The organism is Streptococcus sinensis (assembly GCF_000767835.1).
Taxonomy (GTDB): domain Bacteria; phylum Bacillota; class Bacilli; order Lactobacillales; family Streptococcaceae; genus Streptococcus; species Streptococcus sinensis.
The window spans coordinates 1-42,083 of the sequence record NZ_JPEN01000099.1 but is presented as its reverse complement, the minus strand read 5'-3'; the positions used below and the strand labels follow the sequence as shown (position 1 = coordinate 42,083).

Sequence of the window (42,083 nt, the reverse complement as noted above, 5' to 3'; positions counted from 1 at the left end):
CTGTAAAAAATAATTGATATTTTAAAAAATTATTCTTGACTTTTTACATAGAATGCCTCCTTTTTACTTATATTTTATCATAAAATGAGCTCTTCGTGGGAATAAAAAAGAGTAACGGTTCTATTTTCCATTACTCTTTTAATTCAAAAATTATCTATGCAAATCCAGCAATTGAGTGCCAACCTCAATCTGGCCTTCAGCCACCACATCAACTTTAGCATAGTCAGCTGTATTGGTCACAATAATCGGAGTTGTCACTGGATAGCCAGCTTCTTTGATCGCTTCGATATCAAAGCTGAGCAGCAGCTGGCCTTTTTTGACCTTAGAACCTTGGGTAACATGAGCTGTGAAACCTTGACCTTCCAAGGCGACGGTATCCATACCCACGTGAATGAGCAACTCAGCTCCATCATCTGTCGCGAGACCAATAGCATGGTTGGTTGGGAAAAGCAGACGAATGACCCCATCAGCTGGTGCTACCACCTCGCCGACACTTGGCTCAACAGCTACACCCTGACCCATAGCTCCACTAGCAAAGACAGCATCTGGAGTGTCTTCCAGAGCTACAATAGTTCCCGCAAGAGGGCTGCTAATAGCTTGTTCACTTACTTCACTCGCAAATTCTTTTTTTTCAACATCCTGAGGTTCTGAAGCAGCTTCTCCAAAAAGATTTGGAATCTTGACTAGCTGAGTCAAGCCAAAGCCAAGAACAAAGTTAGCTACAATTGCAATCAGAAAGTGAACGAGAGTCATGCCATTTCCAGCTTCAATAAAGGATGGAATGGCAAAAAGTCCCATACCGCCCATAACCTGCATTTTCACATCAAAGAAAGCCAGATAAGCACCAGTCAACGCTCCTGAAATACAAGTCATGATGAATGGTAAGCGCATAGGAAGCGTGATACCGTAAATAGCTGGCTCCGTTACACCAAAGAGAGCTGAGATGAAAGCTGGAATAGAGAGTTGACGGACCTTATCTTCCTTAGTACGCATCATGATATTGAGCAGGGCACCTGCCTGAGCAAAACAGATTGCAATAGTGGCAACAAGGATGACGCCTGGGCCTTTTTGCAGTTCCAAGATTGCCAGCGGCACCAAGCCCCAGTGGAGACCAAACATCACCAGAACCTGCCAAGCAGCCCCTAGGACGATACCGTATACCACTGGGCTAAAGTCATAGATACCAGTAAAGAGAGCACCGACCAAATCAGAAGCCCAAGTCATGACCGGACCGATGACAAGGAAGGCCAATGGAACTGTAATCAAAAGAGTAAAGAACGGCACAATAAAGACTTTTACAACATCTGGGATGATTTTTTTGAAGCCTTTTTCAATCTTAGCGCCTGCCCAAACAGCTGCAATCACTGGCAGTACCGTTGACAGATAGCTAGATGCCGGGAAGATAATCGGAAGACCGAAGAAAGTTGAGAAAATCGGAGACTCAATCGGTGTGCCTGCAAAAAGCGTATAAAGCGGCTGTTCTCCTGCAAAACTTGCTGCGATATTTGGATAAACCAAAGCAAAACCAATAGCTAAAGCTGTAAAGGGATTCATCTTGAAACGTTTAGCAGCTGTAATCGCCAAAATTAAAGGCAAGAATTGGAAAAGTCCATCTCCAGCTGCATTGAGCACAACATAAGCGCCATCTGTAGCAGGCACACCAAGAGCTGCCATAATGGCTACTACACCTTTAATCATACCGGCCGCTGACAAGGTACCCAACATTGGTTGGAAGAGCCCAGATACGAGGGCAATGAAGCGGTCAAAAAGATTCCCTTCTACTACATCGTCATCTGCATCAACACTGCCTTCGCCAGCAATTCCAGCGACTTTGAGCACAGTGTCGTAGACATCTGGTACATGATTACCGATAACGACTTGGTATTGACCTCCGGCCTTCACAACCGTTACAACTCCGTCCCGCTTTATCAGATAATCTGTGTCAGCCTTGGATTCGTCTTTTAAAGAAAAACGCAAGCGCGTCACACAGTGTACCAATTTGGTAATGTTGTCTTTGCCGCCCACATGAGCAACAATATCCTGAGCTAATTCTGTATAATCTTTAGCCATAATGGACCTCCTTGTATTTTTTAGGTCGTCAGTTTGCATCCTATTCCCGGAAAATAGGTAACAAAAAAACCTAAACACACACCAAATAAAAAGCAAGAACTGCTTCATATCTCGTATTTGTTTAGGTTTTGCCTGCTTGACCAGTAACAATCCATAGACTAAGTATAGCATAATTTTTTGAAATTGCAAGCGATTTCTAATTGTTTTGTTGAATTTTAAACTTTCACACTTAAACAAAACTTTCTAGATCAACCGTCAGCACTTGTCCATCCTGAACGACCTGCTGCCCAGCAATGTAGACATCCTGAACATCACTACCCTTAACGGCGTATACTAGGTGCGATAACATATTTTCCAAAGGATAGAGGTGAAGTCGTCCCTTGGGTTGAATGGCAATGAAATCGGCTTGCTTGCCCGCTTCCAGACTGCCGATTTTGTTCTCCAAACCCAGCGCCTTAGCTCCTTCGATGGTCAAAGCCTTCAAGGCCTGCTCAATCGTAAACTGGGTCGCATCACCTGCACACATCTTCTGAAGAAGGGCAGCTGTCCGACCTTCCTCAAACATGTCCAGATTATTATTAGAAGCGACAGAGTCTGTCGCGAGGCCAACGGTCACACCAGCAGTTAGTAAGTCTGTCACTGGAGCTACACCGGAAGCCAGCTTGAGGTTGCTGATAGGATTGTGGGCGATGCTGACTGGAGAAGCTGCTAAATCTGCAATTTCTGACGGATTCAGCTCAACTCCGTGAGCAAAAATTGCTGGCTGCTCCAAGTAGCCTAGCCCTTTCAAGAAAGCCAGAGGCCTTTTACCGTAGCGTTCTAAGATGATTTTATTTTCTTCCTGAGTCTCAGCCACATGGATATGAAGCTTCAAGTCCAGCTCACGCGCTAACTCAAGGCTGCCCCTGAGCAGTTCTTCATTACAGGCATAGGGCGAATGTGGCGCCACCATAACCTGAAAATCTGCATCTTCATAGGAGAGAATTTCCTCAATAATGGTCCGAGTACGTGCCAGAGTCTCTTCTGCCGTTTCTGTTGCTGAGCTAAAGAGCGTTGGGGAGAAATAGCAGCGCATACCAGACTGCCGCACGATCTGGTAAATTCGGTCAATATCCACTCCCTGAGGATTATACATGTCGTTAAAAGTCGTTGTTCCTGACAGCAGCATTTCAGCCAGAGCCAGCTGGACAGCCTCAGTCGTTAGATCCTCCGTGAATTGACTTTCTGCTGGCCAGATATAGTCCTCCAGCCATTCGTGCAGATTGCTGTCGTCACGAATCCCACGTAGCAAGGTCATGGCCGAGTGTGTATGGCAGTTGACCAGCCCTGGCATGAGCCAAGCTCCCTCGTAATCTACTAGCTCACTGCATTGTTCTAGCCAAGCCTCATCATAGGCACCACAGTAGGCAATGCGTTCATCCTCCACAACCAGCAGACCTTCTCGATAAATATGAAAATCGCTATCGCAGGTCACCAAATTGACATTTGTGTATGCCTTCATCCGCATATCCTCACTTTCCCAACACTTGGTTTCAAGAGATTTTAGCTATTATAACAAGCCTAGGAAAATAGTGCAAGGGATTTTGATACTTTATTTAAAATAAAGATAGTCCGGGTGAGGAGTGATATATTTTAACTCTCCTTCAAAGAAAATCAGATAAACTTTATTTTGCTTGTAACTATATAAAATATAATCGCTGTCCAACTGATAGTCTTGTCCCAAGCCGACAGCTTGTGCAATATCTGCTGCTACCACATAGAAAGCCCTTGCCTGCTCTTCCGTCACATATTGGCTTTGGTAGAGCGCTTTTAAATTTTCTAACTCTTGGCGCTTAAAGGTCTCTTTAATATAGTTCGAATCCCTTATCACGGCCTCTGGTGCACCAAGAATTTCTCTAACTTTCTCCTCAGTATAACCTTTGAAATCAGGCGTTTGAGCGCTAGATCCTTCTCCAAAGGAACGATAATAAACCTTGGCATTGCCTGTTGCATAAATTTTATCTGTCTTGGCAGACTGGGCATCTTGAGGCAAGCTATTCATCACTTCATCTAGCGCTGTTGCTGCGTTACTCTCGGGAATGGTAGTACTAGAAGCTGAAGTCTGGCTGTTCTTTGAATCTTTCTGACTATTCGAACCGGTCTCCTTGTCTGATTTTGGATTCTTTGTAATCTTACCTTTTTGAATAGAAGAAGATGTGGAGCTGGTAGTCCTTTTCGCCGTAGATTGACAAGCTATTAAAGTAAGCACCGCCATAAATATAGCTAAAATAATAAAGAATTTTTTTACACGCATCTTTCTCTCCCTTTTTTCGTATGTACATGATCCCTTATCTAAAAAATTTTGTCAATTTTCACAAAAAAGGCCTTAAAAGCCTTTTATTTCATATATGTGAGCAGATAGCCATAGCCCTCTTTTTCCATTTGCTCTTTTGGGATAAATCGCAGAGCTGCTGAGTTGATGCAGTAACGCAGGCCACCCAATTCCTGAGGCCCATCGGCAAAGACATGGCCTAGATGGGCATTACCAGAACGGCTACGCACCTCAATCCGCTCCATACCGTGGCTCTTATCTTCATAGTACCTGACGACATCCTTGGCAAGAGGACGAGCGAAGCTAGGCCAGCCGCATCCTGACTCAAACTTGTCAGCCGCAAAAAAGAGTGGCTCCCCAGTTGTCACATCAACATAGATTCCTGCGTCAAAAGTAGCATTGTAGGCATTCTGGAAGGGGCGCTCCGTCGCACTCTGCTGGGTCACCTGATACTGCTCTTCGGTCAGCTTGTCTTTCAGCTGCTGCCGGCTAGGCTTGGGATAATACCCAGCATCCACCAAAGGCTGTGCAGCATCATTGACATTGATGTGGCAATAGCCAGTCGGATTTTTCTTGAGATAGTTCTGATGGTAGTCCTCAGCTAAGATATAATGCTTCAGAGGTTCTAACTCTACAGCTAACTTTTGTCCAAGCTGCTCCTCCTGCTCCGCAAAAACCTGCTCGATAATGGATCGATCCGCTTCACGGACGTAGTAAACGCCAGTCCGATACTGACGTCCCACATCATTTCCCTGCTTGTTGACTGACAGAGGATCAATAACCCGGAAATAATAGAGCAGGAGCTCCCGCAGACTAAGCCGCTTTTCATCATAGGCTACCTGCACTGTTTCCGCATGGTCGGTCTGGTGTATCAGTTGATAATTAGTGGATTCCACTTGACCATTGGCATAGCCTACTGTCGTCTCCTCAACACCCTCAATCCGAGAAAAATATTCTTCTAAGCCCCAGAAACAACCGCCTGCTAGATAAATTTCTGCCATAAAAACACCTCATTTCTTTGTGTCTATTTTCTCATAAAATAGTGAACTTTTATAGAATTTTGATTAGGAGATTCCTAGAAATCAAAAGAAGAGGGCAGGAAAATAAACTCATCCTACCCAATAACATACTTACTTTGATAATTTAATCTTCAATATACTTCAATTTCCCTCGGAAATCGTCCAGACTTTCATAGCCTTTTTCTTCCATAATCGCCTTGAGTTCTGCAGTGATGCGCTCAAAGGCTGCCACACCTTCCTTATGAAGGGTCGTTCCTACCTGCACCATGCTGGCTCCGCAAAGGATATGCTCGAAGGCATCTCGGCCGGTCAAGACACCACCGGTTCCAATGATTTGGATTTCTGGTTTGAGGCGTTGGTAAAAGGCATGGACATTGGCTAGAGCCGTCGGCTTGATATACTGGCCGCCAATACCACCAAAACCATTTTTCGGACGGATAACGACAGACTCATCCTCAATGTAAAGACCATTTCCAATCGAATTGACACAGTTGACAAAAGCCAACGGGTATTGATTGAAGATCGCGGCAGCTTGGTCAAAATGCACGATGTCAAAGTAAGGAGGCAGCTTGATACCTAGCGGTTTGGTGAAATAAGCAAAAACCTCTGACAAAATCTTTGCCGTTGTTTCAAAATCATAAGCAATCTGAGGCTTGCCAGGTACATTCGGGCAGGAGAGATTGAGCTCGGTAATCCCTTTAAAATCACTTGCCCGAACTTTTTTGAGAATAGTATGAGTCTCATCTGGCGACATGCCAACCAGTGAGAGGAAAAAGGTCCGATCTGGTTCGCTTTTCTGCAGCTCCAGCAGGTAGTCCAGATAGTAGTCTAAACCATTGTTGGGCAGGCCCATAGAGTTGATAGAGCCCAGCGGAACATCCTGATAGCGAGGCTCTGGGTTGCCCTGACGGAAGTCCAATGTCGCCGTCTTGGTCACAAAAGTTCCTGCAGCAGAGTTTTTAACTTCTTCTAACTCTTCGACTGTCATACAGGCCACTCCTGCTGCATTCATCAGACAGTTATCAAATTCAAAACCCGCAATTTGTGTCTTGGTTGTCGTCATCATTTTGACCTCATATTCCTTAGTTTTCTTCTATTATATCATTAAAGTTCCTCCTATAAAGAGTTTATCCCATTTTTCTACTAAAATGTTCGGTATTTACCTCCCTAATTTTTAAGAATATTTCAGAAAAAATATCGTGGGAATTTTCAGAAAATTCAACTTTTTTCTTTACAAGCGGAAAAATCTCTGCTATAATTGACCCCGTAAGAATACAATCTTTCAAAGGAGAATCACCATGACAACTGCTAAAGAATATATACAAAGCACTTTTGAAACTGTAAAAGCCCGCAACGGACACGAGGCAGAATTCCTCCAAGCCGTTGAAGAGTTTCTCAGTACGCTTGAGCCAGTCTTTGAAAAGCATCCTGAATACATCGAAGAAAATATCTTGGCCCGTATCACTGAGCCTGAACGTGTGATTAGCTTCCGTGTTCCTTGGGTGGACCGCGAAGGTAAAGTACAAGTTAACCGTGGTTATCGCGTGCAATTCAACTCAGCAGTTGGTCCTTATAAAGGCGGTCTGCGTTTCCACCCAACTGTAAACCAAGGGATCTTGAAATTCCTCGGATTCGAACAAATCTTTAAAAATGTTTTGACTGGACTTCCAATCGGTGGAGGTAAAGGTGGATCAGACTTCGATCCTAAAGGAAAGACTGATGCCGAAGTCATGCGCTTCTGCCAAAGCTTCATGACTGAATTGCAAAAATACATCGGACCATCACTTGACGTCCCAGCCGGCGATATCGGTGTTGGTGGACGTGAGATTGGTTACCTTTACGGGCAATACAAACGTCTTAACCAATTTGATGCGGGTGTCCTGACTGGTAAACCTCTTGGATTTGGTGGTAGCTTGATTCGCCCAGAAGCTACTGGCTATGGTTTGGTTTACTACACTGAAGAAATGCTCAAAGCTAACGGTAACAGCTTTGCTGGTAAAAAAGTGGTTATTTCTGGCTCAGGTAACGTTGCTCAATACGCTCTGCAAAAAGCAACTGAACTTGGTGCTACCGTTATCTCTGTGTCTGACTCAAATGGTTATGTTATTGATGAAAATGGTATCGACTTCGACCTCCTAGCAGATGTGAAGAATAACCGCCGTGCTCGCTTGACAGAATACGCTGCTGAAAAAGCTACTGCTACTTACTATGAAGGTTCTGTCTGGACTTACGCTGGTAACTACGACATCGCTCTTCCATGTGCCACTCAAAATGAAATCAATGGGGAAGCGGCCAAACGTTTGGTTGCCCAAGGAGTTAAAGTCGTTTCTGAAGGTGCTAACATGCCGAGCGACCTTGATGCTATCAAAGTTTACAAAGAAAACGGAATCCTTTATGGTCCTGCTAAAGCTGCCAATGCTGGTGGTGTAGCTGTATCCGCTCTAGAAATGAGCCAAAATAGCCTGCGCCTATCTTGGACTCGCGAAGAAGTTGACGGCCGTCTCAAAGACATCATGACCAACATCTTCAATACAGCTAAAACTACTGCTGAAACTTATGGACTTGGCAAGGACTATCTTGCTGGTGCCAATATTGCAGCCTTTGAAAATGTAGCCAACGCCATGATCGCCCAAGGTCTGGTTTAAAATAAAAAAGTTAAAAATCAGCTGCTCAAACGAGCAAGCTGATTTTTTATCTATAAATTAGTTCAGAAAAAACTCACTTATCTGCGGCTTCTAAAAGAGCTAGGTATTCTTCTAAGACTAAATGATGCTTTTGCATGTATTGAGCAGATTTTACGCCGACATAGCGATAGTGCCAATTCTCAAAATCCACTCCAGTAATATCGCTTTTTCCCTCAGGATAGCGTAGAATAAAGCCATATCTGGGAGCAATTTCCGCAATCTTATCGGCCACTTCATCTTCCTGACCTTCTGGCTCACTCATATCAATAGCCAAGCCTGTCTGATGTTCGCTGGCGCCAGGAATCTGAATTCGTTTTTGCACCTCTTGTTCCGCTTCTTGTCGAGAAAGCCCCTCTTCCTCTGCCAAGGCTAGGGCTTCTTCATAAATTTCTGCCTGCTCCGCTCGACTTCGATAGCCCGAAATCAAAGTTTCTCCCGGTGCAATTTTCTGTGCCGCGGCCAAGAATTTTCTGGTATTTTCAGCAATACGGCTGTCTACCTGAATATCATCAATTTGAGTCAATTGAGGGGGCGCATCTTCCTGAAGATGGCTGCGATTGACCAGTATCAATTCCCAGTCATCAACTGAAACATTGGGTAAATTCGACTCCAAGACCTCAAGATTTTCATCAGCAGGTTTTTGGACATGTTGATCCTTCCCTTGAAATAGCCATAAAGCAACTAGCAATCCAAGCCCAAGCCCTAAAAACAAGACCCAGTTTATCAGTCGATACAAAGAAAAGTTTTTCTTAGCATGGTGACCTCTTTTCAAGCTTCTGCCTCCAGCTCCTCTTTTCCAACTTCACGGTAGGACATATCTCCAACACAAGCAACACTGAATTTCCCGTCTTCATAATCCACTATGGTCACAGAACCATTGTCAAGTCCATGAGGGCGGCTTCTGTTTATCAAATAGACGAAGGTTCCGATGGTCATTCCATGGCTAACAACCAAAGCATTGCCACCACCAGAAGCCTCCAGCTCTTCAGCAATAGCTGAGAAGCCTTCCCAAATGCGGCTGCTGAGTTTTTCCCAGTTTTCTGCCCAACCAGCTGTATCCACCTCAACCAAACCTTCAGCCAATTCGGCATAGCTGAGCTGGTGAACATGCTCGACATTAAAGACCCGAGGCATGACTCCCATAAAGAGCTCACCGTCATATCCCCCGTCAAAGCTGCCAAAGCACCACTCGCGGATGCGCTTGTCAAACCTATAAGGAATCTTCCCAGTCAAGCCCAGCTCTTCCAGGATAATCCCCATTGTTTGAATCGTCCGACCTGAATCACTGGATCTAGCTAGTTTAAAATCAATACCCGCTTTACGCAAACCAATCCCCAATTCACGGATACCGCGTTCGCCTTCTGCTGTCAACGGAGTATCGCTCCAGCCCTGAGCTCGCCCGATTGTATTAAACATCGTTTTGCCGTGACGGATTAGGTATAATCTTGTTTTTGCCATACACTTACCCCCTTATTCTCCTCTCATTATATCACTTTTCTGAGAAAAAGCGTTTTCTTACATCATACTCCAGAAAAATCAATCGAAAGAAGATATAAGTGAAATTGGACAAATCAAAAGCTACACCACGCAACTTTGATGTAGCAAAATAGGAAAAATGACATCTTCAAAAAAGATATAGAAGGCTGCCAACTAAAAGCCCGCAGGCATAGCCGACCAGGACATCCTTAGGATAGTGAACTCCACCAAGCACTCGAACCAGTGCTAAAAGCGCCGTCAAAAACAGCAATATGAAACCAAACCAAGGAGATAGTGACAAGGCTGACATGGCAATAATCGTAGAGGAAAAAACATGACGGCTGGGCATAGATTCTCCGGACACATCCTTAGCCAGTAAGGGGCTGAAGTCCCAGCTCTCATAAGGCCGAGGCTGGTTGATGCGCCGACGAACCAGCGACAAAACAATAAACCCCGCCGCCGGTAACAAGAGATAAAGCAGCAACCCTCGCCAGGTTCCAACCAGATAGGCATTGAATAGCACTCCAGCATAAACCAAGGGCATGAGCAGGGTCATCAATCGGTTAAAACAAATCAAAACTTTGAGTAAGCTGGGACGTCGCCGCAAGGGAGCTGTCAGCTTTTGATAGAAAACACGATAATCTTTCATCTTATCCTTCATACTTTTCAAACATTTGCTCTGGAATCTTGCTCTAGACCAGCAGGGGTATACGACTCTTGTCAAAAGCCATCATTAAAACCTCTATTTCCATGAGCTTCTCCATTTCTACTATCTACTATACCATACTAAAAACAGAGTTCCAACCATTCAAATTGCTAGAGTTCAATTTTTCTATTTTAGCTTGCTTCTTGCTTTTCCTTAAACTAACTCTTGTAAAGGTCAGCATAGAAGCTATAAACCGCCATGTGCTAGTCATGGTTGCCCTACTCAATGATATGCCCATCGCGCACGACCAAGATCAGGTCCGCATTGCGAATAGTGGTCAGCGGTGAGCAGCGACAAAGAAAGTCTGGCCTTCCATGAGTTTGTCCATAGCTTTTTGAATCAACTCCTCTGTCCGCGTATCCACCGAAGAAGTCACCTCGTCCAAAATCAAGAGCAGCACTGCACGAAGAATGATCATGCACTACTCAGCTATTTTAGAAAATTCAAGAAGGGCTAGCAACTGTACCAACTCCTGCTCACCCATTTTTAAGAGAAGCAGGATGAAAAATTCTTTGGCGTACTTCCCGACAAGCTTCAATCGTAAAATCCTATTTTTAAAACTTCATCAAAGCCCAAAAGAAGAAGAACAACACTCCAGATTTCCCCATTTTAACGCTAACCAACATTCTCATGAAAGTCCTCAAGCCGAATGCTTTTGGATTTCGCAATGTCGACAAATTTAAAACAGACATTTGCTGAACTTTAAACATCTAAAAAGAGAAGACCCAGCAGGTCCTCTCTAGATCTTAGCTTATCACCAACCACTGTGGCTGATAATAAGACAAATTTACTTTCCTTTAAGCATTAATACAGACTTCCACTGAAGGAGCGGACAAGGTATTTATACCCATAATCATCTGAGCTATCGACAACCCATTTGCCATCTTTTTTCGTGAATTTCAGCTCATAACCTTCAGATTCCATATACTTAGGTGTAACCAAAGGAATACTGTCAAACTGACTAGGCGCTTGCTCTAAAATATATTTCTCTGCTGCCTTATATGCATCGTTGTAATCAGAATATTCTGCTCGATGCTCATTAACAAATTTAGAGACCAAGTCGTAAGTCCGAATGTTTTCTAGGCCAATCGTTTCTGGTCTAACGTAAACTGTCGCACTTTCTGGCAAGAAAGAAGCCACTTGGTAAGTTACTTTTGCACGTTTCGCATTCATTTTAGTGTATGCTTCAGCAAATGTCCGCAATTCAGCTTCTGATGGCGTGTAGTAAGAGAATTCTTCCCCAAACTCTTTGGTAAAGCTTGTCATGAAATTAGCTCGATCTTTCTCCAAGTCTCCTCCTAGAACAAATTGATCAGCTTTGCCTTCTTTTTTCTTGTCATCATTTTTTGTTGTCAAGGTTGTCACAACCGCTTGATCGGACTGCTTCGAACTCACATTTTCTGCTTTTCCTGAAGCGTCTCCACTCAAGAAGACTTTTTCTACATATTCTTTAGCCAAGTCTTCCATTTTATCCACATTATCCGCATACTTTTTAGCATCAACTTTGATGGTGACTTCTTCTGGCTCTTTCTTGCCAATATCTGTGTACAGAGGAGAATAATGAAGTTCGTAAGTATCCTTTGGATTTACTTCAAATACTACATAACCACTAACGCTCTTATCCTTAGCAACCTTTTCATAAGACATTGTTTTGAACTTGTCACTAGAATCATAGACATTGATCGAACTAATTTTTTCATCATCAGAATTATAAAGAGTGATGTCATTATCACTGATATATAATTGTTTATTACTCTTATTTTTAATTTCAACATTCAAAGCTAGATACTTAGAATCCGAAGACTCATCTTTGGGCAATACATAAGTACCATCCTTAATTTTCACTTCAACATGATTATTACCGGAAACACCGTTCCCACCCGTTTTTTTAGGAGCACATGCCACCAGCAGAACTACAGCTAAAGAGATGACAAGATAGTTAAAAAATTTTTTCATGATTTCCTCCCTAAGATATACTAAAATTTATAACTATTTTATCATATTTTTATAAAACTGTAAATGTTGCTTAAATAAAATACCACAAAATCTAACTGTTAAATTTCCAATGAAGCGACCGATGCACTAGTTACAGAAAAAGCACAGCCTAAGCCGTGCCATTCTATAGTAGACTATTTCATTGCTAAATTTAAGCTACTTCGCCTTCCTCAAACTGACTGTTGTAAAGGTCTGCATAGAAGCCATGCTGCTCCATGAGTTCATCATGATTGCCCTGCTCGATGATATTTCCATCGCGCATAACCAAGATGAGGTCTGCATTGCGGATAGTGGATAGGCGGTGGGCGATGACAAAGGAAGTCCGTCCTTCCATGAGTTTGTCCATAGCCTTTTGGATCAGCTCCTCCGTCCGCGTATCCACAGATGAAGTTGCCTCATCCAATATCAAGAGCGGTGCGTCTTTCAGTAGAGCACGAGCGATTGTCAGCAACTGCTTCTGACCGACAGACAGACTGACCGTATCATCCAGCACCGTGTCATAACCCTTTGGCAAGGTTTGAATAAAGTGATGAACTCCGACTGCTTTGGCTGCTGCAATGACCGCTTCATCCGTGACATGCTCCTGATTATAAATCAAGTTCTCTCGGATAGTCCCCTCAAAGAGCCAGGTATCCTGCAAGACCATTGAAAAGGCATCGTGAACCTCGGAACGTTTCATATTCTTAATATCTATTCCATCAATGGTGATGCGTCCTTTGTCAATTTCATAGAACTTCATGAGCAGATTAACGATGGTCGTCTTACCAGCACCAGTCGGTCCGACAATAGCAATCTTCTGTCCAGCCTTGGCCTGAGCTGAGAAATCATGAATAATGGTCTGGTCTGGCTTGTAGCCAAAGAAGACCTCTTCAAAAGCCACGTCTCCCTTAACCGTCTCCAGCTGGCGCTCCTTATGGTCATCAGCTTCCATTTCTGCCTCATCCAGGAACTCAAAGACCCGTCCCATAGCTGCACCAGCCTGTTGCAAGACAGTGATTCCTTGGGCAATCTGTGACAGAGGCTGAGAGAAAGTCCGCACATAGACCATGAAGGCTACGATAACCCCGATACTGATGGAACCATCAATTGCCAGAGCCGCACCGACCAAAATAACCAGCACATAGGCAAAGTTTCCTGTGAAAATCATGAGCGGCATCATGATTCCTGAGATAAATTGAGATTTCCAAATACTATTATAGAGATTGTGATTAAGGACCGCAAAGCGCTCCTTTGACTGCTCGATAGCATTGTAGCTAATAACGACATTATGACCGGAGTACATCTCTTCTACATAGCCGTTAACAGCGGCTAGATTGTTTTGCTGGGCAGTGAAATACCCTTGAGACTTGCCCATAATCAGACCAACAAAGACAAAGCCCAACAGACTAGCAATGATCGTTACCAAGGCCAAGATCCAGTTCATGAAGAACATGGTCAAGACCACAGCCACTAAGAGCAGGCTAGAAGAAATAACACTTCCTAAACTCTGGTTAAGAGACTGGCCGACCGTATCCACATCATTGGTCACGCGCGACAGAGTATCCCCCTGCGAATGACCGTCAAAATAGCCCAGCGGCAGTTTATTAATCTTCTCCGCAATGGCCGTCCGCAGTCGCTTGGAGAAATGCTGAATCACCGAACTAATGATAAAGGACTGCCCATAGTTTAGCAAAGCTCCAGCTGCATAGAGTACCGTCAGCAGAAGGGCAATCTCTGACACAGCTTTTAAATCAATGCTGCTGCCCAGACCCTCTGAGATAAGATTGGTAATTTCCTTTAGTTTATTTGGTCCATAAACCGTAATAATGTTTGACAAGACAGCTCCCACAAATGCCAAAGCAAGAGGAAGCTGGAAGCCTTTGAGATAAGGCTGCATCTGGCTAAATAATGAAGACTTCTTATTTTCCATTTTCTAATTCCTCCTTGGATAGTTGTGAGTAGGCAATTTCTTGATAGACCGCGTTATTTGCCAAAAGCTCTCGGTGGGTACCTTGACCAACCACCTTACCAGCATCCAAGACCAAGATTTGATCCGCATCCATGATGGTAGAGATTCGCTGTGCCACGATTAGCTTGGTCATATCCTGCGTCCGCTCGGCCAGTTCCTTGCGCAAAATGCGGTCTGTCTTATAGTCTAGGGCTGAGAAGGAATCGTCAAAGATAAGGATTTCTGGCTTACGAGCCAAAGCTCTGGCAATGGCCAACCGCTGACGCTGACCACCAGAGAAGTTAGTTCCGCTTTGAGCCACCTCTGACTTCAGCCCTTTTTCCTTCTCTTGGACAAATGGCTTGGCCTGAGCTAGGTCAAGAGCCTCCCACATGGCCTGAGCATCCAGTGGACTTTCCTGGCTTTGACCGAAGTCTAGATTGCTCTCAATATCGCCAGAGAAAAGCACCGCCTTCTGCGGGATATAGCCGACCTTATTGTGCAGATCTTCCAGCTGGTGATCCTGAACATTGACACCATCTACCAGAATCTCTCCTTCTGTCACATCATAGAAACGAGGAATGAGATTGACCAGCGTAGATTTTCCTGAACCAGTCGAGCCGATAAAGGCTACGGTGTCACCAGCCTGCGCTGTAAAGCTAACATGCTCAATGACCGCTTCTGAATTCTTGGAATAGCGGAAGGACACATCTCGAAAGACCACTTCTCCCTTGCTATCCGCTGCTGCCTTAGGCTGTTCCGGACTTACGATAGATGACTGCAGACCCAGCACTTCATTAATCCGGCCAGCGGATACAATGGTCCGAGGCAAGACGATGAAGAGGGCCCCCATGAGCAAGAATCCAATCACAATCTGCATAGCATAGGACATAAAGACGACCATATCACTGAAGAGTGGGAGACGCTCCTGCAGCCCAGCCTCCTGAATCAAATAAGCACCAATCCAGTAAATCGCCAGAGTCAAACCACTGGAAATCCCCATCATGACTGGATTCATAATAGCCATCAACCGACTGATAAAGAGATTCAGTCGGGTTACTTGATCGTTAGCTGCCGCAAACTTCTCATCTTGATAATCTTCAGCATTGTAGGCCCGGACTACGCGAATTCCCGTCAAACTCTCTCTAGTGATACTGTTTAGCTTATCGACTAAACGCTGTGCAACCGACTGCTTGGGAAAGGCAAGTGTCATCAAGACTGCTGTCATCAGGATATTGACTATAACGGCAATGAGAACCGCCATCAGCCAACTCTCTGACTTGCCGATAATCTTAGTCATAGCCCAAATCGCCATAATCGGTCCCCTGGTCACCACCTGCAGCCCCATGGTAATTAAGGTCTGTATCTGGGTAATGTCATTCGTCGTCCGAGTCAGCAGACTAGGGATTGAAAATTTCTTAATCTCCGTCTGTGAATAATCCAGCACACGGTTGAAAATATCGCTCCGCAGACTCTGCGTAAAACTGGCAGCTAGACGAGCTGCAAAAAATCCAACTACAGTAGCAGACAAAAAGCTGGCAAAGGACAAGCCAACCATTTTCAGCCCAGGTTCCCACAAATCCGCTAAAGCCGTTCCCTGCGTCTGCAGCAGCTCCGTAATCGCCGAAATATAGGTCGGAACCTCTAATTCTAGATATACTGTCAGGCAAGTGAAGAGTACACTGAGTAGAATCATGCCCACTTCCCTTGCCGTCAGCCGTTTAAATAACTTAAACATCTTTTCCTCCATTTTCTAGACTTTCGATATTTTGATAAAATTTAGTCAGCACTTGAGAAAAAATCAGTAATTCCTGCTCAGAAATCCCCTCCAAAAGACGACGGTCCATTTCATCAAAAAAGTCACGAATTTTCCTCATGTTCTCCTGAGACTGCGGAGTGAGACGGATATATTTAGCCCGCTTGTCTGTCTTGCTCATTTCCAACTGGATAAAGCCATTCTTCTCCATCCTTTTCATTAGGTTGCTGGCCACCGACTTGGAAATATCCAACTCCTGCTCAATATCCTTGATAAGAGTGTCCTTCCCCTCTTCCGTACGACAGGCAACAATACGCAAAACTTGCCCCTGTGGCCCAGCCATGAACTCAATACCTTGGTCTTTGGCAAGCTTTTCCACCATCAGCTGCATTCGCCGGCCAAAGTGTTTCATTTCTAATAACGGCTTTTCCATTCAAACTTCCTTTCTATATTAGTTCTCGAGAGAACTAATTGGTTTTCATGAGAACTATTTTATCACAAAAAAGATAGATGTCAAGAAAAAAAGTTTCTATGAGAACTATTTTTTGACGAAAAATAAACTGGAACCAAGAGTCCCAGTTCTACCAATCGAAAGTTTTTTAATCTTAATATTTTTAACCTAAAATAAGAGGGGCAAATCCTTACTCTAGAATAATCTCCCTCGTCATTCATTTCTATGGAAAGAGCCACTTGATATGAGGAGCAAGTTGAGAAATTTCTTGATGAAGTTCATTGAAGCTAGTATTTTTCACATCATCCAAGTCTAAAGAGACAGCGCTCTCCTCTTGATTTTTAGGATAGAAATATAAAATTCGACTGGTCGGTTCTGAAGATGTCATGCTAGATCGATAGATATCGTATTCAATTTGCTCAATCTCCTGCCACAAAAAGTACTTCTCTCTTTTAGCAGATAAGCCTCTCAGCCTTATTCCCACCTCATCCATCTCTAAAATCGGTGGTTTATGATTCGAAATATAGCCTAGAACTATCATAAAAATAGCGGCTGTTCCCATCCCCCAATAGAGCGGATTGAAGATATTGTTACTTTCTTCAGTAGTCTACCTGCTTCTTTGGTCTTCCTTGCTGATAGAAGTCCTATGAACCAGTTGATTGCTACTATTTTGACTTGTTGACTCAAGGGAGGCCTTATCCATAGATTCAAAAGCCATGATAAAAAAGATAGCAAAGAGTAAGAAAAAGCCTATGGCATAAAATTTTGCTCCATCGCGCTTGTATACTTTCATTCTATTCCCATCCTTTCCAGATACATTTCCTATATGAGGATACCTTCCAAATGGTCCAATTCATGCTGGCAGATTTGCGCTGAAAAATCCTCTAAAGTGATGATCTTCTTTAGCCAATTCTGATCCAGATATTCAATCGTTATTTTTTGGTAACGAGTCGTTTGCCGACTTCCAGGCAGTGACAGACAGCCTTCTTCCACCTGATAAGGCCCTGATTTCTGGATGAGAATAGGATTAAACATGACCATGGACAGCATGCCATACATAAAAATAATCACTCGCTTTTGAACACCGATCATGTTGGCCGCAAGTCCGACGCAAGACTCTCTATGAGCCAGCAAGGTGTCCTGCAAATCCTGAGCTAAAAAGAGGTCGTCTTTCGTTGCAGGAGCTGATTTTTGCTGTAAAAAGAAAATATCCTTGACAATCGCTTTTTGCATATTTCACCTCAGATAGAAGAGGCCTGACATTTCAGACCTCTTGTTTTACCTATTTTGCGTGGCGTTCGCTGACTTCTTTTGCTAGGACAAAATTCCCCAATGTAGCAGAGCCATTTCCCGCTACAGCCGGTGTGACAAGGTAATCCCGCACATCTGGAACAGGGAGATAGTCATTCAGGAGAACTGTAAATTTCTCACGAACGCGGTCTAGCATATGTTGCTGCGCCATAACACCACCACCAAAGACAATGACATCTGGACGGAACGTCACCGTCGCTTGAATAGCTGCCTGCGCAATATAATAGGCTTGAATATCCCAGACAGAGTTATTGAGCTCAATATTTTCACCCCGTACACCTGTCCGCGCCTCTAAGCTAGGGCCAGCCGCCAAACCTTCTAAACAGCCATTGTGGAAAGGACAAACGCCATTAAAGCCTTTTTCTTCATCCATCGGGTGCTTGGCTACATAATAGTGTCCCATCTCAGGGTGACCCGTTCCGCCGACAAATTCACCACGCTGAATGGCGCCAGCGCCAATTCCTGTTCCGATCGTATAATAAACCAGATTTTCAATGCGGCCGCCAGCATTGTTGCGGGCTACAACTTCACCATAAGCAGAACTATTGACATCAGTCGTAAAGTAAATTGGTACATTCAAAGCACGACGAAGTGCTCCCACGATATCCACATTAGCCCAATGTGGCTTTGGAGTAGTCGTGATATAGCCATAGGTTCCAGAATTAGGGTCAATATCAATAGGACCAAAAGAACCGACTGCCAGACCCACTAGATTGTCAAAACGAGAGAAAAAGGCAATCGTTTTATCCAGTGTCTCAATCGGCGTGGTTGTAGGAAACTGTGTTTTTTCTACAACATTGAAATTTTCATCGCCCACAGCACAAACAAATTTCGTCCCGCCAGCTTCTAAACTTCCGTACAATTTTGTCATTTCAACACCTCTTGTATTGTTTATACTTTATTATAGCATATTTCCAGATTGAAAATTGCTCTATATTTTAGATTTTCCTCTGTAAATCTTAGCACTCAAGAAAAAACGAACAAACATGACATTTGTTCGTTTTCTTTTACTGATTTTCGATGAGTAATACTAGGCTTTCACTTCAATAATTGCATCGCCTTTAGCCACTGCTCCTGCCGCAACTGGGGTCACAGAAGCGTAATCAGCTGTATTGGTCACGATGACCATAGTTGTGTCATCCAGACCAGCTGCTGCGATTTTAGCTGAATCAAAAGTTCCAAGAACATCGCCAGCTTTAACTGTAGAACCTTGAGACACTTTTTGATCAAAGCCTTCGCCATTCATAGACACTGTGTCAATTCCGACGTGGATAAGGATTTCAGCGCCATTAGCAGTCTTCAAACCATAGGCATGACCGGTGGCAAAAGCGATCGTCACTTCTGCATCAGCTGGGGCATAAACAACACCTTCAGTTGGCTTGATCGCAATCCCTTGTCCCATCGCACCACTTGCAAAGACAGGGTCATTGACATCAGCCAAAGCCACAGCCTGACCAACAACTGGAGAAATGATTGTTTCATCTTGAAGAGCTGCTGGGACATTGCCAGTTGTTTCTTCTTCAACTAATTTTTCAGTTTCAGCTTTTTCAGTTACAGTTTCTTCATCTTCGTAACCAAACATATAAGTAAGAGCAAAACCAAGGGCAAATGATACAGCGACCATCAGGATGTATTGAACAAGTTGTCCATTACCGATGTAAAGCATTGTACCTGGGATAATGGTGATACCATTACCAGTACCAGCAAGTCCAAGGATCGAAGCCAATCCACCACCGATGGCACCAGCAATCAATGAAAGGAAGAATGGTTTGCGGTAACGCAAGTTAACCCCGAAGATAGCAGGCTCAGTAATACCAAGGAAGGCAGAAAGAGCAGCTGGGAAAGCAAGAGTTTTCAATTTAGGATTTTTAGTTTTGACACCAACGGCTACAGTCGCAGCACCTTGAGCTGTCATAGCTGCTGTGATGATAGCGTTGAATGGGTTGGCATGGTCAGCAGCAAGCAATTGCACTTCAAGCAAGTTGAAGATGTGGTGAACACCTGATACGACGATCAATTGGTGAACTCCCCCGATAAGTAAACCACCTAGACCGAATGGCAAGCCAAGGATAGCTTTTGTACCAATAAGGATATAGTTTTCAACGACGTGGAAGACTGGTCCGATGACAAAAAGTCCAAGAATAGACATCACTAAAAGGGTTACAAATGGTGTGACCAAAAGATCCAAGACATCTGGAACAACCTTACGGACAGCTTTTTCAAACTTAGCTCCGACAACCCCGATAATGAAGGCCGGCAGAACAGAACCTTGCAATCCGACAACTGGAATGAAACCGAAGAACTGCATTGCAGTCACTTCACCACCAGAAGCAACAGCCCAAGCATTTGGAAGTGAACCTGAAACGAGCATCATACCAAGAACGATACCAACTGCTGGATTTCCACCGAATACGCGGAAAGTTGACCAAACTACCAGACCTGGTAGAATAATGAAGGCTGTATCAGTCAAGATTTGAGTATAGGTGGTTACATCTTCTGGAAGTGTCATACCAAGCGCAGTTAACAGTCCACGAACCCCCATGAAGAGACCAGTCGCTACGATAACTGGAATGATGGGTACGAAGACATCACCAAAGGTACGGATAGCGCGTTGGAACCAATTCCCTTGCTTGGCAGCTTCAGCTTTCATTTCAGCTTTTGATGACGTTGGCAAGCCAAGCGCTACAACTTCTTCATAAATTTTGTTAACCGTACCAGTACCAAAAATGATTTGGTATTGACCTGAGTTAAAGAAGGCTCCCTGAACTTTTTCCAGATTCTCGACTGTATCCTTGTCGATCTTCTCTTCATCTTTTACCATGACACGCAAACGAGTCGCACAGTGGGCTACACTGTTGACATTCTCACGTCCGCCCAAGGCTTCGATGACTTTTTTTGCAATTTCAGTATTATTCATTTGCAAACATCTCCTTATAAAATATTGTAAAACTTTTTGAAAGCGATTTTACCGCCTTTACAAATATTATTTTATCACAACTCTAAAATATGTCAAGCGTTTTACAGAAATTTATTTTTTTTAATGTTAAAGGTTGATTTTTGAGCGGAAAACGTTTACTATAGAAGTAAGAAAAATAATTGGAGGACAAAAGATTGGCTTGGACTACTGAAAAACGCTACAGACGTTACGAAGATTGGACTGCAGAAGAACTGCAACAGATTAATGACAATATCGCTAAATCTCCTTGGCGGGCCACCTATCATGTGGAACCCAAAACTGGGCTTCTAAATGATCCAAATGGCTTTTCATATTTTGACGGCAAGTGGATTGTCTTCTACCAAAACTTTCCCTTTGGAGCAGCCCACGGTCTAAAATGCTGGGTACAGCTTGAAAGTGATGATTTAGTGCATTTCACAGAAACTGGTGTGCGAGTGCTGCCAGATACGAAACTGGATAGCCACGGTGCCTACTCTGGCTCTGCTATGCAGTTTGATGACAAGCTTTTCCTTTTTTATACTGGAAATGTCCGCGACGAAAACTGGGTGCGCCACCCTTACCAAATCGGAGCATTGCTGGATAAAGAAGGGAAAATTGAGAAGATCGATAAGGTCTTGATTGAGCAACCGGCAGAAGCAACCGACCACTTCCGCGATCCACAGATTTTTAATTATAAGGGACAATTCTATGCCATTGTCGGCGGACAAAATCTGGATAAGCAAGGCTATGTCAAGCTCTACAAGGCTGTGGACAATGACTACACCAACTGGGAAACCCTTGGTGACTTGGACTTTGATAATGACAAGACAGCCTACATGATGGAGTGCCCTAATCTGATCTTCATTAATGATCAGCCTGTCCTGCTCTATTGCCCGCAAGGCCTGTCCAAGGACGTTCTGGACTATGATAACATTTATCCAAACATGTATAAAATAGGTCAATCGTTTGACACAAAACAAGCAAAAATGCTCAATCCAAGCCCGATTCAGAATCTGGATTATGGCTTTGAGTGCTACGCGACTCAGGCTTTCAATGCTCCTGACGGCCGAGCTTTTGCTGTCAGCTGGCTAGGTCTGCCAGATGTGGAATACCCGTCTGACCGCTTTGACCATCAGGGAACCTTTTCACTAGTGAAAGAATTAACTCTGAAAGATGGCAAGCTCTATCAATACCCAGTCGCAGCCATCAAGGATTTACGAGCGGATGCTCAGCCTTTCACTGCGCTGGATAAGAGCAAGAATAGCTACGAGCTAGAGCTGAATCTCGCAGCAGACACCGAACATGAAATCGTCCTTTTTGCAGATAAGGACGGCAAGGGGTTAACCATCAACTTCGATCTTAAGGCTGGGCAAGTGACCGTCGACCGCAGTCAGGCAGGGGAACAATATGCCCTAGACTTTGGAAGCAGCCGCAGCACCAGCCTTGACACCAAAGATACAACTGTCAATATCTTTATCGACAAATCCATCTTTGAAATTTTTATCAATAAAGGAGAGAAAGTATTTTCCGGTCGCGTCTTCCCAGGTGAAGACCAGACAGGCATTGCCATCACCAAGGGCAATCCAACCGGTACTTACTATGAATTAGATTATGGTCGCAAAACTAACTGATGTAGCAAAACTGGCAGGGGTCAGTCCCACAACCGTTTCCCGCGTTATCAATAGAAAAGGTTACTTATCCAGCAAAACCATCTCTCGGGTCGAGGAGGCCATGCGGGAGTTGGCCTACAAGCCTAACAATCTGGCGCGCAGTCTTCAGGGCAAGTCCGCCAAGTTAATCGGACTTATTTTCCCGAATATTAGTCACATTTTCTATGCTGAGCTGATTGACAAGCTGGAACACGAGCTTTTTAAGCAGGGGTATAAAACCATTATCTGCAACAGTGAGCACGATTCTGACAAGGAGCGCGAGTACATTGAGATGTTAGAGGCCAATCAGGTGGACGGCATTATTTCCGGCAGCCACAACCTAGGAATCGAAGATTACAATCGCGTAACAGCCCCCATCATCTCCTTTGACCGCAACCTTTCACCCGATATTCCAGTGGTGTCCTCGGACAATTACGCTGGTGGGGTACTAGCTGCTCAGACTCTGGTCAAAGCAGGCGCTCAGAATATTATCATGATTACTGGCAATGATAACTCCAACTCACCAACAGGCCTGCGCCATGCTGGCTTTGCCTCTGTCCTGCCAGATGCTGCTATCATCAATGTTTCCAGTGACTTCTCACCCGTCCGCAAAGAAATGGAAATCAAGCACATTCTGACCCACAACAAGCCGGATGCAATCTTTGCTTCAGATGATTTGACAGCCATTTTGGTGATGAAAGTCGCTCAGGAACTGAACATACAGATTCCTGAAGATTTAAAAATCATCGGCTACGACGGAACCTATTTTGTCGAAAATTATTATCCTCAACTGGCTACGATTAAACAGCCCTTGAAGGATATTGCCAAACTCTCGGTAGATTTACTGCTGAAAAAAATTAACAATCAGGAAGTACCCTCAACTGGCTACTTCCTGCCAATCAGCCTGCTTCCGGGCAAAAGCGTGTAAACTTTATATAGCGACGCAAGCCCGTATTACTGAAAAAAGACGACTTCCAAAATAGAAGTCGTCTTTCTTTATCTATCGTTCCTTCGAAACAGTGATTTCTCACAAAGCTACACAAGGAAGCATTGTACTGCAGAGTCGAATGGTTACTGTCTCTTTCTAAAAGTTAGTAGGCCGGCTAAGAATATCAGGAAGCCACCTAGAACTGCCAATAGAGAAGCTCTTGTACCAGTTTTTGGCAAAGTATCTTCGGCCTGACCGGTCGCTTCTTTTACCTCTGAGACCCCTGAAGCAAGAGGTTTTTGTGCGTTTGCTGATAAAGCTTGCGTGCTATTTTTAGCTGAAGCAGCAGACTGTTCTTGTTGAATGTCTTTAGCGGTGTCTTGAGGTTTTTCTTCTTGAGCTGGATTCGCCTTTTTAATCCGCAAAATTGTCGCTGTCAGCGGAGCTAGAGTCAAACCATTACTGTTTCTAGTGACACCAGCTGGATTCGAAATAGCTGTGACTCCTGCGGTATTGCCATCAGCCACAACCTCTGCGCCTGCTAGATGTTTGTAGGCTTCACCAAAGTTGAAGTTTCGCTCCTTTTTATCCGCATTGACAAAGACTGCATAAATATCTCCATTCGAAGCAACTACTTGGTAGCCAAGGACAAGATCTTCTTTCTCAATGCCATCCTTGCCAGGCTGGGTAATGAGAGTCACATTTTGATCCACTTCTGCTTTGGAGCCGCGGGTAAAGGCATCCGTTGATTTGCGCAGGGCAATCAAGCCTTTCATATAGGCACGGCTCTTGGCATTTTCAGGGAACTTCTCCGCATCAGTCGCCTTGATCCAGTCAAAATGATTGACCGCATCGCTCGAATCATAAGAATCATGAATGAAATACGGGTATTCAAACGGCGTGCCGTCCTCATTGGTCAACAAATGCGCTTTGTTTGGAACCTTGTCTTCGGAGACAGGATATTTATAGGCAGGATCGCGGAATTGCTTGGTCCGGCCGTACTCTTGACCAGAGTGGATAAATGGTGTCCCTTGCGAAGTCAGCATCATCAGATTTCCTAGGCGCAGACGGCGATGAATCTCTTGATTATTAGCAGCGACTGCCGGATCTTTCTTGATTGACTGGGCAATGATATCAAAGAGGGTCAGATTATCATGGGCCGCAATGTATTGGATCACATCCCCTGGGCTATCTGCCTCGAAATTGGTTGGCTGCGCCTTGATGTTTTTGAAGACATTTTCCACATTGCGTTTGCCGCCAGTGATAAAGGCTGGCGTTCCTTCATTAGGGTAACCAGATTTCAAGGTGTTGCGAATATCATCTGAGAAGACAGCCACCGTGTCTGTTGACTTCATCCAAGATTGGTCAGCAGGCTGGACAGCTTTATTTTCATCACCTGCATAAGTCTTCCACCCCTCACCCAGCATAATGAGATTTGGATTGAGCTTTTTAGCTTCTTCAAAGGCCTTTTGGATGGACTCTGCATCATGGTCTCCCATCATATCAAAGCGGAAACCATCTACCTTATACTGCTCTGTCAGATACTTGATCGAATCCACCAAGATCCGTCTGCTCATATAGTGAGTAGTCCCCAAGCGGCCGCCACCAAAGCTAGTTCTCGGCGTCCCATCCGCATCCATAAAGTGGTAGTAATTTGGCTCTAAATCTTCAAAGATAGATGTCTTAGCCGTATGATTATAGACCACGTCCATGATAACGCCCATGCCACGCTTATGAATTTCGTTGACAAGATTTTTGAATTCCTCAATGCGCTTGGCTGGATCTGTCGGCGCGCTGGAGTACATGCCCGTCAGTGAGAAGTAGTTTTGCGGGTCATAACCCCAGTTGTAGTTGCTGTTGCTGGAAGCGTACTTGTCCATGCGCTCAGCATTTTTCAGCTCATTTACAAAGTAGTAACTCAGAACTGGCAAGAGCTGAACGTGGGTCACTCCCAAGTCTTTCAAATAATCCAATTTCTCAATGAAAGCTGAGAAGGTTCCAAATTGAGATTTCAAATCCTTTGAAATAGCTGGATCTGAAGTGAAATCACGAACATGGGCCTCATAAATCAAGGCATCTTCCCGCTTCTTAAAGTTCGGAATATTGGCATAGGTCAGGTCTTTTGGTCCATATTCACTTGGATCTACAAAGGCCGCCTTGGCAATCTTGTAGGCATCTCCCTTGTCCGCATCTTCACTGTTCCAAGCGGCTAAAGACTTGGCATAGGGATCCAGCACAAGAACTTTTTTGCCGCCGCGAGTAATTTCATAATGATAGAAGTACCCACGATAGTCAGAAATTCCTAGACCGCTCTCAGGCGTCAGGCTGCTGGTCCATGTGCCAGATTCTCCTTTCTGCATAGCCAGGCGACCAAGGACCTTATTCTGATTTTCTTTGTCATAGACTACCAAATCAACTTGGTCCGCACTTGGTGACCAGAAGGTTAGGTCCACTTGTTTGCCCGCTTGAGAAACACGCGCTCCCAATTCGCCATCATACTTGTAAATACTGTCCTTCAGTTGCCAATTCATGCTGGTTTTGAATTGGTCGTTGCCATATTTGATGAGATAAGGTGACTGAGCTTGGTTAAAATCACCAATCAATTTGGCACTTTTATTCTTAGGATTCAGAGCCACATCTTTAACAGCGACTTCGCCGCCATCCTTGTTGGTAATTTTCAGGTTTTTCAGAATATCTTCTTTTTTAGCATTTTCTAAGGTAGAGAAGGTCGCCTCAATCTCTGTCAAGCTAACATGCTGGGCTCCTGTCATGCGGATATCATTGACAAAGTAAGGGTTGGTATAAACCGTTGGATCCGCATCACGCAAGAAAATCTGGCTGGTCTTACCCAAATTTGCAAAATTATAATCCTGATTTTGAATCTTTACATCGTCGCCGGACTTGCTTTCATCTAAGAGCAGGAAACCAATCATCTTTGCAGCTTCTTTCAGGGGAACATCTACATAGCGACCGTATTTCCCAGTCTTTTCAAAGTCTACGCCATCTGGCCAATTTTGACCTGGATGTTGCACATCTCCCCAGAGCCAGAGGGATTTCTTATCATACTGACCATCTGTACGATAGTAGTTGATCCGAAGCATTCCTTCTTTCAAAGGCTCGGAGGTATGAGGATTATAATCTTTGTCAAACCAAACCTCATTCATCTGAGGGCTCAGCAGCTCAACTGTCTTATCACCTGTAATATTTTGGCCTGCCGTATTATTGATTAAAAGACTAATCTTGCTTCGTTTCTCAGCCATCTTGACATCAAGGTAATAACCGTAATCATCTTTTTTGGCTGTTGCAAAGCTGGTCGCTCCAGTCGGCCAACCTCCCTTTTGACTAGAAGGTGTTTCGACATCATCCCAGGTCCATAAGCCTAAACTATCTAGATTCTGCGATGGTAAGGTTTTGAAATGGAAACGAATATGACCTTCTTCAATAGCAGCTTTTGCAGAAGCTTCCGAAGCAAGTGGCTGACTAACAGCCTCTTGTTTGTCTTTTTCACTAGACACTGCAGCTTCCGTTGCTTCCTGCCCAGCTGCTTCTGGAGCTGCACTAGCTCCTTTCGACTCCTGTACCTCTGTATTTTCAGGAGATTGACTTGGCACCGCCTCTGCTAAAGCAGCTTGCCCTAAGCTTCCCTGTTCTGAACTTTCTTTTTTAGCTGAACTATCCACTTCCTCGGCTTTTGCTTCACCTGCTGGCTTAGGCAAAACTTCCGAATTAGCAGCTGATACTGCTTCCGTTGCAGGGCTAGTCGTAGCCTTTGTTTCATCCGCTTTGGCTAACTGGGCACCTCCAAAAAGGAAGCTAGATGCAATTACGACAGATGCTACTCCGACTTTTAAGCGACGAATCCCAAAATAATGACGCTTTTCACTCGTCCGAGACTGTAGACGATAGTTTCTTTTCATAAATAAAAAAACTCCTTTATTTTTTCCTATAGAAAATACGTATGCAAACGTTTTCTGTATTTATTATACAGATTATCTATTAAAATGTAAAGGTTTTCAGACATCATTTTTTATTCCAAAACTTTATGTATGATTTTAGATCCCTTTCAAAGGATAAGCAAGTATCATTTGAAGTTTTAACTCTTGAATCTACAATATAAGTGCACAATAAAAACTCATAAGATTTTCTAGTAAAATAGAATTGAGCCAACTAGTTACGAAAGGAAATCTTATGAGCTACCACCATTTTACCATAGATGAACGTGAAACTATTCTGATTTACCGTACAAAAGGACTGAATTTTTCTCAAATCGGAAAATTACTTCATCGTCATCCTTCCAGCATTAGTCGGGAATGGAAACGTCATACTAAACTCCCAACAAAGCACAAGCAGCTTATAAACTTGCAAAATCACACTGTGGGCGAAAGAGAAAGCTGGATCTAGACTCGAATCTAAGTAAGATAGTCAAGCACCTTTTTCTTGATTGCCAATGGTCTTCTTCGTGAGTGTTTCCCGAAGAAAACTGATTTGGCAACAATTACTGAAAAATCACTTAATGATACCTACTGGCTATTAACCATCGTCCCAGAAAATGCCTGAGTCACAAGACAGCATTTAAAGCACTTAGAGATAAAGTTTTAAAAAGGTTGTACTTTTTATTTCAATTTATCCCCAAAAAATATATCCTCTTGCTAACTCTTCCTCCTCTCCTTCAAAAGGAAAAGACACAAAATTTTCCCCTCATCCGACACTTACTTTTGACGACAGGTTGACCGAAGAGCGATTTATCCTATAAACAGAAATGAAAAGATCGTTCGAGGTCTAGATTGTCATGAATTTATAGGAAAAGTAACCAGCCTAGACCTAAGTTGCCATGAATCTATAGGAAAAGTGGCTAGACTAGGCCTAAGTTGCCACAAAACTATAGCAAAAGTGGCCAGCCGAGGTCTAGGTTGCCATGAAACTATAGGAAAACGGCCAACCGAGGTCTAGGTTGCCACAAAACTATAGCAAAAGTGGCCAGCTGAGACCTAGATTGCCGTTAACATATAGCAAGATAGGCTGTTCCAGCCATAGACCTCTATAACGGAAGCTTTTCTACAGTTTGTCTGCAACTACAACTGGCAAAAAGTAAAAAAGACTGAGGCAGGCGCCCCAATCTTCATTCTTCAGTAATAAAGTGACTCAAAATTCCATTGATAAACTTACTTGATTTTTCATCTGAGAATTTTTTTGCTAACTCAATCGCTTCGTTGACAGCGACAAGCTGCGGAGTTTCATCATATTCCACTAATTCATACAAACCTAAGCGCAGAATGTTTTTCTCGACTAGAGTCAAGCGATCCAAGGTCCAGCCAGCCTTCAAATACCGACCAATCTCGTCATCTAACTCGCTCTTGGATTGCATGACGCCATTGACCAGATTGAGCAAGAAAAGAGGGAGTTCAACTTGCTCCTCTTCTTCCTTATCGTGTAGATAAGCAAAGCGGCAAGCCTCAACTGTATCTCCATCATATTCCAAGCTCATTAAAGCCTGAAATGCTCTCTCCCGTAAATCACGTCTTGAATCTACAATTACCTTACTCATTGAGGAAATCCTCATCAAATAGATCTTTCAAATCTGGTTTTGGAGATTTTTCTGGGACAATGCCTGCAACGTGAATATTCACCGCTGACAGTTCCACCTCAGCCATATCATTAACAGCGCTTTTGACCGCTTTTTGAATCGCAACTGCAACTGTTGGCACACTGATACCGTACTCCAGATACAGGTAGATGTCAACGGTCACATCGCCACTTTCATCAGTATGAAGAGCAACACCGCGTCCGAGCGTGCGCATAGAGAGGCTGTCTGACATGCTTTTATTCGCAAAAGAATGAACGCCCTCCACCTTTGCCGTAGCAATGGCAATGATTTTTTCCAAAACTCGTGGCGCAATGACGATTTCGCCTAATTGTTCGTTTGCCATAAGAATTCCTTTCTATCTGAAAGAGTGAAATTACGCACGAGAAACGTAAGTTCCTTCTGCAGTGTTGATAATCAGTTTTTGACCAACTTCGATGAAGTCAGGTACGTTGACGACAAGACCCGTTTCAAGAGTAGCTGGCTTACCAGAACCTGTTACAGTTGCGCCCTTGATTGACGGTTGTGTGTCTGTTACGACCAATTCAACAGTTGTCGGCACTGTTACACCAATCACTTCTGTTCCGTAGAATTGGATTTTCACGTCTGAGTTTTCAAGGATGAATTTCAGCTCTTCTTCTACATTGACTACTGGAATTTCGTATTGGTCATAGGTCTCAGTATTCATGAAATAAGCTGTATCATCCATTTGGTACAAGTATTGTGCTGGTACTGTTTCGATAATCGCTTGTTCAAATTTTTCTTCTGGACGGTAGCTAGTATCAAAAGTAGAGCCTGTACGGACATCACGCAATTTCATACGCATGATTGTATTTCCCTTACCTGGTTTGTGGTGACTTGCTTCCAACACGCGGATGAGTTTTCCATCTGCTGTTTCAAAAGTCATTCCAGCTCTCAGCTTGCTTGCTTCAATCATTTGTTTTTTACCTCTTTAATAAATAATTTACTCTTTATTGTACCATAAAGCCTGACAATTCTCAAATAACAATCAACTCTTTCGGCGCAAGAGTCAAGACTTCACAGCCTGTTTCGGTGATGAGAAGATCATCTTCGATACGGACACCGTATTTCCCATCCAGATAAATCCCTGGCTCATCTGTCAGAACCATGCCCGCTTCAATCGGCTCTTCTGACTTGCCAAAGTAAGGAATCTCATGAATGTCCAGACCGATACCGTGGCCAATCCCGTGGCTGAAGTAAGGACCGTAGCCAGCATCGTTAATAATCTGACGCGGAATCCGATCAAAATCAATCCGGCTAAGACCAGCCTTGGCTACTTCTATCAGGGCTTGATTGCTGCGAAGAACAATATCATAAATCTCCCGTTCTTCATCTGTCACCTGCCCCACATGAATGGTTCGTGTCATATCGCTGACATAATGATTGTAGTAGCAGCCAAAGTCCATGGTCAGAGTTTCACCCTTCTGAATCACCTTGTCACTGGCCACACCATGAGGCATAGCAGAGCGGTAACCCGAAGCAATGATAAAGTCAAAGGAGGCACCTGAAGCACCTAGCTGGCGCATGCGAGCGTCCAAAAAGTTCATGACAGCCAACTCCGTCGTCTCACCAGGCTTGATAAAGTCCAGCACATCCAAGAAGGCTTGATCCGAAATCTGGCAGGCCTTGCGAATGGTCTCGATTTCCTGGGCATCCTTAATCATGCGCAGCTTTTCAATAAAACCTGTCATCGGCACCAGTTCATGACCAGCAAAAACACTTTCCAGCATTTTAAAGTAAGCATAGGAAATCTCATCATCAAAACCGATTTTTTGCAGCTTGTCGTCCGCAACGATTTTGGCAATCTCCCCAATCGCATCGCGCGTTTCCACAATGTCAAAGCCCTGAACCACTCCTTTAGCAATCAGGGTATAGCGCGCATCCGTCAGGAAAATTCGGCGCTTTTTACTGATGAAAACCGTCGCTTCTGTCCCGCTGAAACCAGTCAGATAGTAAATATTCTTCAGATTTGTCACTAGGACAGCATCACATTCCGTCTGAGCTAATGCAGCTTCAAACTTTTCAACTCTTGATATCATTCAATACCTCCATGAAATAACTAAGCTTATTATATCAAAAAACAAGTCAAATAGGGCATTTTTTAATAAGCCTTATCTGGGACTTAGAATCCAACGAGCATTCTCCGACACGGAAAATCCCCATCTTTAGAAAAGAACAGGGATTTTTGATGAACTATTTTATGTGTAGCTTACCTTTCAGATACTGGCCAGTATAGCTAGCAGAGTTTGCAGCGACTTCTTCCGGTGTACCCGTCGCGATGATCGTACCACCACCGACACCGCCTTCTGGTCCTAAGTCGATGATATGGTCAGCTGTCTTGATGACATCCAGATTGTGCTCGATAACGAGTACCGTATTGCCATCGTCCACAAAGCGTGATAACACATGAAGGAGCTTGGCAATGTCTTCAGAATGCAGACCCGTTGTCGGCTCATCCAAGATATAGAAAGACTTACCAGTCGAGCGCTTGTGAAGTTCGCTGGCCAGCTTCATCCGCTGGGCTTCACCACCCGACAAGGTTGTGGCTGGCTGCCCCAGAGTCACATAGCCTAACCCCACGTCCTTGATAGTCTGGAGTTTGCGGGCAATCTTGGGAATATGCTGGAAGAATTCCACCGCATCATTGACCGTCATGTCCAGTATTTGGGCAATATTCTTCTCCTTGTAGTGGACTTCCAGAGTTTCACTGTTGTAGCGAGTACCGTGGCAGACCTCACAAGCCACATAGACGTCAGGCAGGAAGTGCATCTCAATCTTGATAATTCCATCACCTGAACAGGCCTCGCAACGGCCGCCCTTGACATTAAAGCTGAAACGGCCCTTCTTGTAGCCGCGAATCTTGGCTTCATTGGTCTTGGCAAACAGATCGCGAATATCGTCAAAGACACCAGTGTAGGTCGCTGGATTCGAGCGCGGTGTCCGACCAATCGGACTTTGGTCAATATCAATCAAGCGGTCCACATGCTCAATGCCGCTGATTTTCTTAAACTTCCCTGGCTTGGCAGAATTGCGGTTGAGTTTTTGAGCGATGGCCTTTTTGAGAATAGAGTTGACCAAGGTTGACTTACCAGATCCAGAAACTCCCGTCACAGCGATGAATTTGCCCAAGGGGAATCTGGCCGTGATATTCTGCAGGTTATTTTCCTGAGCTCCTGTCACCTCGATAAAGCGACCGTTGCCTACACGGCGTTCCAGCGGTACTGGGATTTCGCGCTTGCCTGATAAGTATTGGCCTGTGATGGATTTCTTGTTCTTAGCCACTTGCGCAGGCGTGCCGGCTGCGACGATTTCACCGCCGAANCCACGATGAGGGTATTGCCCAGGTCGCGCATCTTCTTGAGGCTGGCAATCAGGCGGTCATTGTCACGCTGGTGCAAGCCAATAGAGGGCTCGTCCAGGATATAGAGAACGCCGCTTAGATTGGAACCAATCTGAGTCGCCAAGCGAATCCGCTGACTTTCTCCTCCTGATAGAGTCCCAGCCGAGCGAGACAAAGTCAGGTAATTAAGGCCAACGTTATTAAGGAAAGTCAAGCGGTCATGAATTTCTTTGAGAATAGGGCGTGCGATTGTAGCTTCATTGTCAGTCAAGCTAAGCTTGTCCAACTGAAGCAAATGATCTGCAATGGACAAGTCTGAAATCTCACCGATGTGCAAGCCGTCTTCGCCACCAACCTTGACAGACAAGGCCTGGGGACTGAGTCGGTAGCCGTGGCAAGCTGCACAGGTCAGCTCATTCATATAAGCCCGCATCTGAGTCCGAGTAAAATCACTATTGGTTTCATGGTAGCGACGGTTGATATTGGTGACAACCCCCTCAAAAGGAATGTCAATATCGCGCACGCCGCCAAATTCATTTTCATAGTGGAAATGGAACTCCCGCCCATCTGAGCCAAAGAAAATCAGCTGTTTTTCTTTCTCCGTCAGTTCCTCAAAAGGCTTGTCCATATCAATGCCAAAGGCTGCCATGGCCTGCTCCAGCATCTGCGGATAGTAGTTGGAGGAGATGGGATTCCAAGGCGCTAGCGCTCCTTCACGTAAGGTCTTGCTAGGCTCTGGCACGACCACATCGAGATCCACTTCCAGCTTAACCCCCAGACCATCACAGTCCGGACAGGAACCAAAAGGCGCATTGAAAGAAAAGAGTCGTGGCTCTAGCTCTGGGACCGTAAAGCCACAAACTGGACAGGCATAGTGCTCCGAAAAGAGCAGCTCTTGACCGTCCATGGTGTCAATCACCACATAACCCTCAGCAATCCGCAGAGCTGCTTCAACCGAGTCAAAGAGACGACTGCGCACCCCTTCCTTGATGACAATTCTGTCCACCACGACCTCAATATCATGCTGCTTGCTCTTGGATAGCTCTGGCACTTCCGTTACATCGTGGACATCCCCATCCACGCGCACCCGGACATAACCGTCTCTCTGAATCTTATCAAAAACGATCTTGTGCTGGCCCTTTTTCTTGCGGATGACCGGCGCCAAAATCTGCAAACGCTGACGCTCTGGCAATTCCAAAACCTTGTCAACAATCTGCTCAACAGACGAAGCCTTAATAGCCCCGTGGCCGTTGATGCAGTAGGGTGTCCCAACACGAGCATAGAGCAGGCGCAGGTAGTCATTGATTTCAGTGGCAGTTCCCACCGTTGAGCGGGGGTTCTTACTGGTCGTCTTCTGGTCAATGGAAATGGCTGGACTGAGACCATCAATCGAGTCCACATCCGGCTTTTCCATATTGCCCAAAAACTGCCGAGCATAGGCCGACAGACTCTCCACATAGCGGCGCTGCCCCTCAGCATAGAGGGTGTCAAAAGCCAGACTAGACTTGCCCGAACCAGACAAACCGGTCACCACGACCAGCTTGTCCCGCGGAATTTCGACATCAATATTTTTTAAATTATGAGCTCGCGCTCCATGAATAACAATTTTATCTTGCATTTATTCCACACTTTACCTTTAAACTTCCTCTATTATAGCAAAATTTTCTGCAATCTTTTGTCCCAAAAATCGGAATTTGTAGTATAATAAGACGGTGTGTAAAAATAATTCTAGGAGGAGATATGAAACAAGTATTTTTATCAACAACAACCGAATTCAAAGAAATTGATACGCTTGAAGCCGGAACTTGGATTAATATGGTCAATCCTTCTCAGAGTGAATCTATAGAAATTGCTAATGCCTTTAACATTGACATTGCAGACCTGCGGGCTCCGCTCGATGCGGAAGAAATGTCTCGGGTTACCATCGAAGATGACTACACACTGATTATCGTGGACGTTCCCATCACAGAGGAAAGAAACAACAAAACCTACTACATCACGATTCCGCTTGGTATTATCATCACCGAAGAGGCCATTATCACCACCTGCTTAGAAAAATTGCCTCTGTTGGATATTTTTATCAGCCGTCGCTTGCGCAACTTCTATACCTTTATGAAGTCACGCTTTATCTTTCAGATTCTTTATCGCAATGCCGAACTGTACCTGACCGCCCTGCGCTCCATTGACCGCAAGAGCGAACAGATTGAGAGCCAGCTGCACCAATCCACGCGAAATGAAGAGCTGATTGAGCTCATGGAGCTTGAAAAGACCATCGTCTATTTCAAGGCCTCCCTCAAAACCAATGAGCGCGTGATTAAGAAGCTGACTAGTGCCACCAGTAATATCAAGAAATATCTGGAAGACGAGGACTTGCTGGAAGATACCTTGATTGAGACCCAGCAGGCCATTGAGATGGCCGATATTTACGGAAATATCCTCCACAGCATGACAGATACCTTTGCCTCTATCATCTCCAACAACCAGAACAATATCATGAAAACACTGGCTTTGGTAACGGTTGTCATGTCCATCCCGACTATGATCTTTTCAGCCTACGGAATGAACTTCAAAAACAATGAGCTCCCTCTAAATGGAGAACCGCATGCTTTTTGGATTATCATGTTCATCGCCTTTGCTATGAGCGGTTCTCTAACCCTCTACCTTTTCCATAAAAAATTATTCTAATCATCAGAAAGGATACCTATGTCACAAGTATCATTAGACAAACTCAGTAAGAAAAACAAGGAATTTATCCACATTGCCACCCACCAATTGCTCAAAGATGGCAAGTCAGACCAAGAAATTAAAACCATCTTAGAAGAAATCATTCCAGAAATTTTGGAAAATCAAACCAAGGGAATCACTGCCCGCGGCCTCTACGGAGCCCCAACTACTTGGGCTTCTTCCCTAACTGCAAAAGAACGTTACGATGCCGAACATCCAAAGGAAAATGACGACCCTAAATGGATGATGCTGGACTCCGTCCTCTTCATCTTCGGTTTCTTCACCGTTCTGACTTCCATCGTCAACTTAGCATCTTCTCAGCCATCTGTTTATGGGATGACAACCCTTGTATTTGGAAGCCTTGTCGGCGGCCTCGCTTTCTATGCTCTCTATCATTTTATTTACCGCTTTTATGGACCAAATACAGATCGCAGCCAAAGACCACATCTGATAAAGTCTATCTTAATCATGGTAGGAGCCATTGCTCTCTGGACTCTTTCAATCGTTGGATCTAGCCTCCTTCCTGACTTTCTCAACCCACATTTCTCAAACATCGTAGTTGCTATCATCGGAGGAATCACTCTAGCACTCCGTTTCTACCTCAAGAAACGCTTCAATATCAAGAGTGCGACTATGGGGCCAGCGAGATATTAATCAGCATATTAAAAAGAGGTTTTACAACCTCTTTTATTTTGCCCTTTTTGAAAAGTATAATACCAACTCATCGTTATTCTCACACGGATCATAAGGAGCAAGCGGTCGATTTTGAAACCAAACACCTGAGCTATCTGGAATATAACCTCGGTGTACATACAGCCATTGGACCGAATCTTAGCCTCTATGCAAAGCAACACCCAAACTAACTACATCTGAGTAATTCTGACCTACTTGCTCTGCTTTATCCAATAAAGCCGTGCCAATGCCCTGTCTTTGGAAACTTTCAAAAACATTAAAATCAGTTAACTCAGAATAAAGGCCTGCAAAGGAACCATGCTTGGCTGATGGGATGACTGTAATGTAAGCAGCTAGAAATGTCCCATCAACAGCCACCAAAACTTGGCGCTCACCCGTCGCTTGCTCCAGAAAGTAGTTTTTTAAAATCTCTCTCCGACCAGGCCAGACTTGCTGGATAAAAGCATTCGCTAACTTTTCTATATCCTCAAAAAGCATTTTCCTGATGATTCGTTCTTCTGTCATAGTGCGTCTCCTATATCTTGACCTTTTTCCTCTATTCTGGCACTTTTGAATAGGCAAAAAAAGAAGCCCTCAGGCTTCTTACTTAGCTCAATTCAGCGATAATAGCCTTGAGCTGGTCTTTGGTGTGAACACCTGCGACTTGCTTAACGACTTGACCGTCTTTCTTGAACAGAAGGGTCGGAATGGACATAATGCCAAATTCGCGGGCAGTGTTTGGATTTTCATCCACATCCATTTTAAGGATTTTCAGTTCGTCCTCATGAACTTCCCCAGCCAACTGCTCCAAGATAGGCGCCTGCATACGACATGGACCGCACCAAGCTGCCCAAAAATCAATCAGAACCAGTCCATCTTTTGTTTCTTCTGCGAATGTCGCATCTGTAACTGCTGCTACCATAAATCTTCTCCTTTTATTGCTTACTTTTGATAACATTTTACACCAAAAACATCAGAAAGAAAAATATTTGCTACGGGTAGGACCTTAGTCACTTAGTGAGAAATGGTTGGTCATGAGATTGCTGGCATCCAAGAGAACCTTCTCCAAGAGCTGGTCTGTCGCTTCTTGCACCTTATCGCTCATGGCTTGATTTTCAGCTTCAAAGTCCACAGCCTCGCCCTTGGCCAGAGCTCGGTCTACTCGACCGATCATTTCATGTCCCCAGGCCATAGTCTTTTCCTGATAATCATCCAAATCACCAACATGACTGCTAAAATGAGCATCAGCCAACCCAGCAATCAAGCGATTGGCCCAGTAAAAGGAATCCGTCGAAACCTTGTCCGTCGTGTTGGCAAAGTAATCTGGCGTTGTTGAGACTTGAGTAAAGAAAGGAACAGCTGTATTGTAAGGCATAGAGCCGTAGGATAGCCACTGGATACCAGTCGTTTCCTGGGGTTGGTTAGGGCGTAGGTGCAAGATGGCTGTCTGACTGGTCCGATTGATTCCAATGGTCCGAAAAGCCCTTCTGCTGTAATGGTCACCCTCTGCTCCGTAAGGATCATAAGGCGAATCCTGATAGTGACTGCTCAGGACATACTTGACATCTTCGATCGTGATCTTGCGGTAAGGCTTGCGACACCATGGAATGAAGAAACTCCTTGGATCTTGCTCCACTTCTGGATTGAGAAAACGCTGGATATCCCAAGCTCGCGGTGTATTGTAATGGCGGTCCTTATCCTTCTGGCTGCCAAAAGCATAGCGCGGATTAAAGCCCTCATTTGAGTAATTAAGATTGAGATGATTTTCTTCGATAAAGTTTTTGAGATTTGGATGACAGAGGAAATACTCTGGATTGTCAAATTCAAAATAATCACTGCCCAGCTGATTGGGGTTGGTCACATAGGCATCATCTGGCACGCGCCGCGCCATCCAATGGTGGCCACCGATGGTTTCCAGCCACCAGATTTCATTGACATCTGAGATAGCAATCCCATTGGACTCATAAGTGCCGTACTCCTCTAGGATTTTCCCTAAGCGTAGAACCCCTTCTCGAGCTGTTTTGATATAGGGAAGAACCAGCGTAAGGATGTCTTCCTCGCTGATACCTGACTCTACCAAAGGATCAGCTCCCAGTACGCGGCTATTAGTCGTAATCGTTTCCGTTGCGCTGACAGCAACATTGTAGCTGTTAATTCCAGCTGCTCCCCAAATCCCGTCCTTAGGAACTGCGTCTGGCACTGCTGTATAGCGGACTGGATTGTCCGGCAAATCCATCTCAAAAGATGTCAAAACTGACTGATAATGACGGGGCTGGTCTTGTGGCTCCACTACGACAAATTTCTTGGGTGTAAAGACCCCATTTTGTGAATCCTCTGTACGAGCCACAATGGTTGAACCGTCGTAACTGGCCTTCTTGCCTACCAAAATAGTCGTGCAGGAATCTGATGCATGCTTTATTCTCATTATTTTCCCTCCGAAACACTTTATGCTGCTTACATTATAGCAAAAAGCAGGCCCTCATAAAAGAACCTGCTACTATCTCTTCGCTGAAACTTCCAATACCCTATTCGATTTTCAAGACATAGGTATGCTCTTTGTAAAGTTCATCAATCTCAAAATGCTCCAAATCTTCTTTCCTTGAGACAATATAATGCCCTTCTCTTTGATAATAGCCTAAGGAATTTCCTGACTTGTCTGTCAGACAGATTGTCCGCTGCTTCCTATCTACGCTGAAAGAAAACGCTATTTGATCTTTGGGCCGTCCGACAACTAAATAGTCTTGACAAATCAGCTTGCCGCCCCACTTCTGATAGAGGTAATTTGCTTGTTCTCCGTCTCTGGTAAAGATGATCAAGGCATCAACTTTCTTTTCATGCAGTTTCTCTCGAGCAGTTTGAAAGAGTTGGCCGGCTATCCCTTGATTCTGAAAATCAGGATGGACAGCCAGATTAGCGAAGTAAGCTATCTTTTCTCCTGGATAATATGCATAAGAATGACTTGCTTCTTCGGTGTAAATCCCAATATCTAGAAGCCCTACAACCTGATCATCTTCAACTGCTATGAGCTCAACCGAATCTTGGTAAGGCTCTTCAGTAAACTCATCCTTACTGCGGCTCATATCATCAAAGAAAGGCGAAAAGAGATAACTCAAAGCTTTTGTATAAACCCAACTTCTCTCATAAGTCGAGTCATAGGTTTGTATTTTCATATATGGCCTCTTACTTAAAGATCACAATCGTCGCGCCGCTGCCGCCAGCATTTTGCGGAGCATAGCCGAAGGACTTGACGTGCTTGTTGCGGCGGAGGTATTTTGTCACCCCTTCACGGATGACCCCGGTCCCAATACCGTGGATAATATCCACCTGAGCCATGTTATTGAGGAGGGCCTGATCGATAAAGGCATCAAGCTCTTCCATAGCCTCTTCATAGCGTTTGCCGCGTAGATCCAGCCTGGCTTTCGGTCCAGCAGTATTAGCTCGCTTGACCACATTGACCTGCTTACGCTTAGGCTGCTGCTCCTTTTCAGCCTTGAGAAGATTAAACTCCTGCTCTGCTAGAGTCATCTTGATAAGACCGACCTGAGCTTCCCAGCGGCCGTCCTTGAGCTGCTTGACCAAGGTTCCCCTCTGACCATAGCTGGTGACTAGGATATCATCTCCCACCTTGGACGCCCGATTTTTCTTAGCCTGTTTGAGCACCTTATTCTTTGATAAATCAACTGTTTTAGGAGCCAGCTTTTTGAGCTGAGCCTTGGCTTCAATAATCTCATGCGGTTTGAGACTGGACTTATCATGGAGATTTTTGAGAATACTCTCACTCTCTGCTAAAGCCAGATCAACGATTTCCTGAGCTTCCACCCGTGCCTTATTGAGCTCGGTTTCCTTTTCTCGGTTAAACTCATTGTAAAGTTTTTTGAGGGCTCGGTTAAATTTGAGATTTTCCTGCTCCACCTCGCGGATATTATCCAAGCGCTTGCGACTTTCCAGTGTCTGCTCCTCTAAGCGCTCAATGATCCGATTGACATCGCTGTCTGTGTCAGTCTGCTCTTGGGCATGGCCAACGATAACTTCCGACAAGCCCAAACGCCGAGCAATTTCAAAGGCATTGGAGCGGCCAGGCACTCCCTGCATAAAGCGATAGGTCGGCCTTAAACTATCTGTATCAAATTCCATGCTGGCATTTTCCACCCAGTCCGTCTCGATCCCATAAGCTTTGAGCTCAGGATAGTGGGTCGTCGCCATGGTTTTAATCTGTCTCAGCCGCAAATCTTCCAAGATGGCAATAGCCAGAGCTGCTCCCTCCTGCGGGTCAGTCCCAGCTCCTAGCTCATCCAGCAGAACCAGACTGTCGCTATCCACCTGCTCCAAAATAGAGACAATATTGGTCATGTGACTGGAGAAAGTTGACAGGCTCTGCTCAATGGACTGCTCATCACCAATGTCAGCAAAGATTTGGTTAAAAATCCCCACCTGACTACCCTTGTCTGCCAGAATCGGCAGGCCTGACTGGGCCATGAGCTGAGCCAAACCCAAGGTCTTCAGCATAATGGTCTTGCCACCTGTATTAGGACCGGTAATGACAATCTCGGTCAGGTCCGGCCCGAAATGCAGGTCATTTGCCACCGCATTTTCAATTAGAGGATGGCGGACACTGAGCAGTTGGATATCCTGCTCCTCCGATATGTTTGGCACTACCGATCTTGTCTCCTGCATAAAGCGGACTTTAGCACGCACCAAATCCAGATGCCCGATAATCCAAGCATTGTTGGCAAGTTCAGTCGCATGTGGCCGGATACGGTCAGACAGCTCCTGCAAGATCCGCTGGATTTCATAGCGCTCATCAGCTCGAGCATTGGTAATTTCCTCGTTGAGATTGACAACTGCTCTAGGCTCGATATAGACGGTATTCCCGCTGGCTGAAATATCGTGAACCACACCAGAAATGCGGTTGCGGTAGGTGTTTTTGACCGGCAGCACATTGCGGCCATTCCGGCTGGCTACCACTTGGTCCGCCAACATGTCTCCCTTAGTCTTGAGGATGTCCTGCAGAATTTCCCGCACCTGGTTTTCATTTTCTTGAATTTTTCGGCGGATGCGGGCCAGTTCCTCACTGGCAAAGCTTTCAACAAAGCCACCGTCATTAATCGCCTGCAGATTGCCTTGGATGCTAGGAAATTCAACCAGATTGTCAAACAGCCGATTCAAACGTTCCAGTTGAACATTTTCCAAATCCTCGTAGAAAGATGTCAGCTCATGGGTCACAGCTAAGACCCGCTTGAGAGCTAGAAATTCCTCAATATTGAGGTCGCTATCTAACTCCAGCCGCTTGGTCAGACCCGTAATATCTTGGATAGCTCCCAGACTAAAATGAGGCTGCTGGACAAAAATTTGCTGCATATCTGTCATTTCTAAAAAAGCGGTAGCAAGGGTCTCTTTTTTACTGGTAGGCTGCAACTGGCTAAGCTCCAAGTGCCCCTGCTCAGTTAGCAAATAGGGAGTGAATAACTCTTTAATCTTGCTAAATTCTAAGGTTTCTAAAATTTTTTTATTCATAACTTCTTTTCTAACTATTTCAAAAGAAACTCAGCTAGCTCTGCCAACTGAGTCTTTCTATTATCCGATAACGTTCGTCACCCAGAAATGTTTTAAAACACTGGACGTAATAGGGGTATAGTTGATGATAAATCGGATCAAGGCACTGCTATTGAGCCGTTCTTGAACCTCAGCCAGCGGCATTGTTGCCAAGATTGTCAAGCACATTTCAATCCCAAAAAGAGTAATGAACGCAGCAATCGCTCCGCTGATTACATTATACCGCGGTGTATCAAGCTTGTTGGGATACGGAACTAGATTAACAAAAATTCCTATAAAGCGCGCAAACACATAAACAATTGTAAAAACAAAGAGATAGGCCAAACCAGCATAAAAAACCTTGTCCAAATGAAACAGCTGTGAATTGGGGAAGAAATATGTCGATGAGCCTTGAGTAGCGCTGGCATAAGGAATCCACAGACTGATTGCTTTCGCTACTCCCTTATAAAAATAGCTCGCAATCAGCATCGCCACAAGAGCTGACGCAGTATAAAATCCTTGTAAAACAATACCTCGTGAATACCCAATATAGAAACTCCAAGCTAAAACTAGCAAAATAATTACTGAAAACATTATTTCTCCTCTATTTAGCCGATTTTTCTCTTATTTCATTCAGCATTTTGTGACGGAAATTTTCCAATTCCTTTTCTTTATCATCAAATTCAATCTCGCGGCTCAGCTGAGTTGATAGGCTGTTGATAGCCAAGAGAATGGCCAAAACTTCGTCATCTGCTGCAGGCATCTGCTCTTTGATGGCCTTATATTTTTCCTTTGCAACCCGCTCAACTTCTTCCATAAATAAATTATCATGCTCCGTTGTTAAGGTCAATGTTTTGTTACCAAATGTAAACTTATATCGATTCAAATTTGCCATAAAATCACCTCATGATATTATACCAAAAAAAATACGCTTTGTCAGTCTTAAAGTTATGACTTAAAAACATGAAGTGTAGCGTTACAATAGATGTGAGACC

Annotated in this window: 33 protein-coding genes and 5 pseudogenes; 7 read left to right on the top strand and 31 right to left on the bottom strand. The window is 44.4% G+C overall.

Going from position 1 to position 42,083, the window contains the following annotated elements; all coding sequences use genetic code 11:
- Nucleotides 1–150 precede the first annotated feature (150 nt).
- The 5 genes from SSIN_RS08515 to SSIN_RS08495 all read right to left on the bottom strand — a co-directional run bounded on the left by SSIN_RS08515 (nucleotide 151) and on the right by SSIN_RS08495 (nucleotide 6,463).
- The gene (locus tag SSIN_RS08515) at nucleotides 151–2,070 is read right to left on the bottom strand and encodes a beta-glucoside-specific PTS transporter subunit IIABC (protein WP_037617916.1); all 1,920 of its coding nucleotides are present in this window, start codon (nucleotides 2,068–2,070) and stop codon (nucleotides 151–153) included.
- A 229-nt stretch (nucleotides 2,071–2,299) separates the two neighbouring features.
- A complete protein-coding gene (locus SSIN_RS08510) occupies nucleotides 2,300–3,571 on the bottom strand; it encodes a TRZ/ATZ family protein (RefSeq protein WP_037617914.1) in 1,272 nt (423 codons plus the stop codon).
- A gap of 90 nt (nucleotides 3,572–3,661) precedes the next feature.
- Nucleotides 3,662–4,363: a DUF4947 domain-containing protein gene (locus SSIN_RS08505; RefSeq protein ID WP_037617913.1), complete on the bottom strand. Its 702-nt coding sequence runs from the start codon at nucleotides 4,361–4,363 to the stop codon at nucleotides 3,662–3,664.
- An 83-nt stretch (nucleotides 4,364–4,446) separates the two neighbouring features.
- Nucleotides 4,447–5,382 carry a peptide-methionine (R)-S-oxide reductase MsrB gene (gene msrB, locus SSIN_RS08500; protein ID WP_037617911.1) on the bottom strand — a complete coding sequence of 312 codons (936 nt, stop codon included), beginning with the start codon at nucleotides 5,380–5,382 and terminating at the stop codon, nucleotides 4,447–4,449.
- A gap of 142 nt (nucleotides 5,383–5,524) precedes the next feature.
- Entirely contained in the window at nucleotides 5,525–6,463 is a 939-nt protein-coding gene (locus SSIN_RS08495) for a dihydroorotate oxidase (RefSeq protein WP_037617920.1), read from the bottom strand.
- Nucleotides 6,464–6,698: 235 nt separating this feature from the next.
- On the opposite strand from SSIN_RS08495, the gene gdhA reads away from it, so the two are divergent.
- Nucleotides 6,699–8,045 (top strand): NADP-specific glutamate dehydrogenase, encoded by a 1,347-nt coding sequence (gene gdhA / locus SSIN_RS08490; protein WP_037617909.1) that lies wholly within the window; start codon nucleotides 6,699–6,701, stop codon nucleotides 8,043–8,045.
- Between the two features lie 73 nt (nucleotides 8,046–8,118).
- Here the strand turns inward: gdhA and SSIN_RS08485 are convergent, their stop codons facing one another.
- From SSIN_RS08485 to SSIN_RS08430, 13 genes and pseudogenes are all read right to left on the bottom strand, one after another.
- Nucleotides 8,119–8,856 (bottom strand): M15 family metallopeptidase, encoded by a 738-nt coding sequence (locus SSIN_RS08485; RefSeq protein WP_037617907.1) that lies wholly within the window; start codon nucleotides 8,854–8,856, stop codon nucleotides 8,119–8,121.
- Nucleotides 8,853–9,542, bottom strand: coding sequence for a histidine phosphatase family protein (locus SSIN_RS08480; RefSeq protein WP_037617905.1), 690 nt, complete (start codon nucleotides 9,540–9,542; stop codon nucleotides 8,853–8,855). Before SSIN_RS08480 ends, SSIN_RS08485 begins: the two co-directional genes overlap by 4 nt.
- Before the next feature lie 166 nt (nucleotides 9,543–9,708).
- Nucleotides 9,709–10,209, bottom strand: coding sequence for a phosphatase PAP2 family protein (locus SSIN_RS08475; protein WP_037617904.1), 501 nt, complete (start codon nucleotides 10,207–10,209; stop codon nucleotides 9,709–9,711).
- Nucleotides 10,210–10,487: 278 nt separating this feature from the next.
- Nucleotides 10,488–10,684: pseudogene (locus SSIN_RS10375) on the bottom strand (ABC transporter ATP-binding protein); the annotation flags it as partial.
- A gap of 386 nt (nucleotides 10,685–11,070) precedes the next feature.
- Nucleotides 11,071–12,222 carry a DUF4352 domain-containing protein gene (locus SSIN_RS08465; RefSeq protein WP_037617899.1) on the bottom strand — a complete coding sequence of 384 codons (1,152 nt, stop codon included), beginning with the start codon at nucleotides 12,220–12,222 and terminating at the stop codon, nucleotides 11,071–11,073.
- Nucleotides 12,223–12,412: 190 nt separating this feature from the next.
- Complete coding sequence (locus SSIN_RS08460; RefSeq protein ID WP_037617898.1) at nucleotides 12,413–14,170, bottom strand: ABC transporter ATP-binding protein; 1,758 nt, start codon at nucleotides 14,168–14,170, stop codon at nucleotides 12,413–12,415.
- Nucleotides 14,160–15,926, bottom strand: coding sequence for an ABC transporter ATP-binding protein (locus SSIN_RS08455; RefSeq protein WP_037617896.1), 1,767 nt, complete (start codon nucleotides 15,924–15,926; stop codon nucleotides 14,160–14,162). Before SSIN_RS08455 ends, SSIN_RS08460 begins: the two co-directional genes overlap by 11 nt.
- Nucleotides 15,919–16,377, bottom strand: coding sequence for a MarR family winged helix-turn-helix transcriptional regulator (locus tag SSIN_RS08450; RefSeq protein ID WP_037617894.1), 459 nt, complete (start codon nucleotides 16,375–16,377; stop codon nucleotides 15,919–15,921). The genes SSIN_RS08455 and SSIN_RS08450 overlap by 8 nt, the downstream gene beginning before the upstream one ends.
- Before the next feature lie 241 nt (nucleotides 16,378–16,618).
- Nucleotides 16,619–16,957 carry a hypothetical protein gene (locus SSIN_RS10985; protein WP_244880088.1) on the bottom strand — a complete coding sequence of 113 codons (339 nt, stop codon included), beginning with the start codon at nucleotides 16,955–16,957 and terminating at the stop codon, nucleotides 16,619–16,621.
- 45 nt (nucleotides 16,958–17,002) lie between these two features.
- On the bottom strand, nucleotides 17,003–17,188 hold the full coding sequence (locus SSIN_RS10980) for a hypothetical protein (protein WP_244880087.1): 186 nt from the start codon (nucleotides 17,186–17,188) through the stop codon (nucleotides 17,003–17,005).
- A 29-nt stretch (nucleotides 17,189–17,217) separates the two neighbouring features.
- Nucleotides 17,218–17,628 carry a peptide deformylase gene (locus SSIN_RS08440; RefSeq protein ID WP_037617892.1) on the bottom strand — a complete coding sequence of 137 codons (411 nt, stop codon included), beginning with the start codon at nucleotides 17,626–17,628 and terminating at the stop codon, nucleotides 17,218–17,220.
- Nucleotides 17,629–17,677: 49 nt separating this feature from the next.
- Nucleotides 17,678–18,577 (bottom strand): fructokinase ScrK, encoded by a 900-nt coding sequence (gene scrK, locus SSIN_RS08435; RefSeq protein WP_037617890.1) that lies wholly within the window; start codon nucleotides 18,575–18,577, stop codon nucleotides 17,678–17,680.
- Between the two features lie 159 nt (nucleotides 18,578–18,736).
- Nucleotides 18,737–20,623: a sucrose-specific PTS transporter subunit IIBC gene (locus SSIN_RS08430; RefSeq protein WP_037617888.1), complete on the bottom strand. Its 1,887-nt coding sequence runs from the start codon at nucleotides 20,621–20,623 to the stop codon at nucleotides 18,737–18,739.
- Between the two features lie 194 nt (nucleotides 20,624–20,817).
- Between SSIN_RS08430 and SSIN_RS08425 the strand changes: the two genes are divergently transcribed.
- Together SSIN_RS08425 and SSIN_RS08420 are read left to right on the top strand one after the other, a co-directional pair.
- Nucleotides 20,818–22,272, top strand: a complete 1,455-nt coding sequence (locus tag SSIN_RS08425; RefSeq protein WP_037617886.1) for a sucrose-6-phosphate hydrolase — start codon at nucleotides 20,818–20,820, stop codon at nucleotides 22,270–22,272.
- Nucleotides 22,253–23,218, top strand: a complete 966-nt coding sequence (locus tag SSIN_RS08420) for a LacI family DNA-binding transcriptional regulator (RefSeq protein ID WP_037617884.1) — start codon at nucleotides 22,253–22,255, stop codon at nucleotides 23,216–23,218. Before SSIN_RS08425 ends, SSIN_RS08420 begins: the two co-directional genes overlap by 20 nt.
- Before the next feature lie 143 nt (nucleotides 23,219–23,361).
- Here SSIN_RS08420 and SSIN_RS08415 read toward each other — a convergent pair whose 3' ends face one another.
- On the bottom strand, nucleotides 23,362–27,135 hold the full coding sequence (locus tag SSIN_RS08415; protein ID WP_037617883.1) for a pullulanase: 3,774 nt from the start codon (nucleotides 27,133–27,135) through the stop codon (nucleotides 23,362–23,364).
- A 271-nt stretch (nucleotides 27,136–27,406) separates the two neighbouring features.
- Here SSIN_RS08415 and SSIN_RS10370 point away from each other — a divergent pair.
- Together SSIN_RS10370 and SSIN_RS10975 are read left to right on the top strand one after the other, a co-directional pair.
- Nucleotides 27,407–27,672 (top strand): annotated as a pseudogene (locus SSIN_RS10370) (helix-turn-helix domain-containing protein); the annotation flags it as partial.
- Nucleotides 27,662–27,813, top strand: a pseudogene (locus tag SSIN_RS10975) (IS30 family transposase); the annotation flags it as partial. The pseudogenes SSIN_RS10370 and SSIN_RS10975, both read left to right, overlap by 11 nt.
- A gap of 524 nt (nucleotides 27,814–28,337) precedes the next feature.
- Here SSIN_RS10975 and nusB read toward each other — a convergent pair.
- The 5 genes and pseudogenes from nusB to uvrA all read right to left on the bottom strand — a co-directional run bounded on the left by nusB (nucleotide 28,338) and on the right by uvrA (nucleotide 33,778).
- Complete coding sequence (nusB, locus tag SSIN_RS08405; RefSeq protein WP_037617881.1) at nucleotides 28,338–28,763, bottom strand: transcription antitermination factor NusB; 426 nt, start codon at nucleotides 28,761–28,763, stop codon at nucleotides 28,338–28,340.
- Nucleotides 28,756–29,145 (bottom strand): Asp23/Gls24 family envelope stress response protein, encoded by a 390-nt coding sequence (locus tag SSIN_RS08400; protein WP_037617879.1) that lies wholly within the window; start codon nucleotides 29,143–29,145, stop codon nucleotides 28,756–28,758. The genes nusB and SSIN_RS08400 overlap by 8 nt, the downstream gene beginning before the upstream one ends.
- Before the next feature lie 30 nt (nucleotides 29,146–29,175).
- Nucleotides 29,176–29,736 carry an elongation factor P gene (gene efp, locus SSIN_RS08395; protein ID WP_037617878.1) on the bottom strand — a complete coding sequence of 187 codons (561 nt, stop codon included), beginning with the start codon at nucleotides 29,734–29,736 and terminating at the stop codon, nucleotides 29,176–29,178.
- A 61-nt stretch (nucleotides 29,737–29,797) separates the two neighbouring features.
- Nucleotides 29,798–30,859: a M24 family metallopeptidase gene (locus tag SSIN_RS08390; protein WP_037617876.1), complete on the bottom strand. Its 1,062-nt coding sequence runs from the start codon at nucleotides 30,857–30,859 to the stop codon at nucleotides 29,798–29,800.
- 154 nt (nucleotides 30,860–31,013) lie between these two features.
- A pseudogene (uvrA, locus tag SSIN_RS08385) lies at nucleotides 31,014–33,778 on the bottom strand (excinuclease ABC subunit UvrA).
- 122 nt (nucleotides 33,779–33,900) lie between these two features.
- On the opposite strand from uvrA, the gene SSIN_RS08380 reads away from it, so the two are divergent.
- Nucleotides 33,901–34,845, top strand: a complete 945-nt coding sequence (locus SSIN_RS08380) for a magnesium transporter CorA family protein (RefSeq protein ID WP_037617873.1) — start codon at nucleotides 33,901–33,903, stop codon at nucleotides 34,843–34,845.
- Between the two features lie 18 nt (nucleotides 34,846–34,863).
- Complete coding sequence (locus tag SSIN_RS08375; protein WP_037617872.1) at nucleotides 34,864–35,538, top strand: DUF1129 domain-containing protein; 675 nt, start codon at nucleotides 34,864–34,866, stop codon at nucleotides 35,536–35,538.
- 33 nt (nucleotides 35,539–35,571) lie between these two features.
- Here SSIN_RS08375 and SSIN_RS08370 read toward each other — a convergent pair.
- The 7 genes and pseudogenes from SSIN_RS08370 to SSIN_RS08340 form a co-directional block, all read right to left on the bottom strand.
- Nucleotides 35,572–36,081, bottom strand: a pseudogene (locus SSIN_RS08370) (GNAT family N-acetyltransferase).
- Nucleotides 36,082–36,163: 82 nt separating this feature from the next.
- The gene (trxA, locus tag SSIN_RS08365) at nucleotides 36,164–36,478 is read right to left on the bottom strand and encodes a thioredoxin (protein ID WP_037617870.1); all 315 of its coding nucleotides are present in this window, start codon (nucleotides 36,476–36,478) and stop codon (nucleotides 36,164–36,166) included.
- An 84-nt stretch (nucleotides 36,479–36,562) separates the two neighbouring features.
- Nucleotides 36,563–37,981, bottom strand: a complete 1,419-nt coding sequence (locus SSIN_RS08360; RefSeq protein WP_037617868.1) for a C69 family dipeptidase — start codon at nucleotides 37,979–37,981, stop codon at nucleotides 36,563–36,565.
- 100 nt (nucleotides 37,982–38,081) lie between these two features.
- A complete protein-coding gene (locus SSIN_RS08355) occupies nucleotides 38,082–38,726 on the bottom strand; it encodes a GNAT family N-acetyltransferase (RefSeq protein ID WP_037617865.1) in 645 nt (214 codons plus the stop codon).
- Nucleotides 38,727–38,736: 10 nt separating this feature from the next.
- Nucleotides 38,737–41,070, bottom strand: a complete 2,334-nt coding sequence (locus SSIN_RS08350) for an endonuclease MutS2 (RefSeq protein ID WP_037617863.1) — start codon at nucleotides 41,068–41,070, stop codon at nucleotides 38,737–38,739.
- Between the two features lie 60 nt (nucleotides 41,071–41,130).
- Nucleotides 41,131–41,682 (bottom strand): CvpA family protein, encoded by a 552-nt coding sequence (locus SSIN_RS08345; RefSeq protein ID WP_037617861.1) that lies wholly within the window; start codon nucleotides 41,680–41,682, stop codon nucleotides 41,131–41,133.
- 10 nt (nucleotides 41,683–41,692) lie between these two features.
- Nucleotides 41,693–41,983, bottom strand: coding sequence for a cell division protein ZapA (locus tag SSIN_RS08340; protein WP_037617859.1), 291 nt, complete (start codon nucleotides 41,981–41,983; stop codon nucleotides 41,693–41,695).
- Nucleotides 41,984–42,083 lie beyond the last annotated feature (100 nt).

Coding starts and splice junctions, on each gene's coding strand:
- SSIN_RS08515 (WP_037617916.1), bottom strand. CDS start 2,070: ATGGCTAAAGATTATACAGAATTAGCTCAGGATATTGTTGCTCATGTG.
- SSIN_RS08510 (WP_037617914.1), bottom strand. CDS start 3,571: ATGAAGGCATACACAAATGTCAATTTGGTGACCTGCGATAGCGATTTT.
- SSIN_RS08505 (WP_037617913.1), bottom strand. CDS start 4,363: ATGCGTGTAAAAAAATTCTTTATTATTTTAGCTATATTTATGGCGGTG.
- msrB (WP_037617911.1), bottom strand. CDS start 5,382: ATGGCAGAAATTTATCTAGCAGGCGGTTGTTTCTGGGGCTTAGAAGAA.
- SSIN_RS08495 (WP_037617920.1), bottom strand. CDS start 6,463: ATGACGACAACCAAGACACAAATTGCGGGTTTTGAATTTGATAACTGT.
- gdhA (WP_037617909.1), top strand. CDS start 6,699: ATGACAACTGCTAAAGAATATATACAAAGCACTTTTGAAACTGTAAAA.
- SSIN_RS08480 (WP_037617905.1), bottom strand. CDS start 9,542: ATGGCAAAAACAAGATTATACCTAATCCGTCACGGCAAAACGATGTTT.
- SSIN_RS08475 (WP_037617904.1), bottom strand. CDS start 10,209: ATGAAAGATTATCGTGTTTTCTATCAAAAGCTGACAGCTCCCTTGCGG.
- SSIN_RS08465 (WP_037617899.1), bottom strand. CDS start 12,222: ATGAAAAAATTTTTTAACTATCTTGTCATCTCTTTAGCTGTAGTTCTG.
- SSIN_RS08460 (WP_037617898.1), bottom strand. CDS start 14,170: ATGGAAAATAAGAAGTCTTCATTATTTAGCCAGATGCAGCCTTATCTC.
- SSIN_RS08455 (WP_037617896.1), bottom strand. CDS start 15,926: ATGTTTAAGTTATTTAAACGGCTGACGGCAAGGGAAGTGGGCATGATT.
- SSIN_RS08450 (WP_037617894.1), bottom strand. CDS start 16,377: ATGGAAAAGCCGTTATTAGAAATGAAACACTTTGGCCGGCGAATGCAG.
- SSIN_RS10985 (WP_244880088.1), bottom strand. CDS start 16,957: ATGGGAACAGCCGCTATTTTTATGATAGTTCTAGGCTATATTTCGAAT.
- SSIN_RS10980 (WP_244880087.1), bottom strand. CDS start 17,188: ATGAAAGTATACAAGCGCGATGGAGCAAAATTTTATGCCATAGGCTTT.
- SSIN_RS08440 (WP_037617892.1), bottom strand. CDS start 17,628: ATGCAAAAAGCGATTGTCAAGGATATTTTCTTTTTACAGCAAAAATCA.
- scrK (WP_037617890.1), bottom strand. CDS start 18,577: ATGACAAAATTGTACGGAAGTTTAGAAGCTGGCGGGACGAAATTTGTT.
- SSIN_RS08430 (WP_037617888.1), bottom strand. CDS start 20,623: ATGAATAATACTGAAATTGCAAAAAAAGTCATCGAAGCCTTGGGCGGA.
- SSIN_RS08420 (WP_037617884.1), top strand. CDS start 22,253: ATGGTCGCAAAACTAACTGATGTAGCAAAACTGGCAGGGGTCAGTCCC.
- SSIN_RS08415 (WP_037617883.1), bottom strand. CDS start 27,135: ATGAAAAGAAACTATCGTCTACAGTCTCGGACGAGTGAAAAGCGTCAT.
- nusB (WP_037617881.1), bottom strand. CDS start 28,763: ATGAGTAAGGTAATTGTAGATTCAAGACGTGATTTACGGGAGAGAGCA.
- SSIN_RS08400 (WP_037617879.1), bottom strand. CDS start 29,145: ATGGCAAACGAACAATTAGGCGAAATCGTCATTGCGCCACGAGTTTTG.
- efp (WP_037617878.1), bottom strand. CDS start 29,736: ATGATTGAAGCAAGCAAGCTGAGAGCTGGAATGACTTTTGAAACAGCA.
- SSIN_RS08390 (WP_037617876.1), bottom strand. CDS start 30,859: ATGATATCAAGAGTTGAAAAGTTTGAAGCTGCATTAGCTCAGACGGAA.
- SSIN_RS08380 (WP_037617873.1), top strand. CDS start 33,901: ATGAAACAAGTATTTTTATCAACAACAACCGAATTCAAAGAAATTGAT.
- SSIN_RS08375 (WP_037617872.1), top strand. CDS start 34,864: ATGTCACAAGTATCATTAGACAAACTCAGTAAGAAAAACAAGGAATTT.
- trxA (WP_037617870.1), bottom strand. CDS start 36,478: ATGGTAGCAGCAGTTACAGATGCGACATTCGCAGAAGAAACAAAAGAT.
- SSIN_RS08360 (WP_037617868.1), bottom strand. CDS start 37,981: ATGAGAATAAAGCATGCATCAGATTCCTGCACGACTATTTTGGTAGGC.
- SSIN_RS08355 (WP_037617865.1), bottom strand. CDS start 38,726: ATGAAAATACAAACCTATGACTCGACTTATGAGAGAAGTTGGGTTTAT.
- SSIN_RS08350 (WP_037617863.1), bottom strand. CDS start 41,070: ATGAATAAAAAAATTTTAGAAACCTTAGAATTTAGCAAGATTAAAGAG.
- SSIN_RS08345 (WP_037617861.1), bottom strand. CDS start 41,682: ATGTTTTCAGTAATTATTTTGCTAGTTTTAGCTTGGAGTTTCTATATT.
- SSIN_RS08340 (WP_037617859.1), bottom strand. CDS start 41,983: ATGGCAAATTTGAATCGATATAAGTTTACATTTGGTAACAAAACATTG.